General features: G+C 33.2%; 60 protein-coding genes and 1 riboswitch (1 of these 61 running past the window's edge). Of the genes, 16 read left to right on the top strand and 44 right to left on the bottom strand.

Annotated elements, in window-relative coordinates; genetic code table 11:
* From ltaS to KA878_RS00285, 7 genes are all read right to left on the bottom strand, one after another.
* Positions 1 to 1182, bottom strand: the 5' portion of a protein-coding gene (gene ltaS / locus KA878_RS00315; RefSeq protein ID WP_193839643.1) for a polyglycerol-phosphate lipoteichoic acid synthase LtaS. The gene continues 756 nt to the left of window position 1, outside the view; 1182 of the gene's 1938 nt are visible here — the first part of the coding sequence; it begins with the start codon at positions 1180 to 1182; the stop codon falls past the left edge of the window.
* A 537-nt stretch (positions 1183 to 1719) separates the two neighbouring features.
* Positions 1720 to 2724, bottom strand: a complete 1005-nt coding sequence (locus KA878_RS00310; protein WP_053029961.1) for a 5-oxoprolinase subunit C family protein — start codon at positions 2722 to 2724, stop codon at positions 1720 to 1722.
* The gene (locus tag KA878_RS00305) at positions 2712 to 3428 is read right to left on the bottom strand and encodes a 5-oxoprolinase subunit B family protein (protein WP_193839644.1); all 717 of its coding nucleotides are present in this window, start codon (positions 3426 to 3428) and stop codon (positions 2712 to 2714) included. The genes KA878_RS00310 and KA878_RS00305 overlap by 13 nt, the downstream gene beginning before the upstream one ends.
* Positions 3429 to 3452: 24 nt before the next feature.
* Positions 3453 to 3659: a hypothetical protein gene (locus tag KA878_RS00300; RefSeq protein WP_193839645.1), complete on the bottom strand. Its 207-nt coding sequence runs from the start codon at positions 3657 to 3659 to the stop codon at positions 3453 to 3455.
* A gap of 57 nt (positions 3660 to 3716) precedes the next feature.
* Entirely contained in the window at positions 3717 to 4325 is a 609-nt protein-coding gene (locus KA878_RS00295; RefSeq protein WP_075108255.1) for an aminotransferase class IV, read from the bottom strand.
* Entirely contained in the window at positions 4326 to 5471 is a 1146-nt protein-coding gene (locus KA878_RS00290) for a chorismate-binding protein (protein ID WP_193839646.1), read from the bottom strand. It lies immediately after the preceding gene.
* Between the two features lie 3 nt (positions 5472 to 5474).
* Entirely contained in the window at positions 5475 to 6050 is a 576-nt protein-coding gene (locus KA878_RS00285) for an anthranilate synthase component II (RefSeq protein ID WP_075108257.1), read from the bottom strand.
* Positions 6051 to 6203: 153 nt separating this feature from the next.
* A riboswitch (PreQ1 riboswitch) is annotated at positions 6204 to 6250 on the top strand.
* 160 nt (positions 6251 to 6410) lie between these two features.
* On the opposite strand from KA878_RS00285, the gene queC reads away from it, so the two are divergent.
* The 4 genes from queC (at position 6411) to KA878_RS00265 (ending at position 8935) form a co-directional block, all read left to right on the top strand.
* Positions 6411 to 7082 (top strand): 7-cyano-7-deazaguanine synthase QueC, encoded by a 672-nt coding sequence (gene queC, locus KA878_RS00280; RefSeq protein WP_053029967.1) that lies wholly within the window; start codon positions 6411 to 6413, stop codon positions 7080 to 7082.
* A gap of 1 nt (position 7083) precedes the next feature.
* Positions 7084 to 7503 carry a 6-carboxytetrahydropterin synthase QueD gene (queD, locus tag KA878_RS00275; protein ID WP_053029968.1) on the top strand — a complete coding sequence of 140 codons (420 nt, stop codon included), beginning with the start codon at positions 7084 to 7086 and terminating at the stop codon, positions 7501 to 7503.
* On the top strand, positions 7503 to 8219 hold the full coding sequence (queE, locus tag KA878_RS00270) for a 7-carboxy-7-deazaguanine synthase QueE (protein ID WP_053029969.1): 717 nt from the start codon (positions 7503 to 7505) through the stop codon (positions 8217 to 8219). Before queD ends, queE begins: the two co-directional genes overlap by 1 nt.
* 104 nt (positions 8220 to 8323) lie before the next feature.
* Positions 8324 to 8935 carry a hypothetical protein gene (locus KA878_RS00265; protein WP_075108258.1) on the top strand — a complete coding sequence of 204 codons (612 nt, stop codon included), beginning with the start codon at positions 8324 to 8326 and terminating at the stop codon, positions 8933 to 8935.
* A gap of 44 nt (positions 8936 to 8979) precedes the next feature.
* On the opposite strand, the gene KA878_RS00260 is transcribed toward KA878_RS00265, so the two are convergent.
* The 9 genes from KA878_RS00260 to norA form a co-directional block, all read right to left on the bottom strand.
* Complete coding sequence (locus KA878_RS00260; RefSeq protein WP_193839647.1) at positions 8980 to 9969, bottom strand: glycosyltransferase family 2 protein; 990 nt, start codon at positions 9967 to 9969, stop codon at positions 8980 to 8982.
* Positions 9970 to 10129: 160 nt separating this feature from the next.
* Complete coding sequence (locus KA878_RS00255; protein WP_075108260.1) at positions 10130 to 10969, bottom strand: aldo/keto reductase; 840 nt, start codon at positions 10967 to 10969, stop codon at positions 10130 to 10132.
* 256 nt (positions 10970 to 11225) lie between these two features.
* Positions 11226 to 12602, bottom strand: a complete 1377-nt coding sequence (locus tag KA878_RS00250; protein ID WP_053029973.1) for a hemolysin family protein — start codon at positions 12600 to 12602, stop codon at positions 11226 to 11228.
* 703 nt (positions 12603 to 13305) lie between these two features.
* Positions 13306 to 15276 (bottom strand): PTS fructose transporter subunit IIABC, encoded by a 1971-nt coding sequence (locus KA878_RS00245; protein ID WP_193839648.1) that lies wholly within the window; start codon positions 15274 to 15276, stop codon positions 13306 to 13308.
* A gap of 5 nt (positions 15277 to 15281) precedes the next feature.
* Positions 15282 to 16202 (bottom strand): 1-phosphofructokinase, encoded by a 921-nt coding sequence (pfkB, locus tag KA878_RS00240; RefSeq protein ID WP_070854457.1) that lies wholly within the window; start codon positions 16200 to 16202, stop codon positions 15282 to 15284.
* Between the two features lie 2 nt (positions 16203 to 16204).
* Positions 16205 to 16960, bottom strand: a complete 756-nt coding sequence (locus KA878_RS00235; protein ID WP_075108263.1) for a DeoR/GlpR family DNA-binding transcription regulator — start codon at positions 16958 to 16960, stop codon at positions 16205 to 16207.
* 153 nt (positions 16961 to 17113) lie between these two features.
* Positions 17114 to 17593, bottom strand: a complete 480-nt coding sequence (gene ybaK / locus KA878_RS00230; protein WP_053029977.1) for a Cys-tRNA(Pro) deacylase — start codon at positions 17591 to 17593, stop codon at positions 17114 to 17116.
* Positions 17594 to 17687: 94 nt separating this feature from the next.
* Positions 17688 to 18173, bottom strand: coding sequence for a hypothetical protein (locus KA878_RS00225; RefSeq protein WP_193839649.1), 486 nt, complete (start codon positions 18171 to 18173; stop codon positions 17688 to 17690).
* A gap of 254 nt (positions 18174 to 18427) precedes the next feature.
* Positions 18428 to 19600, bottom strand: coding sequence for a multidrug efflux MFS transporter NorA (gene norA / locus KA878_RS00220; RefSeq protein ID WP_193839650.1), 1173 nt, complete (start codon positions 19598 to 19600; stop codon positions 18428 to 18430).
* 233 nt (positions 19601 to 19833) lie between these two features.
* On the opposite strand from norA, the gene KA878_RS00215 reads away from it, so the two are divergent.
* From KA878_RS00215 to KA878_RS00205, 3 genes are all read left to right on the top strand, one after another.
* Entirely contained in the window at positions 19834 to 20253 is a 420-nt protein-coding gene (locus KA878_RS00215; RefSeq protein WP_193839651.1) for a PPC domain-containing DNA-binding protein, read from the top strand.
* Positions 20254 to 20456: 203 nt separating this feature from the next.
* Positions 20457 to 21074, top strand: a complete 618-nt coding sequence (locus KA878_RS00210; RefSeq protein ID WP_053029981.1) for a DUF1361 domain-containing protein — start codon at positions 20457 to 20459, stop codon at positions 21072 to 21074.
* A complete protein-coding gene (locus KA878_RS00205; RefSeq protein ID WP_070854468.1) occupies positions 21071 to 21349 on the top strand; it encodes a hypothetical protein in 279 nt (92 codons plus the stop codon). The genes KA878_RS00210 and KA878_RS00205 overlap by 4 nt, the downstream gene beginning before the upstream one ends.
* 273 nt (positions 21350 to 21622) lie before the next feature.
* Here the strand turns inward: KA878_RS00205 and KA878_RS00200 are convergent, their stop codons facing one another.
* The 4 genes from KA878_RS00200 to KA878_RS00185 form a co-directional block, all read right to left on the bottom strand.
* Positions 21623 to 22996 (bottom strand): cryptochrome/photolyase family protein, encoded by a 1374-nt coding sequence (locus tag KA878_RS00200; protein WP_193839652.1) that lies wholly within the window; start codon positions 22994 to 22996, stop codon positions 21623 to 21625.
* A gap of 98 nt (positions 22997 to 23094) precedes the next feature.
* Complete coding sequence (locus tag KA878_RS00195) at positions 23095 to 24660, bottom strand: SLC13 family permease (RefSeq protein ID WP_228480582.1); 1566 nt, start codon at positions 24658 to 24660, stop codon at positions 23095 to 23097.
* A gap of 175 nt (positions 24661 to 24835) precedes the next feature.
* Entirely contained in the window at positions 24836 to 25132 is a 297-nt protein-coding gene (locus KA878_RS00190) for a hypothetical protein (protein WP_053029985.1), read from the bottom strand.
* Positions 25133 to 25207: 75 nt separating this feature from the next.
* Positions 25208 to 26137, bottom strand: coding sequence for a CobW family GTP-binding protein (locus KA878_RS00185; protein WP_193839653.1), 930 nt, complete (start codon positions 26135 to 26137; stop codon positions 25208 to 25210).
* A gap of 223 nt (positions 26138 to 26360) precedes the next feature.
* Here KA878_RS00185 and mgrA point away from each other — a divergent pair, with 223 nt between their 5' ends.
* Positions 26361 to 26798: a global transcriptional regulator MgrA gene (mgrA, locus tag KA878_RS00180; RefSeq protein WP_053029987.1), complete on the top strand. Its 438-nt coding sequence runs from the start codon at positions 26361 to 26363 to the stop codon at positions 26796 to 26798.
* A gap of 130 nt (positions 26799 to 26928) precedes the next feature.
* On the opposite strand, the gene KA878_RS00175 is transcribed toward mgrA, so the two are convergent.
* Entirely contained in the window at positions 26929 to 28590 is a 1662-nt protein-coding gene (locus KA878_RS00175) for an amino acid ABC transporter ATP-binding/permease protein (RefSeq protein WP_193839654.1), read from the bottom strand.
* Positions 28587 to 30218 (bottom strand): ABC transporter ATP-binding protein/permease, encoded by a 1632-nt coding sequence (locus tag KA878_RS00170; RefSeq protein ID WP_193839655.1) that lies wholly within the window; start codon positions 30216 to 30218, stop codon positions 28587 to 28589. The genes KA878_RS00175 and KA878_RS00170 overlap by 4 nt, the downstream gene beginning before the upstream one ends.
* A gap of 430 nt (positions 30219 to 30648) precedes the next feature.
* Here KA878_RS00170 and KA878_RS00165 point away from each other — a divergent pair, with 430 nt between their 5' ends.
* The 4 genes from KA878_RS00165 (at position 30649) to KA878_RS00150 (ending at position 33437) form a co-directional block, all read left to right on the top strand.
* Positions 30649 to 31518 (top strand): undecaprenyl-diphosphate phosphatase, encoded by an 870-nt coding sequence (locus KA878_RS00165; RefSeq protein WP_053029990.1) that lies wholly within the window; start codon positions 30649 to 30651, stop codon positions 31516 to 31518.
* A gap of 213 nt (positions 31519 to 31731) precedes the next feature.
* Positions 31732 to 32406 carry a hypothetical protein gene (locus KA878_RS00160; RefSeq protein ID WP_053029991.1) on the top strand — a complete coding sequence of 225 codons (675 nt, stop codon included), beginning with the start codon at positions 31732 to 31734 and terminating at the stop codon, positions 32404 to 32406.
* Between the two features lie 6 nt (positions 32407 to 32412).
* Positions 32413 to 32871: a YaiI/YqxD family protein gene (locus tag KA878_RS00155; RefSeq protein ID WP_193839656.1), complete on the top strand. Its 459-nt coding sequence runs from the start codon at positions 32413 to 32415 to the stop codon at positions 32869 to 32871.
* Positions 32871 to 33437: an LOG family protein gene (locus KA878_RS00150; RefSeq protein ID WP_193839657.1), complete on the top strand. Its 567-nt coding sequence runs from the start codon at positions 32871 to 32873 to the stop codon at positions 33435 to 33437. The genes KA878_RS00155 and KA878_RS00150 overlap by 1 nt, the downstream gene beginning before the upstream one ends.
* A 90-nt stretch (positions 33438 to 33527) precedes the next feature.
* Here KA878_RS00150 and KA878_RS00145 read toward each other — a convergent pair whose 3' ends face one another.
* The 4 genes from KA878_RS00145 to KA878_RS00130 form a co-directional block, all read right to left on the bottom strand.
* Positions 33528 to 34073, bottom strand: a complete 546-nt coding sequence (locus tag KA878_RS00145; RefSeq protein ID WP_053029994.1) for a GNAT family N-acetyltransferase — start codon at positions 34071 to 34073, stop codon at positions 33528 to 33530.
* A 102-nt stretch (positions 34074 to 34175) separates the two neighbouring features.
* Positions 34176 to 34472: a hypothetical protein gene (locus tag KA878_RS00140; RefSeq protein WP_053029995.1), complete on the bottom strand. Its 297-nt coding sequence runs from the start codon at positions 34470 to 34472 to the stop codon at positions 34176 to 34178.
* A gap of 191 nt (positions 34473 to 34663) precedes the next feature.
* Positions 34664 to 35155 (bottom strand): SA0632 family lipoprotein, encoded by a 492-nt coding sequence (locus KA878_RS00135; RefSeq protein WP_193839658.1) that lies wholly within the window; start codon positions 35153 to 35155, stop codon positions 34664 to 34666.
* A 64-nt stretch (positions 35156 to 35219) separates the two neighbouring features.
* Positions 35220 to 35669 (bottom strand): GNAT family N-acetyltransferase, encoded by a 450-nt coding sequence (locus tag KA878_RS00130; RefSeq protein ID WP_193839659.1) that lies wholly within the window; start codon positions 35667 to 35669, stop codon positions 35220 to 35222.
* 125 nt (positions 35670 to 35794) lie between these two features.
* Here KA878_RS00130 and KA878_RS00125 point away from each other — a divergent pair, with 125 nt between their 5' ends.
* On the top strand, positions 35795 to 36484 hold the full coding sequence (locus tag KA878_RS00125) for a DUF1129 family protein (RefSeq protein ID WP_053029998.1): 690 nt from the start codon (positions 35795 to 35797) through the stop codon (positions 36482 to 36484).
* Between the two features lie 156 nt (positions 36485 to 36640).
* Here the strand turns inward: KA878_RS00125 and KA878_RS00120 are convergent, their stop codons facing one another.
* The 4 genes from KA878_RS00120 to KA878_RS00105 all read right to left on the bottom strand — a co-directional run bounded on the left by KA878_RS00120 (position 36641) and on the right by KA878_RS00105 (position 40008).
* On the bottom strand, positions 36641 to 37129 hold the full coding sequence (locus KA878_RS00120) for a DUF456 domain-containing protein (protein ID WP_070854491.1): 489 nt from the start codon (positions 37127 to 37129) through the stop codon (positions 36641 to 36643).
* On the bottom strand, positions 37129 to 38352 hold the full coding sequence (locus KA878_RS00115; protein WP_193839660.1) for an MFS transporter: 1224 nt from the start codon (positions 38350 to 38352) through the stop codon (positions 37129 to 37131). The genes KA878_RS00120 and KA878_RS00115 overlap by 1 nt, the downstream gene beginning before the upstream one ends.
* A 46-nt stretch (positions 38353 to 38398) precedes the next feature.
* The gene (locus KA878_RS00110; protein WP_075108278.1) at positions 38399 to 39253 is read right to left on the bottom strand and encodes a LysR family transcriptional regulator; all 855 of its coding nucleotides are present in this window, start codon (positions 39251 to 39253) and stop codon (positions 38399 to 38401) included.
* A gap of 137 nt (positions 39254 to 39390) precedes the next feature.
* Complete coding sequence (locus KA878_RS00105; protein WP_070854493.1) at positions 39391 to 40008, bottom strand: ribonuclease FAU-1 family protein; 618 nt, start codon at positions 40006 to 40008, stop codon at positions 39391 to 39393.
* A gap of 222 nt (positions 40009 to 40230) precedes the next feature.
* Between KA878_RS00105 and KA878_RS00100 the strand changes: the two genes are divergently transcribed.
* On the top strand, positions 40231 to 41334 hold the full coding sequence (locus KA878_RS00100) for a 5-methyltetrahydropteroyltriglutamate--homocysteine S-methyltransferase (protein WP_075108279.1): 1104 nt from the start codon (positions 40231 to 40233) through the stop codon (positions 41332 to 41334).
* A 55-nt stretch (positions 41335 to 41389) separates the two neighbouring features.
* On the opposite strand, the gene KA878_RS00095 is transcribed toward KA878_RS00100, so the two are convergent.
* From KA878_RS00095 to KA878_RS00075, 6 genes are all read right to left on the bottom strand, one after another.
* Positions 41390 to 41881 (bottom strand): cupin domain-containing protein, encoded by a 492-nt coding sequence (locus KA878_RS00095; protein ID WP_075108280.1) that lies wholly within the window; start codon positions 41879 to 41881, stop codon positions 41390 to 41392.
* Complete coding sequence (locus KA878_RS00090) at positions 41881 to 42597, bottom strand: YebC/PmpR family DNA-binding transcriptional regulator (protein ID WP_053030638.1); 717 nt, start codon at positions 42595 to 42597, stop codon at positions 41881 to 41883. Before KA878_RS00090 ends, KA878_RS00095 begins: the two co-directional genes overlap by 1 nt.
* Positions 42598 to 42748: 151 nt before the next feature.
* The gene (locus KA878_RS00085; protein WP_193839916.1) at positions 42749 to 43108 is read right to left on the bottom strand and encodes a transcriptional regulator, SarA/Rot family; all 360 of its coding nucleotides are present in this window, start codon (positions 43106 to 43108) and stop codon (positions 42749 to 42751) included.
* A 141-nt stretch (positions 43109 to 43249) separates the two neighbouring features.
* Positions 43250 to 45208 (bottom strand): helix-turn-helix transcriptional regulator, encoded by a 1959-nt coding sequence (locus KA878_RS00080; protein ID WP_228480583.1) that lies wholly within the window; start codon positions 45206 to 45208, stop codon positions 43250 to 43252.
* The gene (locus KA878_RS14220) at positions 45208 to 45405 is read right to left on the bottom strand and encodes a hypothetical protein (RefSeq protein WP_228480584.1); all 198 of its coding nucleotides are present in this window, start codon (positions 45403 to 45405) and stop codon (positions 45208 to 45210) included. Before KA878_RS14220 ends, KA878_RS00080 begins: the two co-directional genes overlap by 1 nt.
* 324 nt (positions 45406 to 45729) lie before the next feature.
* On the bottom strand, positions 45730 to 46389 hold the full coding sequence (locus KA878_RS00075) for a Bax inhibitor-1/YccA family protein (protein WP_193839661.1): 660 nt from the start codon (positions 46387 to 46389) through the stop codon (positions 45730 to 45732).
* Between the two features lie 498 nt (positions 46390 to 46887).
* Here KA878_RS00075 and KA878_RS00070 point away from each other — a divergent pair, with 498 nt between their 5' ends.
* Positions 46888 to 47706 (top strand): LysM peptidoglycan-binding domain-containing protein, encoded by an 819-nt coding sequence (locus tag KA878_RS00070; protein WP_075108283.1) that lies wholly within the window; start codon positions 46888 to 46890, stop codon positions 47704 to 47706.
* Positions 47707 to 48174: 468 nt separating this feature from the next.
* Here the strand turns inward: KA878_RS00070 and KA878_RS00065 are convergent, their stop codons facing one another.
* The 7 genes from KA878_RS00065 to KA878_RS00035 all read right to left on the bottom strand — a co-directional run bounded on the left by KA878_RS00065 (position 48175) and on the right by KA878_RS00035 (position 55504).
* Entirely contained in the window at positions 48175 to 49179 is a 1005-nt protein-coding gene (locus tag KA878_RS00065) for an inorganic phosphate transporter (RefSeq protein ID WP_053030648.1), read from the bottom strand.
* Between the two features lie 14 nt (positions 49180 to 49193).
* Positions 49194 to 49811 (bottom strand): DUF47 domain-containing protein, encoded by a 618-nt coding sequence (locus KA878_RS00060; RefSeq protein WP_011276491.1) that lies wholly within the window; start codon positions 49809 to 49811, stop codon positions 49194 to 49196.
* 274 nt (positions 49812 to 50085) lie between these two features.
* Entirely contained in the window at positions 50086 to 51975 is a 1890-nt protein-coding gene (locus KA878_RS00055) for an ABC transporter permease (RefSeq protein WP_193839662.1), read from the bottom strand.
* The gene (locus KA878_RS00050; protein WP_053030651.1) at positions 51965 to 52726 is read right to left on the bottom strand and encodes an ABC transporter ATP-binding protein; all 762 of its coding nucleotides are present in this window, start codon (positions 52724 to 52726) and stop codon (positions 51965 to 51967) included. The genes KA878_RS00055 and KA878_RS00050 overlap by 11 nt, the downstream gene beginning before the upstream one ends.
* A 132-nt stretch (positions 52727 to 52858) precedes the next feature.
* Positions 52859 to 53899 carry a sensor histidine kinase gene (locus KA878_RS00045; protein WP_193839663.1) on the bottom strand — a complete coding sequence of 347 codons (1041 nt, stop codon included), beginning with the start codon at positions 53897 to 53899 and terminating at the stop codon, positions 52859 to 52861.
* On the bottom strand, positions 53892 to 54566 hold the full coding sequence (gene graR / locus KA878_RS00040) for a response regulator transcription factor GraR/ApsR (RefSeq protein WP_193839664.1): 675 nt from the start codon (positions 54564 to 54566) through the stop codon (positions 53892 to 53894). Before graR ends, KA878_RS00045 begins: the two co-directional genes overlap by 8 nt.
* Before the next feature lie 14 nt (positions 54567 to 54580).
* On the bottom strand, positions 54581 to 55504 hold the full coding sequence (locus KA878_RS00035) for an NAD(P)H-binding protein (protein WP_075108287.1): 924 nt from the start codon (positions 55502 to 55504) through the stop codon (positions 54581 to 54583).
* Positions 55505 to 55615: 111 nt separating this feature from the next.
* Here KA878_RS00035 and KA878_RS00030 point away from each other — a divergent pair, with 111 nt between their 5' ends.
* The gene (locus tag KA878_RS00030) at positions 55616 to 56122 is read left to right on the top strand and encodes a GNAT family N-acetyltransferase (protein ID WP_075108288.1); all 507 of its coding nucleotides are present in this window, start codon (positions 55616 to 55618) and stop codon (positions 56120 to 56122) included.
* Positions 56123 to 56550: 428 nt separating this feature from the next.
* Here KA878_RS00030 and KA878_RS00025 read toward each other — a convergent pair whose 3' ends face one another.
* Positions 56551 to 57597: an alpha/beta hydrolase gene (locus KA878_RS00025; RefSeq protein ID WP_193839665.1), complete on the bottom strand. Its 1047-nt coding sequence runs from the start codon at positions 57595 to 57597 to the stop codon at positions 56551 to 56553.
* Between the last annotated feature and the right edge of the window lie 74 nt (positions 57598 to 57671).

The following is a 57671-nucleotide window of genomic DNA, read 5'->3' as shown; positions in this document are numbered from 1 at the left end:
CTCTTTAAAGAATGGTTTATCTTTTAAACCTAAGTTGACAATATTGTCATCAGACATATCGTAGTATGTCGCATCATAGAATTTATCAATACCAAAATGTTTATAGACTTGGTCACGGTTCCAGAATGTTTTATAGTCACCGTGCATAACGTCAGATGTGTAACCTTGCTTTTGGTCTAAAATCGCAGGTAATGATTGGTAAGTATTATCACCTTTCAATGAAAATGCAGAACCCTGTGGTAAACCATAAAGGCTGTTATCCATTGTAAACTCAGCATCTGATGTTTTACCTTGACCTGTTTGGTGGAAGAAGTTTGGATAATATCTAAAATCATCATTGCCCGTTGATAATTTATTTAAGAACGGTGTGACTTCTTTACCATTGACCTTTTTATTGATTAAGAAAGTTTGGAAACTTTCTAAATGTATTTTAATAATATTTTTCTTCTTAGCAACGCCAAAGTACTCTGAATTTGGTGTTGTATTTTTTTGTTTCGTATAATTTAACACTTTAGTTAAATCATCTTCAGAAGCTAATGCTTTTTGTTGGTTATTTTGAATCGTCTTAACACCATCATAAACTGTGAAGTTATATGGACCTAAATATTTCACTAAATATTTATGGTCAAATGTACGTGTTAATAACTCAGGACGGTCTGTTTCAGCAAAAGCTAAATTTAAGAAGAATAATGCTACAGATGCAGCCATTACAACTGGCACAAACTTTTTACTGAAGACACGTTTATCCAACCAACTTCCTTTGAAAATAAGGATAAATAGATAAATAATTGTATCTATAAAGTAAACAAAGTCATACCATTTAAATGATGCGCCAACAGCACCACCCATAGACTCAACATTACTTGCTTGGTTAAGCGTACTGAATGTTAAAAAGTCTGAGAAGAATCTAAAGTAAACTACATTTGCATATAGCAAGAATGTTAGTAAAAATCCCCCAATAAAGATGAACCAATATGCTTTTTTCCCTTTAAAGAATAAGAACACACTTAAAATAAGCGCGATTAAACTATATGGATTCATCAATAGTATTAAGTTTTGAACTAGTCCTTTAACACCCAAAGAAAAATCAACATAATATGAAAAATACGTCTTCAATGTCACTGTAAACACAGTCAGTAAGAAAAACGCAAAAAGACTTATTTTCTTTTTGTGTAAACTCATGTATGTTTCCTCCGTTTATAGTTATTCAACTTTGAAGAAATGTTAAAGACTTAACTGAAGACTTAAACACTTACTCAAATATGACCGTTATGCAATTACTTACTCGTTTTTTAATTTCATTTATATTATTTATATTAATTTAAGCATATACCCTACAAATACATTTTACATTAACGATAGTTCATCAATAAATCGCATTCCCAATGTTCACTATACGTTTGTAATGCTTTATGTATATTATGTTGGATGCTATTTTATGTCATCATTAATGGCATATTAACAAATCATGAACTTTGTAATATTATTGTAATATTGCCCGTAGTTCAATATATAAATATATAGTATTTTTACTCATTTATCAAGAAAAAGCATTTTAATATAACGACGCTTTCATTGTTTGTTACAAAATAATGTCCCATTAAGACGATTCACTGATTTATTCATTATAGCTTCTTAATTGCATTTTTTAATCAGACCATAGTCCGACATAAATTATAAGTGATTTATTTAAGTATGTTGACTTTCATCTATCATGACTTATTTCATCATTTCTAATTGCATTCTGTATTCAATTCCGTGAAATAGTTGATTCATCCAATTACTAAATTTCACAACATTCTTTTCAGCAGTTTCGATATCAATAAATTGGAACTTCAAACGTGAGCCTTGTGGCTTCTGAGCAAGTTTAGTTAAATGGTAGCTTGCAATTGTACCAATTTGAGGATAACTTCCGATTGTATAATGATCATTTAATAAGATGATAGGTGTACCATCTCGCTTAACTTGAATCGTTCCTCTTTTAACTGATTGATGCGCCGGCATATCGTCGTAATATGCTTTGATCTTCTCACCATCTAGTAACATACCAACACGATTTGATTTATTCGTCACCTTATATTCTCCTCTAATAAAGTGAGATTGCGTTTCTTTATCAAAATCTTCTGTCCCTTTATTGGCAATAACATGAAACACATCAGAAACATAGTTGAATGACAGTGCATAACCGTCTATACCCCAATCAGTAGTACGTTTTTCTTTTAAATTTTCAAATAACTTTTGATGACGTTCTGTATAGTGTCGTTTCATTTCTACTTCATCGCCATTTTCAAGTTTACGCCCATGATAACCGCCGATTTTAACATTTAAATCTGTTGACGTTGATCCTAGCCAATCATCTAATTTGAATCCGCCACCGATTGCAAGATACACACGTGACGTTTTATTTGTTTCTTTAAAAGACAGGACGTCTCCTTTATCTAAAAGGTATAATTTATACGGTTTTACTTGCATAGTTTGCGTGTAAGCTTCAAAGTTATGACCTGTTAAAGCAATTAATGTAGGCTCAGTAAATCGAATTTTAGCCATAATGTGTGTCATTTCAAGCGTTGCTTCATTTTTATTATTAGCAACTAAACGATTTGCGATTTCATGACCTAGTGTGTCTAACGCACCACACGGAATAACACCTGCATATTCATATCCATGACGTCCAAAATCTTGAAAGCTACTAAACAAACCGGCTTTTTCTATTATGATTGACATGGTTTAAATTCTCCTAATTCAATATCTTTGCGTTTCTGAGGTTTAAAAATAACATTGTCTCCTAATTTTAACAGTGTAAAATCATCTTTTTCAGGAGTGAATAATGTCATTGGCGTGTACCTTATCACTAACCAATCATTGTAGGTATCAGTTGTTACGATGCCGCACTTTTTCCCTTCAATAATAACTGAACCTGCAGTGACAAGCTTCTTCTTTTTACTCGTATGATTAACGTACAGTTCTTCATTCATTCCAGTTAAATATGGGAAACCCGGTGCATAGCCCATCATAGACACAAAATACGGTTTATCAGAATGTAATTGAATAAATTCATCTTTAGTTAACTTGTAATACTTTAATAAATCCGGTAAGTCTGGACCAAACTCGTCACCATAAATAATAGGAATTTCATAGGTCGTGCTTTCATCTTTACACGTTTCTAAATGTTTTAATTCTTCTTGTATTGAAGTGACTAATGCCTTCATATATTGAAAAGGTGAAGTAATATTATGATGTTTAATCATATCTCGAGCATCATAGCAAATCATCATATCTGATTCAGTAGGCACAATTTCTGTGATAAATGGTAATGCTTTCTTTAATAAATGATAACGTACTGCGATTAATTCAGTTGTTACATTTTTAGATACATCCTTTTCAACCGCAATTACAATTGCTTGATCTCCTTGACTATAAATCTTCATAACGCCACCTCAAAGTAATCATATTTAGTGATGATAAAATATATTTAGAAATTCCACCACATAGGGCATGATTGATTTAATTAACAAATAAACGAATACACATTGAATTAAAACGGTAACAGTTGCAACGACACGTGCCTTGATGAGTGCATTATTTTTTAAATATCGATCTGCTAAAAATTTACTTACCACATTTAAAATCACAATTATTGCAACCCATAATATTGTCATAGCTCACTCCGTTAGTTCATTGTTATCAATCAATTCGCATATACTTCCCATATTATTTTATAGATAAATAGATACATCGGCAACCTCTCGTAAACTATTTAATAAATAGATACGAATCTGTTGTTTCTGTATTTTGTCGATGAGTTCTGATTTAGTATAGTCTTTAATAACCAGTTTGCCTTGGTCCAAAAGGCTTTGACGCATACACCCTAATAAAAAATCATTATCATAGCTTGGCGTATAACACACACCAGCTTCTTCTATCATGATATTACCAATATCAAACTCCAGAATTTTACCAGTTTCATCATATAATAATACTAAATCTGTCTCATGATTGTGTGCTAAGTGTTGTCGTTGTGATGTCTTATTAATAACGTATTGGTCATTGCAATTCGACTGTGCCTGTTTAAATTTAGCCGTAAATAATGTTTTAGCAGGTAGGGGCTTAATCATATGGTCTATTTGGCCGGATTTATCTATTTCTATTTTCAGTCTATAGATTCCTTTGGGATGATGACTTATAACCTCATTGACGCGTTGCATCCAGACCTCTTTTGAAAATGAATACCCTAATCGTTCGCATGACTGTTGCACTCGTATCATATGATATTGAAGTCTAGGAATCTTACCATTATCTAGACGCATCGTTTCAAACAATTTCATCTATAGCATCTCCAATATCTTTGTTTTATCTCGAAACTCTTGAACTTCCTTTTCTGGTACCGAATCAATCGTAATCCCTGCACCTACACCATAGTGAACTTGATCATTTCGATACTCAAGCGTACGAATAGGTATATTAAATATCATTTTATCATCCGGACATAATAAACCGATTGTGCCACAATAAATATATCTAGGATGTGGCTCGAGTGCTTTAATATACGCCATCGTATTACGTTTCGGTGCCCCTGTAATGGAACCACAAGGGAATAATGCTTTTAAAATATCCGTGAGACGCACGTCATCTTGCAAGTGACCTGTAACCATACTCGTCATTTGATAAACGGTCTTATAGGTTTCAATAAAAAATGGCTTGTTTACGTGGATCGTTCCAGGTTTACAAATTCTGGAAATGTCATTACGCAATAAATCGACAATCATAACATTTTCAGCACGATCTTTAAGTGAATGCTTCAATGTGTCATAATTCTTTAAATCTTCATCGTCGTCATTGCTACGTGGCATAGTACCTTTCATTGGTTTACTTACAACTACATTTTTATGATGATCAAATTCACCTTTTTGGAAGAATAATTCAGGAGAAATAGAAGCAACTTTAACCTCTTCTACATCTAATAAAGCAGTGTAACCACCATTATTCGTTTGCGTTAAATAATAATATAAATCAGCTATCGGATAATATACATCACTCACTAAACGTGTTGTATAGTTCACTTGATACGTTTCGCCTTCAATAATTGCATCCTGAACGTGTTTAATTTTGTCTTCCATTTGTGCATCACTCTCCATGAATCGAAAGTGATGTTTAGGGATGTACTGTTGACTTGGATGTTCAGGTGACGTTTCAGCCATACTCGGACTAAAACTATATGCTAATGCTACGATTTGATGTGCTTCCAATTCATGTGTTGCCATATGGTGATTAAAATAACTTGCCGCTTCATATGGCAGATACAGTGCCACATAGCGTCCTTGTGCTTGCTCAGTCTGCGCAAATTGAATAACTTTACCGACCTCTTCCAGTGTATATGCCACCATTTTTGAGACGTACGTGTTAAAGCGCACTGCTATCGTTTCAAAATGATCAGGCGTTGTATAGTAACGATAATTAAACGTGATGTCCATAGTTTACGCGCCCACCTTTTCCAAAAATAATCGTATTTGCTCATGTCCGTATTCACTTAAAATCGATTCAGGGTGATACTGAACGCCAAATATAGGATAACGTTTATGTTCAAACGCCATTAAAATCCCCTCATTATTATGGGCGGAAATATTTAAAGACGCAGGAATATGTGTTTGATCCGCAATGAGTGAATGATAGCGCATTACTTTGAATGCTTGAGGAAGCCCTTTAAATAATCCTGTTTCATTATGCGTTAATGGCGTTGTATGACCATGGACCGGCTTTGCACCATGTACAATTGCGCCCCCATAATATTCGTACAAGAATTGAAAGCCTAAACAAACGCCTAATATAGGCACTTCCCCCTCAAACTGATTCATAATTTCCGTTAAAATAGGATAATCACTAGGTTTACCCGGTCCTGGCGAGATAACAATAGCCTCTACATTAGATGCCCTTATTTGCTCAACGGATACTTGATCCACTTCGTATACAACGATCTCATGCGCTGTCTCTGTCTTAAAATAATCTATCAAATTATATGTAAATGAATCTTTATTATCTATAACTATAATCATGCATGTCGCTCCAACTCTATGTTAAATAATTTCATCTCTTACCTTATTATAAATATTAAACTTTTGAAAATGTAAGGGTTTACCTTTATATTGTACTAAATTATAACTTGATTTTAAGAAATGAATGTATTACGCTAACTAGCGTACAAAAACTCAAAAGAGGTTCCTAGCTGAAACCCTCTATAAAAAACTAGACAATTTACGAAATATTTAGTTTGAAAGTTAAGCTTCTTTTATATAACTGATTACAATGTTTCTAAGTCTATCTTTTTTATAGAGATAGACTTTTTTTATGTTCTCATGGCTAGGTTAGAGACGGCATAAAGTATCATTCTAATCTTTTCAAAAAGGAGAATATTCATGACAAACAAAGATTTAAATAAGGATAAAGCAATTGTAGTATTTAGCGGAGGGCAAGACAGTACGACGTGCTTATTTTACGCTAAAAAGCATTTTAAAGAGGTTGAACTTGTAACATTTAATTACGGTCAACGCCATGATACAGAAATTGAAGTTGCGACACGTATCGCTAAAGAACAAAACTTAAAACATCATATATTAGACATGTCATTATTATCGCAATTAACTCCAAATGCCCTAACACAACATGATATGGACATTGAAACGGGCGAAGATGGGATTCCAAATACCTTTGTACCAGCACGTAATTTATTATTCTTATCATTTGCTGGCGCATTAGCATATCAACGCAATGCTAAACATATCATTACAGGGGTGTGTGAAACAGACTTTTCTGGTTATCCAGATTGCCGTGATAGCTTTATTAAATCTATGAATGTAACACTTAGTTTATCTATGGATAAAGATTTCGTTATCCATACGCCCTTAATGTGGTTAGATAAATCACAAACTTGGGAACTTAGCGACAAATTAGGTGTGCTAGATTATATTCGATACAATACACTGACATGCTACAACGGTATTATTGGAGATGGTTGTGGCGAATGCCCTGCATGTCATTTACGCCAACGTGGCCTACAACACTATTTAGAAACTAAAGGAGCGAATTAAAATGATGCAACAACTTTATCCAACTGTTAATCATCCTTATAGTTTTGAACTTAATAAAGATTTCAACTTTTCAGCGGCGCACTACATTCCAAGCGAAGATGCTGGTAAATGTATGAGAACACACGGACATACTTATTTTGTCAATTTAACAATTGCTGGGGATCATTTGGACCACAATGGTTTCTTAATTAATTTCAGTGAATTAAAAAAATTAATCCATGATCAATTTGACCACTATCTATTAAATGACTTACCTCAATTTAAAGATAAAAGTCCTTCAACGGAGGTTGTGGCGCAAACGATATATAAAATGGTACAAACACACCTCCAAAGCTACGATAATCACCCGCAATGTGTACAAGTCTACTTACGTGAAACACCAACAAGTTATGTAGTATATCGTCCAAAGGAGTTTAAATAATGACAGCTAAAATTCCAGTACTTGAAATTTTCGGACCTACGATTCAAGGTGAAGGACGTGTTATCGGTCGTAAAACAATGTTTGTTAGAACTGCAGGTTGTGATTATCGTTGTAGTTGGTGTGACTCTGCTTTCACCTGGGATGGCAGTGCCAAGGAAGATATTCAATTAATGTCTGCTGAAGAAATTTATCATCAGCTAAAAGCGATTGGCGGTGATTGTTTCGATCATGTTACGATTTCTGGCGGTAATCCGGCACTCATTAAAGGGATACAAGAATTAGTTGATCTATTTGAAGAGAAACAGATTTATACCGCATTAGAAACACAAGGAAGCAAATTCCAACCGTGGATGAGACAAATTAACGACTTAACTATTAGTCCTAAACCACCAAGTTCTAATATGACTCCTAACATTGACATATTAGATAGCGTCATTGAACAATGTATTGCTTCAACCCTTAATTTAAAGGTCGTTATTTTTGATGATGCAGATTATGATTTCGCTAAAATGATACATCATCGCTACCCAAATATTCCTTTTTATTTACAAGTTGGTAATCCATACTTAGATGATGATGTAGACAATCATACCGATAAACTTTTAAATCGATATGAAACATTAGTTGATAAGGTTATGACGAGTGATGATATGAATCGTGTCTATGTTTTACCACAGCTACACACACTCTTATGGAGCAACAAAAAAGGCGTTTAATCAATTCATTATAAATGAAAAATATTTTCTAAGTGTTTTGAAATGATTAAGTTTGTTTTAATTGGTATAATGTTCTAATGAACTATGTGAGATAGGAGTACAACATGATTATATATGTATTGATTAATATCGCCGTTGTGCTTGGCATACTCGGCTTTGACTTATATAAGCACCAATTCAAACAACTCAAATTCAGCTCCGTATTAATAGCTATAGCGATTAACGCTTTAATTAATGCTATTGTCATTGACAAATTTAATTTTATAACAATAAGTTCAATTGCCTTTTTTATAGGTTGGATGGGACTGCAATATTATTTAAATCATCAACACTATACTTTTATGATTTCCGAATATAAATCGATTGCTTTAATATTTTCGATCATTGTAAGTTGTTCATTATTTATCACTTATGGTTCAAGTGATCAATCAATTTACATGTCCGTTCCATATTTAGCACCAACCATATTTTTAATAGGCGCAAGTGCAATATTTTTAGGTACCTTTCCTAAAGGTGAACTTGGCATATTTAAATTCATAAACAAACTTAAGTTTCCAATTATGATTGGCTACATGCTTATTATTATGTCTATTGTATTATTAACGATTTTGACACCTTTTTGGTATGTTTTCTTAATTATATATGTACTATTTAGTGTTTATCTTGCTTGGCAGTTGAAACACGCTAAATTAAAACAACATTTAACACACAAATAAACGCTTGAAGTTCTTATTAATGAAACTTCAAGCGTTTATTTTATTTAATGTACTTTTTCATTTTCCTGCTCAACTAATTTGAAATCGTAGGAAGGTTCTTTTAAATTTGATGCTTGCACAATGTATTTAGGTCTTTGCTTAACCTCATAATAAATACGACCAATATATTCTCCTACCACACCTATAGACATTAATTGAATGCCGCCAATGAGTAGGACTGCTGCTATCGTTGTAAAATAACCTGGATTATTAATACCATTTACCATGATACCTATCAACAAATATAGGATATAGACAATACTTAAACTGAATATAGTCATTCCAAGGTAAATCATCGCACGTAAAGGTTTATTATTAAATGAAATGAGCCCGTCAATGCCATAGTTTAGTAATTTCGTGAATGTCCATTTAGAATGACCGGCTTCACGTTCAACATTTTGATATGTAAAGATTTTAGTATTATATCCTATCCATTCAAATAAACCTTTTGAAAAACGATTATATTCTTTAAGTGAAGCGATTGATTTAACTGCACGTTGACTTAATAATCTAAAATCTCCGACACCATCTATAAATTCAATATCCTCGACAAAACTGTTAATCAATTTATAGTATAGCTTTGTCATTGATTTCCGAGCGATATTTTCTCCAGTTCTATCACGCTTAGCGATAACCTGGTCATAGCCCTCTTTGAATCCCTCTATCATTTGTGGAATAAATTCAGGTGGATGTTGTAAATCCCCATCTACCATCACTACAGCATCACATTGTACACTATGTTGAAAACCAGCTATCATTGCTGATTCTTTACCGAAATTTCGGCTGAAAGAAATATATTTAACATGTTGATCTTCGCTTGCTAAATGTTGGACATGGTCGATAGTATTATCTTTACTACCATCATCGACAAACAATAGGTCATAATCATACCCTTTGTCCAAACTATCTTCCATCAAAATTTCAGTCAATTTGTCGTACGTTTTTGTTACGACTTCACCTTCGTTAAAACAAGGCACAATGACTCTGATTTTCATTAAATTACATCCTTTTCATCATTCTTATTACTATTTTATCAATAAAATTGACAACTATTCTACTAAAAACTATGCAATTAACAAATAATTAATAAAAATTAAATGAAAACAATACAATTATTCTATATTTTATCTATCCAATTGAGTTAAAGAGACAATGCTATTTCAAATCGCCTATGCTAACATCATCAGGGTCTTTACCTTGGCGCGCGTTACGATTTAAACTATCAATTTCTGCGATTTCTGTAAGTTCTAAGTTAAAGTCAAATATATTATGATTTTCTCGAATACGTGATGGTGTTTTAGATTTTGGAATAACAATACGATTATGCGCAATATGCCAACGCAATACGATTTGTGCTGGTGTCTTATCGTATTGTTTTGCTAATTTAGTAATTGTTGGGTCTTCTAGTAAACCTCTGTTTCTCATTAATGGCATCCATGCTGTCACGACTATATCATGTTTATCACAGTAATCTTGAACATCTTGTTGATTAAAGTAAGGATGAACTTCAATTTGATTGACTTGCGGAACAATAGTTGTTTCACGCATCAATGTTTCTAAATGATGCACTTTAAAATTACATACACCTATCGCTTTCACTTTACCTTCTTCATATAATTTTTCTAGTGCTTTATACGTTTCAATATAAAGTTGATCGTTCTCACAAGGCCAGTGAATTAAATATAAATCGATATAGTCTAAACCTAAATTGTCTAATGAGCGATTAAAATACTCAAGTGTACGGTCATACCCTTGGTGATCATTCCATAATTTTGTTGTAATAAATAAGTCTTCACGAGGTACACCACTATTTTTTAATGCTTTACCAAGTGCCTCTTCATTCTTATAAAAATATGCTGTATCAAATGCACGATAACCATCGTCTATTGCAGACTGAATCGCTGTTTCCATTTCTTCATCTGAGACTTTATAAACACCTAAGCCGATTTTTGGCATTGGATAACCATTATTTAAAATTTGTGTGTCATTCACCATTCTATCTTCTCCTGACTTTTCTATTAATGTTTTACATTATCATCATTTAGGATAACTCAATTGCAATAGGATAGACAAATAAATCGTATGTAATTTAAATATACAGAAGAAGGGAGCGGGACAGAATTTTTTAATTCGTCGTCCCACTCCCAACTTGATTTAAGCGCCTTCTCAGTTCAGTCAACTACTGCGAATTTGCCAAGTAGCATTATCATAGTATTTATGTCTCAAATGCTACTTTCTTAATCATTTTAAATTAGTCATGTGTTTCGTCTTTTTTATCTTTTTTGTCTTCATTTTCATCTTCATCTCCACCGAATGTTGGTCGATTATCGATGAATTCATATTTAAGTACAACCCAAACTAATTGATGGTTATCCATTTCAGATACTATCCAACGATCGTATTGCGTATCGATATGATCTTCAACTTGTAGGTTAGTGTTATGGGCTTGAAGCCAACCACCTATAGTATCAATGTCTTCTGAATCTTCAAACTCAATGTCGAATTGTTCATTTAAGTCATCCAATAGAACGCGTCCATTAATTTGGTAAGTGTCATCGCCTAATTTAACAATGTCATTCACCTCATCATCGTCAAATTCATCTCGAATTTCACCTACGATTTCTTCAAGAATATCTTCCATTGTTAAAATACCAGCTGTACCACCGTATTCATCAATAATTAAACTGATATGTACGTGTTCACGTTGCATTCTAACTAATGCATCACTAATGCGTGTTGTTTCTGAAATCATTGGCAGTTCATGGATATAATTGTTAATTTTAATCGGTTTACCAGAAGCGTATTCTGTTAAAAATTCTTTAACATTGATGAAACCTTTGATATGGTCTTTATCTCCGTCTTCAGTAATTGGGTAACGCGTAAATTGATGTTCTTTAATCGTCTCTAATAATTCATCAACATTAAATGGTTCATTTAAAGTCACCATTTGAGTACGTGGTACCATGATATCTTTTGCATGTCTTTCATCAAATTGAAAGATATTTTGCATATAGTTTAATTCTGTTTGGTTGATTTCGCCACCATTATAACTGTTGTTAATAATGATCTTAATTTCTTCTTCAGACATAGCATCTGTTTGAGCATCAGGATCAACGCCTAACATTCTAATAATTACACGTGCTGAACCATTCATTAACCAGATTAAAGGTTTCATTATATTACCAAAGTAATACAATGGTCTTGCGTATGTTAACGCTAACTTCTCGGTATGCTGAATCGCAATCGATTTCGGTGCTAATTCACCTAATACAACGTGTAAATAAGTTACGACTATGAATGAAATCACAAATGAAATCGTTGTAGTTAATGCATCAGGTAATTGTAATAAATTAAAAATAGGATGCAACAATTTCTCAAATGTCGGTTCTCCTAACCAACCTAATCCTAAAGAAGTAACTGTAATACCTAATTGGCAGGCTGATAAATAATAGTCAAGGTTTGCAATCATCTTTTTGACAATTTTAGCACCACGATTACCCTCTTCAGCGAGTTGTTCAATGCGCGTTGAACGCACTTTAACTAATGCAAACTCCGATCCTACGAATACTGTTGTTAATGCGATTAATAGAAAGAATATTACTAAATTTATTATGGTCACTGTTTCCAATTAATTCCCTATTTCTAGGGATTCACCTCCAAATATTATGTGTCCCATATGGGTAACACGGATTTATTGTGTTTTGCTTATTAACAATATATGCACATGTTAAGACCTTCCCATTGCGACACCCCCGAAAAAATGTATTACTTTTATTTTATCATATATCAATTACAAATAGTTGATTGTAACCCTTTTGATTAAAAAGTTACAACTTATCATTTAAAACTAATATTGCGTAATAGTCAAGAAAGGTAAGCGTAAAGTGACAGAAACCAACGTACAATGAACCATCATACAAAAACGGTACCCTAATCGAAGTACTTTTGCCGGTCATTAAACTTCCATATTTAAAGCTTAAGACTTTATTACTCATTCTCTTGCCTTCTTATTCTATATTCTCATATGTTTACCCATTTTTGTATGTTTTAACATTCATCATTCAATAAACTAACGATTTAGTTAAATCATACTAATTTTAATTATAAGTACTTGACTAACCGTTTAAAAGGAAGCAGAACAGCATTCTTTTTAAATCCGTTATCCCCCAGCTTGCTTTGCTTATAGCATTTCTTGATTGAATTCTCCTTGCTAAGCAGGCCCACAAAAATGACTAGAACCGAGAAAGCTTACACCTTCTCGGTTCTGTTAGCTACTGCAAATATGCAAAATAGCATCGTTATATTATTTATATCATAAACTCTTATCGCATCTATTCATCCATAGCTTTTGATGCTTCAATTTCATTTTCAGTAACTTTTGGTTTTAATAAACCATACATAATTGCTGAAACAAGTGTACCAACAATCAATGCAATTAATGTTTGTAAAATATGACTAAAGTCTGTTGCCGCAATTACGATAATACCACCATGTGGTGCATTGATACTTGAACCAAGTGCTAATGCAATTGCACCACCTACACCTGAACCAACCATCATTGATGGAATCACACGTAATGGGTCAGCTGCTGCAAATGGAATGGCACCTTCAGTGATAAATGATAAGCCCATTACATAGTTTGGCACGATAGAACCGCGTTGTTCTTTAGTGAATTTACGTTTAAAGAATACCATCGCTGTAGCAATTGCTAATGGTGGAATCATACCACCAACCATTGCTGCTGTAATTGGTGCTGCATTACCTTCTGTTAATGCGGCTGTCGCGAATACATAGGCTGCTTTGTTAAATGGTCCACCCATATCGATGGCCATCATAGCACCAATAACTAATCCAAGTAATACAATGTTAGAACCTGATAAGTTATTTAAACCGTTAAGCAATAAGTTATTTAACCACGCTGCTGGCGGGTTGAATGCATATATCATTAATAATCCTGTGATTGTTACACTTAATAATGGATAAATTAACGTTGGTTTTAAACCTTCAACTGCTTGTGGTAAACCACGCGTAATATATTTAATACCTTGAGTTAAGTAACCTGCTAAGAAACCTGCAATGATACCGCCAATGAACCCAGAACCACCAGAAATAGCTAACATACCACCTACTAAACCGGCTGCAAATCCTGGTTTATCAGCAATACTACGTGCAATGAAACCAGATAAAATTGGAATAATTAAAGCAAAGGCACTTTTATTACCAATATTCCATAATTGTTCAGCAAAGGCGTTATGTTCAGCACTTTTTGGATCAAATGAGTTCGCACCGAATAAGAATACGATTGCCATTAAGATACCACCAGCAATAACAAGCGGTAACATATTAGATACACCATTCATTAAGTGTTTGTAGAATGCTTTACCAAAGCTTTGTTTTTCATTACTTTCACTATCTTTTGATTTTGAACTTCCACCGCGTGCAACAAATGGTTTACGGCTTGTATCTAACGCTGTATTAATGAGTTCCTCTGGTCGTTTAATACCATCAGCTACGGGTACTTCTACAACGTTTTTACCATCGAAACGATCTGTTTCAACATGCACGTCTGCTGCAACAATAATACCTGTTGCGCGGTCTATATCTTGTTGTGTGATATGGTTTTTAATACCGCCTGAGCCATTTGTTTCAACTTTCATTTTAATGCCCATTTTATCGGCTTGCTTTTTCAATGCATCACGAGCCATGTACGTATGCGCAATACCTGTAGGACATGCCGTTACTGCTAATACGTATGGTTCATTTGAATCTGCCTCATTACCGCTACCTGCTACAGTTCCTGATGAAGCCGCTTGTTCTTGCGCTTCTTGTTCTTCTTCTTTTGTAGCCTCGTCATCCGCATTATCGATAATTTGTAAGACTTCTTCGTGCGAATTAGCGTGCAATAAACTTTCTCTCACTTTATCATCCATTAAAATGCCTGATAATTTTGCAAGGGCATCTAAATGTGTTTGCGCACCACCTTCTGGTGCAGCAATCATAAAGAATAAATGTGCTGGTTGACCATCTAAACTTTGATAATCAACGCCCGCTTTAGATTTACCAAACGCAATAGCTGGAGATTTAACCGCTGCCACTTTAGCATGTGGAATGGCGATACCTTCACCTATACCAGTAGTACTTTGAGATTCACGATTGTGAATGGCCTCCTTAAATTGTGCAATATCACTTAATTTCCCAGCTTTATCTAATTGATTTACTAATTCTTCGATAACGCCATTTTTATCATTTGCTGCCAAGTCCATTGCTATGGTTTCTTTAGTTAGTAATTCTGTTATTCTCATTTATTTCACTCCCCATCAAGTAACGTCACTGTAACTTGTGATTTTATTTTTTCAATACCTTCTTTTGTTGCCAAGTCCTCTGTAAATGCTGTAGCTGTTCCTGAAGCGACTGCTTGTCTAAATGATTCCTCAAGTGTCAATCCTGATTCAAGACCAGCGACCATTCCTGCAACAGTACTATCGCCTGAACCCACTGTATTGATCACCGTACCTTTAGGGTTCTGAGCTTTAATACTACGTTCGTTATCAATATAAATCGCACCATCTCCACCTAAAGATATAATGACTGATTGTGCGCCTTCTTTTAAGATTTCACGACCATATTTAACAACATCTTGGTCACTTTCTACAGTCATATCAAACATTTCTTCTAATTCATCTTTATTAGGTTTAATAAATAATGGCTTATATTTTAATACTGTATTCACTAAATCTTTTTCAGCATCGACCACTAATTTTGCTCCCGTTTGCTGCGTGATTTCAGCAATCTGCGCATAAGCATCACTCGGAATACTCTTTGGCACACTGCCAGCAACAATCACGGTATCTTCGTTCGTTGTCTGTTTAATTTGATTTAATAATGCTTGAAATTGATCATCTGTGATTGATGGCCCAGGTGCATTAATTTCTGTTTCATCTCCAGACTTCAATTTGACATTAATACGCGTATCTTCATCTACTTTAATAAAGTCCGTTTTAATATGGCTTTTTTCGAGTGTTTGTGCAATAAATGCTCCAGGAAAACCACCAGCAAATCCTAATGCAGTAGATGAAACACCTAAAGTTTTTAATACACGTGAAACATTAATGCCTTTCCCACCTGCAAATTTATAAGTAGATGTCGCTCTGTTTAATCCTTTTAATTCAAAGCCATCAGTAAACATAATGTAATCTATCGATGGATTGAACGTAACTGTATAAATCATGATTAACCTCCAATGAATGCATATTTCTCTTTATATTTACTAAAATTTAAATGTGCTACTGTTTGTTTAGCTATGATCATTTCAACATGGTTATCACTAATTGGAACGTGCGCAAAATAAACAGCACCTATTTTTGAATGATCAAGTAAAACATATGATTGATTTGCTTGTTTCATAGCCTTTTCTTTAATTAATGCCTCTTTTTCATCTGGGGTTGTTAGACCGTGTTTTAAATCTAAACCATTCATTCCAAGAAATGCTTTATCAAAGCAATAACGACTTAATGTATCAAGTGCACTGGCACCTACAGTTGCAAGTGTTGTTTCTTTAACTTGTCCACCTATCATTAATGTTTTAATGCCTTGTTTAAGCAACTTTTCAACATGGGTTAATCCATTTGTAACCACTACGATATTTCGCGCTTTTATAAATGGAATCATTTCAATTGTTGATGAACCAGCATCCATAAAAATGCAGTCATTGTCTTGAATGTGTTTGGCTGCAATTTGACCAATGACTCTTTTTTCTTTTAGATTTCGAGACATTTTATCCGATAGAATCGGCTCATTGTTTCTATTACTATTTAATGTTGCTCCTCCATGAACTCTTTGAAGTCGACCTTGTTGTTGCAATTTCGATAAATCTCTTCTAACAGTTGAAGCGCTGCAACCTGTTCGCTCTATTAATTCTTGGAGTGTAAGAAAATCTTTTTTTCTTAATTCCTGAAGTATTAAGTCATGTCTTTTTTCAGAAATCATATAACCACCCCGCTTCACCTCACATTATAATGTGTACGCTTACAATTTTCAATCAAAAATCGTCAAAAACAATCAAAAACATTCATTTCAATTTAAAAATTAACAGATATTACACAATTTGTCATCCCATTGGTAATATCTGTCACTATATTGCTATTTTTGAACGATGTCTTCTAATTGAGCATTTGTCATTGACACTAAATCTTCTAGTTGCAATACAATTTGAACACCTCGTTGTCCACCACTCACTATAATTTTGTCTCGTAACGATGCAGATTGATCAATCGTCGTTGGGAATAAATGTTTCATACCTATCGGAGAACACCCACCACGTATATAACCAGTCACTTGTTTTAAATGATCTAATGGCATAAGTTGTAATTTCTTTTCATTAACAACATGTGCCGCTACTTTCATATCTAATGAACCACTTACTGGAACTACAAACACAAAATGCTCGTGCGCAGCGTTTTCTAATACAAGCGTTTTAAAAACATCTTGGACATTTTCACCGACGAGTTCTGCAACGCGTTCACCATCCATATGACCTTCTTCAACTTCAAATGTTTTAACTTCATAATCTATTTTGGCTCTGTCTAACATACGCATTGCATTTGTTTTCTTGTGTTTCATTCACATTCACCTCTATTCGTCTTTACCTATTATATTACTACCTTGCTATAAAAAATAAAAATAGCGCTCTTCTCTACTATTAGAAAAGGCGCTATCATTGTGCGTTATTTGATGATGTTTCTATTTTACCCGTTTTATTTACTGCAATATTACTATTTGGCGATGAATGATGTGTATTCAATTGATACGTAATATCTTGGTTGGTTTCACCGCTACGCTCTAAATTAACAACTTTGCCGTATTGGTGATTTGTATAATTTTGAGCAATGATTCTACATTCTTCTGAAGAATATTCATGTTTGTTGCGCTTGTCGTTATCTCGCGTAGTTGAATCTAATTTATTATAATGCGCTTCTATTTTACGTTCATTGACGTCTTTTTCTGATGCTTTAGCAGTGTGGCTTGTCGTTATATTTAACATTTTCTCTGCTGCAGAAACATTATTCATCTTTGAAAATGTAGAAATCGTTTGATGTACTTTTGCTAAGGCATTTTGATTCGTAGCTATGAATAATAAAAACGCTAAACAAATTGATAGAATAACAGCTACCATACCTAAAAGTATGTTTTTTAAATTCATCTCCTTACCCACATTTCTCTCTAAATTTTTATTTATCTTAACATATAAATTGAGTAAAAATAATTATGTAGACTGCAATTTAAAATAACTGTAATCTTTGTAATACTTCTATTAATAAACGACGCTATATTGTTACAATTTAACAACCTAAATGTAAAAATAAGCAATGACATCATCATTTAATCATTTAAAAACGAATAATGTCATTGCTTATTAGATTTAATATTCATATTATCATTTTTTACGACTATTAATTATTTCGCAGCACGTTTTCGACGTCTTGTTGCTTGCAGTGCTTTTTCAACAAAAATAATCACTATACCAAACAACATGACTACAATAGCCATATACAATGGGAACTCTACGTTAACATCAAACAGGGCACCTGCCACTAACGGACCAACAAAGTTCCCCATACTTGTAAATGTGGAGTTTAAACCACCAGCAAAACCTTGACGATTGCCTGCAATATTTGAGTAATAATTGGTAAGTGCAGGACGGATTAGATCGAAACCAATGAAAACAATGAAACTAATAAACATGATTGTCCAGTAGCTATGTGACACTATCAACAAGCCAAGCACAATCGCTGAATATAGTAATGACCAAATAATAAAGGTTAATTCAGTCATATATTTCATAAATTTATCAAAGAAGAAGACTTGGAATAGTGCTCCGGCCACACCGCCTCCAACAATTGCGATGGATATATCTCTTGGCGTATAGTTAGCTTTTTCAGCTGTATATAAAGAGAATAAAGTTTCAAATGCTGATAGTCCAAAAGCTAATACCAGCGTCAAAATAATTGGTGTAATAAATACTTTCCAGTTAATTTTAGTAAATACTTCCGGCTCAATTGTTGTGAAACCATCTGTTGTTTCTTTGCGCGGATTATGAATTAATAATAAAGACATGATAAAGGCTACTACACCCAATGCACCCGCAAAGTAAAATGGCGCACGATGTGAGAATTCTGCTAAAAATCCTCCAATTCCTGGACCTAAAATAAAGCCTGAATTAATAATGGCTGACATATAACCGAAATTCTTTGCTTTGTCTTTTGCTGGTGAGATATCTGCAATCATACCTGTTACACCAGGCATAACCATTCCAGCACTAAAACCACCTAATATACGAGAAGCAATGAGCACAGGAAAATGATGACCAATCGCAAATAGAAATTCAGATATAGCAAATAAAACTAAACCAATGCAGATAATTAATTTTTTACCAAGTTTGTCGGCCATCGTACCGCCAAATGGTGAAATAATCATTTGAGACAAGGCAAACACTGCTACCAATATACCTAAGTCACTACCTTTTAGGCCTAAATCCTTTAAGTATACAGGAAGTACAGGTATAACCAGCCCGATACCTACAAAGATTAAGAAAATATTGAAGTACAATGTAAATAATTGTTTTTTCATGATGACACCTCATTTCATAAATAATTGGTAAATTCAATCGTCTCATTTAAATTTAATCTTGCTTTTGATTCAATCTAAACGAGCAATGTACAATGACATAGTTGAAAATTACATAATATTAGGACATTGTATACTATTTAACTTCTATATTACAATAGTAAAATTTAAATTCTAAGCAATTAAACTTACTGGCTAGTATAATAGATGTAACTAATCAAATTGAGGTGACAATGATGAAATATAAAAAAGATGATCAAACGTTTCTTTTAGTACTAGATAAAGGCGAAGATATTGTAGAAGCTGTTACACAATTTGCTGTGGAACAAGAAATGAAATTTGGATCAGTCAGTGGTATCGGTGCCTGTGATAATGTAACACTCAATTTTTATAATTTAGATAGTCAAAAATACGAAGCACGTGAAATTAAAGAATCTTTAGAATTAACAAGTTTACTTGGCAATATTTCTCACATAGATGATAAACCATTTGCCCATTTACACGGTACCTTTGGCACACGTGATTTCCAAACGTTAAGTGGTCATCTAACTCAAGCTGTGGTGTCAGCTACTGCAGAAATCGTAATCCAGATGACAAACTTAGATATTAATCGCACACATGATGAAGAAACCGGATTAAACTTATTAAGACCTTAATACAACGATAATAACCCATAGATAGCCTATTTAGTTACGCATCTATGGGTTATTTATATCTTCCTTCATTTTTTACAATGATTCATGCTACCTATTTAGATAAGATAAATGCTTTATTATTTGATTACCATTTAAGTAACCTTTATTATTAATCATTGACTAACAAAAATGAACATTTAGTTTTAAAGAAAGTAGTGTATAACATGACTTCGCGTTATATTGCCAGACTCTATTTTATAATCCTTTTCACATTCTCATTATTTGAAACACGTGTTTTTAACTTTATGAGCTTAAATCTATTTTTAGCATATATTCCATTTGAATTATGCTTACTATTACGCTTATTCAAACCAAGAAAAAATTATGAGTGGCCACTCTTTATCGTATTTGGTTTGATTTTTATATTACTAGTACCTAATACATTTTATATGCTGACAGATTTAATTCATTTAAATCAATTCACATTTGATTTTTATGTTCGATTAAATATTATGGAATGGCTATATTTCACCTACATATTACTAGGTGTTTTCTTAGCAATGTATTGTATGATTCTTATTTTTATAAATATTATGCATTTTACTACAAAAGTATGGCTTAATCGGACTTTAATTATTGTTCTTATGTTTTTAAATGGTTTAGGAATCTATATGGGACGCTTTTTACGATTCCATACTGTTCATTTAATTACTGAACCATTCACAATCATTCATCAAGTGATCACGTCTTTAAATACACAGACCATTACCTTTATTTTACTAATGGTTCTATTACAAACCGTTATCATTATCTTTGTGAAAGGAGTGAGGGTTGCTAAATGATTGGACATATGTTTATTCTTTTTCTCATTATTATATTGTTACAACTCATTATTGGTCATTTCTTTCATAAAAATGGTTTCAGCATGACACATAGCATTCTTCTCATGCTATTACCATTAGGGATTGGTTTGTATCTTATTCAAATCTTTTATTATGAACGTCACTATCCTAATTGGGAAGTGCCACTTGATATCAAATTAAGATTAAAATACATGTATATCATCACTTTCTTAGAATATGTGGCGGTTTATATTTGCTTATTCGCTTTAAAATAAACTCAAATCCTAGAACATTAAGACTAAGGAAATATGAAAATAGGCCTATTTTTCAAATGCTACGACAATCTAGAAATGAAATATAAATCATGTTGTAAAGGGCCCCTAATATAGAATATTTCGAAGGAAAATTCTATATTAGGGGCCCTTCGGCAAAGATGACTAGATTTGAAAGTAGCTTGATTTAAGCATCATTTCAAATTAGTCAGCCACTGCCAAAATAATAAAGTAGGCTGAAATAATTTGTTTTATCCCAGGCCCACTTCAATTATTTTAAAATTGCTTAAATACTGACATCACATGTGCTCTCGCTTCTTTATGATCCACTAAAGGCTTGGGATAGTCTTGTCCCAATTTAATTTCTTCTTGTTCCAATGCTTCTTCATGTTTGAAAGGTTCGTGTAAATATTTAGCAGTAACATCATTTAACTGTGGTATATATGTCTTAATATATAATGCGTCCTTATCAAATCGTTCACTTTGGCGACTTGGATTAAACATTCTGAAATATGGCGCAGCATCTGTTCCAGTTGATGCAGACCACTGCCATCCATGTACATTGGACGCAGAGTCGAAATCAATTAATCGTCTTCTGAAATAATCTTCACCCCACGTCCAATCTATAAATAAATCTTTCGTTAGGAACTGAGAAACGACCATTCTCATTCTATTATGCATAAATCCAGTTTGATTTAACTCAGACATAGCTGCATCAACAATTGGAAACCCTGTTTGTCCTTCACACCAGCGTTTAAAATTATTTTTATTATATGACCATTGAATATCACGATACTTCTCATTGAACGCCTCATGCGCAGTATGTGGATAAAGTGTCATTAATACATAATAAAATTCTCTAAACATAAGCTCTCTGATAAATTGTTCAATATTATGTTCATCCTCTTCATAAGCCTCTAACAATTGTGTAACAATTTGCTTAATATCTATTAAGCCATAAGCTAACACAATGCTGAGTTGGCTTGTTAAGACTTCAGGTAAATATTCACGATTGGTTTCATAATTTTGTATGTCTTGCTCAATGTAGTTATTCCAATTTTTTATAGCCTGTGATTCTGAAAGACCCTTATTTGAATAATCTTGTTTTAGTGTTTGCTGCGATTTGACACATAAGTGTGACAAATCACCTAATTCGTAATGATATGATTCATGTTGTCTTAGTTTAGAGCGATGTGCCTTGTAAAAACTCGTAAAGACTTTGTAAGGTTCACCTTGTTTATTCATCGTTGTGCTTGGTTTGAAATAGTGATTTGCACGAACGGTAGTAACCGTAATATTGTATTTGTTGAAAGCCTTTTTCAAATGACGAATGTCATAACTTTCATGATGATAGCTCATAATATCTCCAGCAATGACAACTTCGTCGATGCCCTTATCAGAACAAAAATCTCCTAATTCACGATAGTCTAATAAAAACGGTTCGATATCATACTGATGAAGTGCTTCAAGAAATGATTGCAAGACACCATAATAGTAATTTGCTTTCATTTCTGTACCATCTTCATCAAATATTTCCTGTGGAATAATAAGATAACATTTCTCAATATCTTCTTTATTTTGATTTATATATTCAAATAATGGATTATTATGAATTCTAAAAACGCGATTAAGTATTACACCAATAGTCATTATTTCACTCCTGTTATTAAAGGTTCATTAACTTTACCCTTTTTCTAACAATTTAAAATCCGCTTCATAGAATGATAATTTCAAAGAGCGTGTCACACTTAAACAAGTCCTAACCATTTCCAATAAGTCAAACTAAAAATTAGTACCAAGATATACGCAATAATCGTTAGCGGTACCCCAGTCTTCAAGAAGTCTTTGACTGTAAATGTCCCTGTTCCATAGGCAAGCATATTTTGTGGTGCACTCACAGGTAATAAGAACCCAAAGCTAATTACAAATTGTTGAATTAACACAAACCCAATCGATTGATCACCTAAATGTAATGTTGCTGTTAGTGATATAAAGACCGGAATAAGTGCAGATGATAGACTGGTTGCACTCGCAAACCCAAGATGAATTAAGATATTGAATAACGTTATTAGTGCAATCGTAGCGATTAATGGCATATGTTGTAATCCCATAAGCCCAAATGTTTTATCACTCAGCCATTGTGCAGCACCTGTTTTTAATAAAACATTACCTAATGAAATTCCTACACCGAAGACAATAATGGTTCCCCAAGGTATTGTTTTCTCTACACCTTTCCATGTAATCACACCAATCTTAGGCGTCAACATAATACCTAAAGCAATTAAAGTAATGGACGCAGAGTCTATGGGATGTAAGACCTTCTCAGTAGACCAGAAAAAGAGTAACAATACAGAAATAATAATAAGTCGCCACTCTCTATTAGAAACAGGTCCTAATTGATCTAATTCTGCTTTTATTAATGCTTTACCCCCTTCGATTTCTTTATGTTCAGGTGGCATTACTTTCATCATGACAAAGAATAATGCAATGGACATAAGTATAGACCATGGCGCCGCATATAAGAACCATTCGCCCCATGATACGTCATGTCCTAAGTTCTGGTTAATAAAATTTGTCGCTACGATATTTTGTGCAGCTGCAGTTTTTATGCCTATATTCCAAATGGAAACAGCTTGAACTGCAGTAATAATTAAAAGGGAGGCCAGTTTACTTTCTTTTGAAACTTTGAATGCAGCAATCATCCCTAATAAGATTGGTACAACGGCACCTGCTCTAGCAGTAGCTGAAGGAACAAAGAAAGCGAGTAATATTGAAACCAAAATAGCACCAATCACAATGTTTCTTGTTTTATTGCCAACAATAGATAACACGAGTAAAGCTAAACGTTTGTGTAATTGTGTTTCTTGCATAGCCGCAGCTAAAAATAATGCTGCCGCAACTAATGCAACCGCAGATGTTGAGAAGCCACTAAAGGCATGCGTCAATGCATTCCCAGTACCTAGCCAATCTGCGCCAGACAAGATTTTATCTCCTTCTTTTGGATTGCCTAACTTCTCTGACAACTGTTGAACTGGACTAAATCCACAAATTAAAATAATTAAACCTAGAATCATCGTTGCTGATACTGGATATGTTACAGCTTCTGTCACCCACATAATGACCGCAAACGCTAAGATTGCTAGTGCGCCTTTAGCCATAATCGGTAAACCTTCTGGTGTTGGTAATACTAAGATGCTGAATAAAACAGCAAAACTGATTATAATCCAAATTGGCTTACAACCACTTTTACGTTTCTTTTCTTTGTCATGCTTTAAAAGATTATCATTGTCCTGTATTGATTGTGCTTTCTTCATCATTACCCCTCCCTCAATTCGTCAATGTCAGTATATCAAGAAAGCGCTTTATCAAAGACGATTATGTGATAAAATACACAAAATAGTCACTTTTCAGACAATTAGAAACAAAAAAACTTTGCGATAAACATTTAATTGCTTATCACAAAGTTCATATCATTTAACATGTATTTATCTAACCAAAAATTTCACGATTTAGTCCAAAAACATATAATAATGTAAAGAATGTAGCTGCGCTTAGAATGGTTAAGATTAAGGATAAAATCAGCGTTCGTTTAAAACGATTAATGAATGCGATAAATAAAATCCCTAAATTATAAGCGAAAAAGAGTCCAAATAAAACCATTGTCACTTTAATATTGGTATAAAATATATTAAACAGCAGTACGATAATAGCAAAAATTGTATATGGAATCGTAATCCATCTAAATTCAAAGCGAATTTGCTTCGCACGTTTATCTTCGTTATTCATGGTCAAACCCCCCTATTTTCAATTATAAATGATTAAAAAGCAAACGCCTATGTCATAACTGTGACAATAACCTATTTAAGTAAATTGAATCATATCAAGTTGATTACGTAATCGATTCGTATCTAATGCCTCCCCGATGATGACAATTGTCAACGGCACCTCTTTGTCGATAATGCCATAATCAGGTAATCCCATAGCATATTGAAATTCATAAGTGACCTCTGGCAAATCTCTAAACGTCACAAAGCCTTTTAGTCGAAGCACACTATCTGGTAGACGCATAATAAATTGATAAAACAATTGGCGATCTATAGCAGTTGTAAATGTATATTGCATTGATTGTATACCATGATGATGGGCATGCTTATGTTGTTTTTCATGGTGCTGAATCGCATTAACATGAATTTGATCATATTGAAATTGACTGTAAGTGGTAACAATAACAGGCGCATTCGGATTGATTTGTTTTAGATTTTCTTTAATGTTATGGATGGCTTCTTCATCTACTAAATCAACTTTATTCAATATTATTGTGTCACTATAACTTAATTGTTCTTCTAATAATTGAGCAGTTGACGGACTATATACATCTTTCTTTATAAATCTTTGTGCATCTACAATACCAATGATTGTAGGTTTATGAACGTTATTTACAAGCATCGGATCTTGGCAAGCCGTATAAATCTCAAGCGGATATGCTAAACCTGTGGCTTCGATTATGATATGACTGGTTTCTTGAAGTTCAATTAACTGCTTCATCTGATTTACTAAGTCACTATTTAAATCACAACACACACAGCCATTAATTAATGAACGAATGGATACGTCATCTCCAAGTAATAAACTATCAACGTCGAAACTGCCAAATTCATTCATAATAATTGTTATTTTCTCATCTTTTTTTAATAATTGCTCTATATAATGTTTTAGAAATGTAGTTTTACCACTTCCTAAAAAGCCATTTACAATTGTAATTGATATTTTTTCATTTTTATTATTTATCATTTTAAAATCTCTTTTCTTTTTAAAATTAATTCGAATATGATAATATATGTATTTATTTTAGATTACACTTGATTAAAATAGAAATATCTTCTAGAATTTAAACATACTTTAATTTTAGCATGGCATTGAGACGAAGTGTGTTGCAAGTTATATTTTATACAACATAGACGAAATTTAATCCGAAACATAGAGAGACGGATAGAATGTCTGGAGGAGAACTTTAATGTCTGAACAACATAATTTGAAAGAGCAACTCTGCTTTAGTTTGTACAATGCTCAAAGACAAGTTAATCGCTACTATTCAAATAAAGTCTTTAAAAAGTACAATCTTACTTACCCACAATTTTTAGTGCTAAGTATTTTATGGGATGAATCTCCTGTAAATGTTAAAAAGGTAGTTACAGAACTAGCTTTAGATACTGGTACCGTATCACCTTTATTAAAAAGAATGGAACATGTTGATCTCATCAAACGTGAACGTTCTGAAGTTGATCAACGTGAAGTATTCATTCATCTTACTGAGAAGAGTGAAAAAATCAAACCTGAATTAAGCGATGCATCTAAGAAAGTTGCAACTGCTTCTTCTTTAAGTAAAGATGAAGTACACGAACTTAATCGTCTATTAGGTAAAGTCATCGACGCTTTTACCGAGTCAAAATAAAATGACATGCTAATACTAAGCCAATTAAAGTTATTCGTTTCGAATCAAATTATAATATATTTATCAATAACGAAAAGCCTGAGTTATCTATCGTAGATATCTCAGGTTTTTCGTTTATAGCATATGTGCGCTAGTTCATTTTTAATAAACGACTCAAATAGTGATCACCTTGACTTAATTCATCATAACGTCCTTGTTCTTTCACTTGACCATCAATGAGAACGACAATCTTGTCAAAGTGTGGCAATAATTTCAAATCGTGTGTTGCAACAATCACTGTTTCAGCTTGTTCCTCAACCATTTGCATCACTTGCTTAGTGTTAACTTCATCCAATGCCGTCGTTGGTTCATCTAACAACCATACATTGGCATCTTTTAGAAATAGACGTGCTAGCGCAATACGTTGCATCTCTCCACCCGATAATGTATTTCCATCTAAAGTAATGGGTCTTTCCAAATTAAGATGGCCTAAATTCAATCTTGTTAAAACATTTTGAATAACACTATCATTATGATTCGTGAACATGTTAGAACGCAGTGTACCATCAAATAATTGTTGAGATTGTAGTAGTACATTAAGTTGTTCAAAGCGACTGTCTTCATTTAGATGTGAAACGTTTTGTCCATAAAGAGCTACTTGTCCACTATCAATATCATACAAGCCACTCATGATTTGTAGTAACGTGCTTTTCCCAGAACCTGATGGTCCAACAATTGCTATTTTCTCGCCGTTATCTACAGTTAAGTTTATATTGGATAATGTAGGCATTTCTTGATGTTCGTAACTAAATGACATTTCTCTAATATCATAAACACGGTGCTGCATCACTTCTAATGTTTGCTTCGATTCGTCCACTGGATACGACAACACATCATTCAAACTATGTAATGCTTCATCTGTATCCGCTTTATAATATGCAAAGTTGCTCATCGGCACTGTTTGTTCAAATAAAGTTAACATCATCAATACAATACTCGTTAAGTACACCACATTTAATTGTCCTTCTTTAACTTGTAAAATGCCCAAGGCTAAAGTCGCAAATATAGCGAGCATAGCGATTAAATTGAGCATATAATCATATAATGTTAAAAATCGTGATTCTTTCGATTGCATGTTGTCATATGTTTCTAATGCGTGCATCAAATGATTACGATAGTCTTCTACGTTGTTAAAACGAGCTAACTCAGCATACCCTTCCTTGTAATCATAAAATTGCGTAATCGTAGTTTGTTGTTGCTGTGCAACTTGTTCCTTTAAATGGCCTACCCGCTTAGCACTTAACCACGGTACCAACCATAGTGAACATAACATACTTATTACGATAACAATCGCATGAACCGCACTAAAATAAATTAATGTGACAGCTGCAATAATTGCTGTGAAACCAATGACAACCGGTGGATAGTAGACTCGTAAGTAAATGTTTTGCAAAGCTTCTACTTTGCTTATCATTTTTGTTAGTAAATCAGCAGATGAATACTTACGATACAAATTAGGTACTCTTGGAATTAATTGCTCTAAAAATTGAACTCGAACATCTCGCAACATTGTAAATGTTGTTCTATGCGAGAGCAAACGTTCTCCATATCGGGCAATAGCACGTATAAACCCAAACATCTTAACTGATACAACCAACACCATTAATGCGTATAAAGGTGCTCCTAATGCACTTTGGGTTACCATATAGCCGCTTAAGAAGAACATTGCTAAGGCAACGATGCTCCCTATAACCCCCGTCAAGATGACTAATATTAAATCCTTATCCGGCCGAAATCGAATATGTGGTTTCATATGAGGTCACCACCTTTATCTAGTCTTACAGAAATCGTCTGGTCATCTTCAACTAAGTGACCCGCTTCAATAAATAATCGTCGTGTTGCTTGGCGAATCGTTGAATCACGATGTGCAATCATAATCATCGTTACACCATTAAAATGTTGAGCGATGACACGTTGAATGATCGTCTCCGTTTCTAAATCTAAGCCAGTCGTCGGTTCGTCAAACACAACTACATCAGGATGCATTAGTAACACTCTAGATAACTCGATACGACGCATTTGACCACCTGATAACATTTCGCCACCTTCACCAATTTGACTATAAATCCCCTTTTTTAGTGACAATACTTTCTCTTTTAAGCCAACCATTTCTAATACATGAAGGATTTGATCATCATCAACTTCTTTAAACATGGCGATATTATCTTTAATAGATGCCGAAAAAATATATGGCGTTTGACTCAACATTCCAATTTGATGAACATTGTAGTTAAACGTTACTTGGCCAGATGTTGGTCGAATCGTTTGAGTAAGTAGCTTTGCCAAAGTTGATTTACCTGCACCACTTGGTCCTACAATAGCGATAGTCTCCCCACTATTGATTGTTAAAGACATATCTTGAATCGCATAAGATGATTGATTCGGATAGTGATACGTTACATGAGTCATACAAATTTGAGGTTTCTGCTGTACTTTGACCTTCTCTTGATTTACAAGCGTTGCACTATCAGAATCTAAAAAGTCAAAAACGACATCACTCGCCCCCTCACTTTGCTTACCTGTATGGAAGGCTTGTCCTAAATCTTTAATCGCATTATAAAACTCAGGTGCTAATATGATGGCAATTGCCGCCGTCTTAAAATCAATGCTATGAAAAACCACAAGACTTAGCGCAGCTTCCAAAGCAACCAATCCAATACCTAACATACTAATGAACTCGAGCATTAAACTCGATAAAAACGCGCTTTTTAATATGCGCATCGTTAAATCACGAAATCGCGTACTATCTTCATATACATGTGCTTTCGTGTGTTCGGTCTGTCTAAAAAGCTTAAGTGTAATAAGCCCCTTAGACACATTGAGAAAACGCTGACTAAACTGATTTAAATACGTCATTTGATTTTTAGATTCATCACGCGTTTTAAGACCAAAAATAATGTAAAAAAGTGGAATGAATGGTGCTGTAACAATCATAATTAATGCGGTATTTAAATGGATGAAACACATTGCTATGATAATTATTAAAGGAATCATCATTGACTTAAAGACTTGTGGTAAATAGTTTTTAAAAAATGGAGACAGGCCGTCTATAGTCTCGGTTAAAATATTAATTTGCGTTCCCGTGGCAACGACGGTGTCTTTTAAAACAACTTCTTTGCGTAATTGATGTTTCACCTTACTAGCTAACGTATCACCTAATCGCAAGTTAATCATATTCAATGTTGCTCTTAGAATTAAGACGATTAAAATGATAATTAACAATGAAAAAATAGACGATGTATGATTATATAAGACTTGATCTAAAAAAGTCGCAATACTTATATTTTGAATAACGACAGTTATTGCTAGGCATGTGCTTACAATTCCCATTAACAATGGAAATATTTTATATTTAAAGACTAAATTCATTAATTTTTTCACTTTATCTTCACCTAATTTCCTATTATAAAAGGTTCTTATTGGTTTAGCATTTAATACCTTTTGAAAAACAGTGACAATATAATGAACATGTTATTAGATTATGTATTTTTGCTTTATATTCGAATTATTTAAGATATATGCGCCTCTTAAAGTAACCATTTCATACTTAAGACTGTTGTGAAATGCGCTGTTATACTAGTACATTGGAAAAGGTATAAAAATATATTGTAGGTCGTTAAACACTTTTCCACTTTTTAAATAAAAGTCTGCTCAAAGCATCACTAACATTTATACATAAGGCTTAAGTAGTTGCCTTAATATTATTAGCATAGATTTAATGCATTATGATATTATAGTAAAGTGAATTTTGACAACAATATATTTAAAGACAACAATATTTTAAATTTCTAATAAAAGAAAGAGGTTACTTATGATTATTATCGAGTTTATCAAGGGCCTTATCCTAGGTATCGTCGAAGGATTAACTGAATTTGCGCCAGTTTCATCTACGGGTCACATGATTTTAGTAGACGACATGTGGCTAAAATCGACTGAATTTTTAGGTTCTGAATCAGCTTTCACCTTCAAGGTTGTAATTCAATTAGGTTCTGTTTTTGCTGCAGCATGGGTCTTCCGTGAGCGTTATTTCGAAATGTTACATATTGGCAAATACAGAAAAACGTCAATTAATGAAGAATTTCGTTCTAAGCCACGTCGCTTAAACTTACTACACGTCTTAGTAGGTATGATTCCGGCTGGTATTTTAGGCGTCTTATTTGATGATTTTATTGAAGAACATTTGTTTAGCGTTCCTACTGTAATGATTGGTTTATTCCTAGGTGCAATTTATATGATCATTGCAGACAAATATAGCAAGAAAGTGACAAATCCTCAATCTGTTGACCAGATTAATTATGTTCAAGCGTTTGTAATTGGTATCTCTCAGGCAGTCGCAATGTGGCCTGGTTTCAGTAGATCTGGATCTACTATTTCAACAGGTGTCTTAATGAAGTTAGATCATAAGTCTGCTTCTGACTTTACATTCATTATGGCTGTACCTATTATGCTAGCTGCTAGTGCGTTATCACTATTTAAAAACTATCAATATATCGAACTTTCACATATCCCATTTTACTTAATTGGGTTCTTAGCTGCCTTTGTTGTCGGCTTAATTGCAATTAAAACGTTCTTACACTTAATTAATAAAGTTAAGTTAGTACCATTTGCAATTTATCGTATTGTATTAGTAATCATTATTGCTATTCTGTACTTCGGTTTTGGCATTGGCAAAGGCATTTAAAATTAAATTATGGTTAATACCATTGAACGAGAGCGGGACAACGAATTTATTTTAATTTCTGTCCTGCTCTCATTTTTTGCACTGAAAGACAATTTAATGTTCACGTCTATTGTTTATTCAAGATATTATGAGTGTTCTAGCTAGTTCCTTCGTTTAGTATCATGTATCATAGGGTAATGAAGATAAATAGTAAATCTAATGGAGGCAACGTGTATGGACAAAAAGAAACTCATTAAAACGGCAATTAATGTTTTACCAATCATTATTGTGCCACTAATTGTAGAACGTAAACGTATTAAATCTCACCCTGAGGTGCAAAAAGCAACAAACGCAACGTCTAATGCTGGTCACGCTATTGCGAATAAAGCATCAGATGCAAAAGACTATTTAGGAGACAAGAAACAAGAATTCGACAACAAGAGAGAATTGAAAAAAATTGCTAAAGAAAACGATCCTGAATACATTCAGAAAAAAGGCGAAAAATTAGCTAAGAAAAATTATAAAGAAGCTGATAAAATGAACAAAAAGCTTCAAAAAAATATAGAGCAACGCCATAAAGAAGAAGAAAAAGCACGTGAAAAGAATGAAAAACAACGTGTGAAAGATATGAAAAAGACTCAAAAATATCAAGAAAAAGTTGGTTTAACGCCTGGTAAACTTGATGATGAGACTGAGAAAAAAGGCGAAAAACTCGAAAAAGAGAACAAAAAAGACGTTAATAAACTAGATAAAAAACTTCAAAAAAACATTGATAAACGTCATAAAGAAGAAGAAAAATTACAAAAACAAGAAGAAAAAGCGCGCATCAAAGAAATGAAAAAATTGGACGGTCATGAAGCTGATAGTATTGTTTCACAAAATAAAAACGAAGAGAATAATAAGGCGTAATGTTTTATGACACGGGTAATCATTGATGGAGATGCTTGTCCAGTCGTTGATTCTGTAATTGAATTAACTGCTGGGACAGGCATTTTTGTTATCATTTTGCGTAGCTTTAGTCACTTCTCAAATAAAGTACTTCCAAATCATGTTGAAACACTCTATGTCGATGATGGTCCAGATGCTGTTGATTATAAAATTGTGAAATTAGCTTCGTCAGAAGACATTGTAATTACTCAAGATTATGGATTGGCCGGTTTGTTACTTTCTAAAGTTAAAATTGTCATGCATCATAAAGGTCATATTTATCATTCCAGTAATATAGATTTGTTATTGCAACAACGTTATAATAATGCACAAATAAGAAAGCAAGGTGGTCGTCATAAAGGACCTCCACCCTTTTCAAAGGAAGATAGAAAACAATTTGAGCGAGCATTTCATACTATTATCAAGCAACTTAAGGAGGATGTATAATGAAGCGAATTGCAGTATATTGTGGTGCTAGTAAAGGGAAAGACCCTATTTATGTTAAAGAAGCATACGAACTTGGAAAATATATGGCTGAACAGGGGTACGAATTAGTCTTCGGTGCCGGTTCTATAGGTATTATGGGTGCGATTCAAGATGGTGTTTTAAATCATGGCGGTCATGCTATTGGTGTAATGCCAAAGATGTTAGATGAAAAAGAGATCACGAGCCAAAATGTTAGCGAACTGATTCTTGTCGACTCAATGCATGAGCGCAAACAGAAAATGGCCGAACTTGCAGATGCATTTGTGATGGCACCAGGTGGCGCTGGGTCGCTCGAAGAATTTTTCGAGACATATAGCTGGGCACAAATTGGCATTCATGAAAAACCAATCGGCGTCTACAATCTAAATGGATTCTTTGAACCGCTTCAACAACTTATTGATAGTATGATCAAAGAAGGTTTTATTGATGAAAAATATAAAAACTTAGCTCCTTTATACAATACTAAAGAAGATTTAATAAACGGGTTACTTAACTTTAAACCGTTAGGCACACGTACATACGATTAATGATAAAGCGACATGCTTTGGACTTTTATATTTCATTTAGTGATGACTTATCACGAAATATACTTTTCCAATATCATGTCGCTTTCACGTTTAAATTGATAACTGTTTATAATAGCGTACTTGTCGTTTCAACATGTGATATTTACTTAGTTCTGGTAATTCAAAATGGTCATATAATGTCATACCAATCTTTTCCATCACTTTTCTAGATGGTAGATTATTTTCTGCAGTAAAACTGTAAATCGATTCAATCCCCTTTTCTTTAGCAAATGCTAATACAGCTGTTGCACCTTCTGTAGCAAGCCCATTCCCCCATACTTCTGGAATCAGACGCCATCCAATTTCATATAATGGCAACTCCTCGAACGGATATGAACTGTCTTGAGGGATATAATTCACCCCAATAAAACCAAGCCACTCTCCAGTTTCTTTAAGTTCAACGGCAAATAAGCCAATACCATTTTCTTTAATAATATCATCCATTTTTTTCATATCTAATTCAGAACGTCGATAACTTAACAGACTTGGGAAATAGCGTCGCACTTGAGGATTGGCATTCATTTTCTGAAATGGCAATAAATCTTCTTGCTTCCAATCTCGTAATTTTAGTCTTTCCGTTTCTATATATGTAGCCATTTTCAACACCCCACTTTAAAGAAATACATGATTAAAAAAGTGCGATATGGCGCATTAACCATAGCACACTTTATCCATCTTTAAATTTGATTGATTAACTCTTTATCCTCGAGATATGTAACTAACGAGTTCAATGTGTACTGGAATTTCTTTTAAACGATCGCGTTGATCTTTAGGCGCAACAAAAGTTGCATCGACAAAATCATTACGATGATTAAGTTTAAATGTAGCTACAAATGTATCTGTATCAGATTCAAAGTTAGGTAAATGTGCGATAACACGTTTGATTTCTCCAGTAGAATCAACGATAGTACGTCCAGTAATATTTTCAATTTCACGTCCTAATTCAGGTAATGTTATGTCGCGACCTTCTAAAATATGAAAATCTTGTTCATGCATATGTCATCTCTCCAATATTATAAAGTTTATATTTAATCATTTTATGATGTCGTCCATTTTTGTCCACTAAATACATCTAAAAAGATAAAATGTGAATTCAAAATTGATTTAAATCTATTTTACCCTTCATACATACATATCAAACTTGCCATAACGCGAGCCAGATGGCTTCTATTATTTAAAAATGGCCATTATGAATGGCTGTTACTTGATGATGTATTTTGAGTGTTACTTTGCTCGCTAGAAGGATGCGCTTGGCTATTTGATTGATTGTGTTTGGCATTCTTAGTTGATTGTGCGTCATTGCTATGACGCGTTTCAGAAGTACTTGATTCATTACTTGATGCACTACTTTGTGATGTACTTTCATTCTTAGTCTGCTTATCTGTATGACTGCCTGATGATTCCGTTGACGTTGGATCACTACTATCTTTGTCATCACTATCTGAGTCGTCCTTAGCAGATTCTGACGCTACTGATTCATCCACTTCTTTTTGAAGTTTTTCACGTTGATCATTGAGTTTCTCTTTTTGTTGTTCTAAATCTTTCTTTTGCTTTTTCAAATCATCATTTTCTTTTTGTAGTTGCTTCACATCTTTTTCTAACGATGTTCTTTCATCACTCTTACCACATGCAGACAACATTAGTGTTGCTGACAGTAAGAGTATTAACCATTTCTTCATGCTTTTCTCCTTTATAACGAATGAGTAATCTTATTTTAACATGAATTTAGAACCTATTCATTTTTTACCTAAGGTCTTTACGCATTTTTACATGACTTATCTCATAAGCTTTCGCTTTATTAAGTTCAATCATTGCGACATTCTTGGCATCGATTGTGCCTTCAATAGATTTAGCTTGCTTTTCAATCGCCCAGCGTTCGAGTGCAGCTTTTAAACGCTTAGCGTATCCCATCCCTCGAAAATGTGGATCTGTATAAAGCATCTCTGTTATTACTTTTTCATGCACCGCTTCAAAATGTCCCCAAATAAATGCGATGACGTGGTTTGTGTTTTCACGCAATTCAACTAGAATCATATCATCACTATGCTTTAATCGTTGAACAATCATATCTTGACGCAAGGCAATCGATAGTTGAGTTGCATTGTAATGTAATTCTCGCCTTTCAATATGATGTTCTTGTATCTTAGCTATTGTTTCAATCCAGTCAATATCTTCAACAGTTAGTTTCCGCATAATAACTTCCTTTGTTATAAACATTATATTCTATATTTATCTATGGTATGATTATCCATATTTAACATATAATAGTCTATTATTTTGAAAAATAAATTAATTTTAAACGTTAAGGAGTTTAGTCAATGAAATCCACTGCGAAATTAGCACGTGAAAATAATGTAAAATCATTGCGACTAAATAATACAGATAGAGAAATCTTTGAGAATTATATGACATACGTTCGTGCTGACTTGAGTGTCAATCCGCATGATAGCGAGGTAATGCTAAGTCGCATATTAAAAAGATTATTAGAAGCTGAGAATGAAGGCACACTCGCATTAGAGTTTTTCGAGCATAATCCTAAAGCACACGCTAAAAAAGAAATTAAATCTTTACCTAATGAAACATTTCAAAATATATTTAAGTATATATTTCGGAATTTTATTTTTTTAATTGGTATTTTTTGTTTCTTCAAAGGGTTTATTGGCTTTTTTATTGGTGGCGATAATAATGAAGTTTACTTATATACATTCCCTATTACTGTTGTTGCAGGGTTATTTATTATTTTTATGTTTATATTAGTCATATTTAAGACTGTCCAACTACAAAGTTTCAACAACTCGCACTGGGTATGGCTATTAAATTACTGTATTATAGCACTATTATTAGTCGCTTTATTTTATGTCTTTTTTATTCCACAATCATTTTTAGCTTTTGGTCCATATGTTCTGATTAGTAATTGGTCATTTATTATTATCTCTGCCATCATTACACCGATTGCTTTTTATATACAACATCATTTCGTGAATAAAGATTCTAATACGAGTTTATAATTTTTAGCATCATTACTTAACATTTACTAAGTAGCGCATGAGCTATCAAAAAAGGTTAAGCATTTTTATCAAAGTTATGCATTTACGTTTCCATTATACTGATTGGCAACGAATTGCTCATTTGATATGAATGACTTAACCTCTTTTTATTGATCATTATCCAACTAAAAACACATCTATAAAGAACCAGATAATCATAATTAGCATAATGAATGCTTGTGCAACTGAACTCGCTAAAAATGCGATTACTGATCCAACACTTGCTTTAAGGGCTTTTCCAAAATCAAAGTCTTGAATTAACTCTACAATAAGTACTGCAATAAACGGTATGATAATAATACCGAATGGTGGAAAAACAAAGCACCCTACGATTACACCTATTAACGCAGCATATTCCCCTAATTTAGAACCACCAAATCGATTTACAAAGTATTTATTCATTAAAAAGTCTGATACTAAGATAAATACAGTAAATAAAATCATGGCAACATAAAATATCCATGATAGCCCTTCTTGAGGAAATCCAAATTGATAAATTAAGAAGCCTACCCATAGTACAAGTACTGATGGAATAATTGGCTTAATTAGACCTACAAAAGCTAAAACAAATGATAATAGTATTAAAATCCATAAAACAACTTCCATTATTTAACTGTCACATCCGCTTCCGTATATTTTTGATCTTTCGTAAAGAAGATTAATATCATTCCTATAAAGATAGATGATGCTGACACGAAGAAGACATTCTCCAAGCCAACCCAATGACTCATTGCCCCACCCAATAAATTTCCGAGTAATTGTCCAATGACCATTGCATTCGCAAATAATGTTGATGCATAACCCGGGAAATCAGGTAGAATATCTTGGAAATAGCTAATACCTAAACCAAGCAATATAGCTAGAAATAGTGCTAAGAAGATTTGTCCAACCATCATCATGGCATAGATATTTTCAAACACACCAATACTAAAGTAGAAGGCACCACCACTAATGGCACCAATAATTAACAATGTACGTGTAGCCAGTTTAGCTGATAACATTCCTAATATCACCATAAAAGGAACTTCCAAACCTGCACACAAACTGGCTAACGTTCCTACATAACCCTCTTGCTCTTTAAGATAATCCGTTACAAATAATGGCATATTCATTGTGTACATCCATTGCCCTATATGTAATAAAATAAATGCAATGAATGGTACAAAAAGTGTTTTATCCTTAAGCATATTGGGAGCAGTCTTTTCAATATTAGCTGTACCACCAACTTGCTCTTTAGCGGATAAATTTAAATCCTTATAAAAGAAAATTTGTAAAACAAGTGTGAATAATAATATAAAGACGGTGCCACCAAAAAGGCCAGCATATCCCATAAATTGAATTAAATATGCACCAATTAATGGTCCAAACAAGAAACCAAAAGAAAACATTGAACGTAAAACTGTATTTGCAAATTTAGCGTTATTTCTTGAGGAAGAAACATTAATTGATTCACGTGCAGATGCATATAACTGCGGCATTGCTGGGGCAAATAACCCTTGAAAAATAGCGTACACAATAATAAACAACCAAATATGATGAATATAAAAATATATTGAGAAACTAATCGCCCCCATCATTAACGCACTAATGATGAGTACCTTTCTATTTATACTATGTGTATCAGAAAAGCGAGCGACAATAGAATTTACAGTAAATTGACTCACCGCTGCTAAGGCAAGCAAAATACCGAATTGATTGGTTGTCATTCCTAGTTCTTTCGTCGCAAATAGCACAAAGTAAGGCACGGTAATGGCGATACCCATACCTAATAGCATCATATTCACAACGAATAATTTGTAGTTCTTTATATGCAACAATGCTGCAAACATTTTTACTACCCCTATTCTTCTTTGATATAACACATCATTCTAATGATTAGCGAATAAAATTAATCATCAAAGTGACAAATGACTCAACTTGTGGCAACTGTAACATGCTACTGTCATAACTCATAAATGTTGAGCGAATAAGCGGTTGATTATCGATATTCACCTTTTCAAATTCGAACATATTTTTGTCGATATTTCTCATCATGATTTCTGGGAGAATCGTTACGCCTACGCCACTTACTAACATTTCTTTACATGTTGCAACTTGATCCACTGTTATCGTTGCATGATAATCTTGACCAAGATTTTCATTATACCATTCTTTAATTTGATTAATATAGATAGGATCCGCTTGAAATTCTATGAAAGGCAACTTAGAAACGTCATTTCTTCTTTCTTTCGGGTAGATGAAATAATGATCGTCGTCAAAGAGATGTGTATTGGTCAAATTCATGACTTTATTACCTCTCGTAATCATTACGTGATAATCTCTATGATTGGCTTTGATTTGTTCTGTAGAGCCAACTTGCACTTGAATTTCAACGTTCGGAAATTGTGAATTGTATAAACTCAACACTTCAGGTAATAACGTTTGACCAATTAAAGATGAACACCCAATCGAAATTGTGCCATTCACTTCTCCAATATGCGCTTGCATTTTATCGAAAAATAAGCGTTCGCGTTTCAACATATCACGCGCGTGTTCAATAATCATAGCACCTTCAGTGGTAGTGATTAATTGTTTCTTTGTACGAATAAATATATCCACACCAAATGAGTGTTCAATAGCTTTAAGACGTTGTGTTACAGCTGGTTGAGAAATGTATAGTATCTCTGCTGCTTTACGTAACGTCTTAGTTTCATCGAGTGTAATTAATAATCGATAGTCTTCTATTTTCATAGCTTCCCCCTACTAATGTTTATTCATGAACTTGGCTATGAGCAACACAAAATTTAAGACCGAAACGAAAAATGTTAAAACACATGCCTTGCATTGACTTATTGTTTCGTTTCGCTCCTAATATAAAAGGATTTGTGTTAATATCGTTCCCCTTTATTTAAATGTGGCTTATGATGCTGAATATGTTTTTTATAGGTTTTATTGTAATTTGGTTTCTTCAATTTACCAACCATCTTGTTATAACAATACATGATTCGGTTATTTAAATCGTCGAAATTCTCATTGATTTCAATCATCAATTGATGCGCAATCATATAGGCTTCATGATATTGTTTTTTAGTGATTTGTTCATTTTTTAATGCTAGTTCCAAGTCATTCTCATCAACGAGTTCATATTCTCCAGTAGACGGCAATACGAGCACATCTAAGAATAAATCAAGTGTTCTAGCATTGCCCTTTTGTGTAATATTTTTAATATTAATATCGAAGTAATACTCCAATGGATTTCCTTTATCATCAAACATTGCAGTAATACTATAACGTTTCTTCTCCGGCAAAATCTGCAACCATTGATAATTGTCATTAGCAACAATTATATTCTGGCCTACTACCGTCACCTCTAAAGGTTCACGAACCTTCTTCATCGTGACCAAGCCAATAATACCCTTAAATCTATTATTATTTACCTTAACTTCTATATAATCACGTTCTAATAGGCGACGCCAGTGACGTTTATCTATATATTTTATTTTCATAAAGCCACCAACTCCTTGTCATTATTATATTAAACTAACCTATTAATGTCATCTTTGGTCGTTTTTATTTGCATTACACACATAAACCCATAAATTTTTTCAATTTTATTTTACTACATCTATTCATTTTTTAGGGAAAATTGACAAAAATACTCGTATTTAATAAATTTAAAATTATATTATCTGAAAATTCTAAATAAAACGATAAAGGGGGAATGGTTAATGACCAATAGACCATTTAAAGCAGATCACGTAGGAAGTTTATTACGTCCAAAGCGTTTAAAAGAAGCACGTGCACAATATCAAAATAATACAATTTCAGCCAATGACCTAAAACAAGTAGAAGATGAAGAAATCGAGCGCATTATTGAGAAACAATTAGAAATTGGGTTACATAGCATCACTGATGGCGAATTCCGAAGAAGTTGGTGGCACTTTGATTTCTTAGAGCATATTGACGGTGTGGAAGGTTATACACCTGACCACGGTTTAGAATTTGAAGGCATTGAGACACGTGCACATAATGTGAGAATCGTTGATAAAGTGAAGTATAATCCTAACCATCCTCACTTTGACCATTTTAAATTCTTATATGATAAAGTTGATGGTCGCGCAACTGCAAAAGTTTCTATCCCAAGTCCAAATCAATTATTTCACCCTAACATATTAAACGAAGACATTTATCCAAACATTGAAGATTTTGCTCATGATATTGCTGAAGCTTATCGTCAATCATTGCAACATTTTTACGATTTAGGTGCAAGATACATACAAATTGATGATGTATATTGGGCCGGTTTAACTGAGGGAAGTCAAAAAGTACGTGGACGTCAACGCACGGATGAAGAAAAAGTACAAGCTCGCGAATTGGCATATAAAGTAATCAATCAGGCAGTACAAGGACTTCCGGATGATTTGATTTTAACTACACATATTTGTCGAGGAAATTATCAATCAACGTGGGCGATTTCAGGTGGTTACGAAGCCATTGCGCCTTATTTATTCAAAGAACATTTGGATGGCTTTTTCTTAGAATATGACGATGATCGTTCTGGCGACTTTGAGCCTTTACGTTATTTTAATAAAGATGCATATGCGGTCCTTGGTTTAATCACATCGAAAACACCTAAACTCGAAGACAAAGACTTGATTAAACAACGCATTGAAGAAGCACAACAATATGTTGATTTGGAACATATTTGTTTGAGTCCACAATGCGGGTTTGCCTCTACTGAAGAGGGAAATCAACTCACAGAAGAAGAACAATGGGCTAAATTAGCCTACGTTGTTGAATTAGCAAATGAATTATTAGGTAGCGCTAATTAACGACTTATTAAATTTAAAAGACACAAAGCTAGGTGGCACCTAACTTTGTGTCTTTTTATGATTTATTTATATCTAATAAGGCATACTGTTGAATCAACTTCTTATGTTGAGGATATAAATGCATTAACGTCTCTTGTGTAAACAATTCAAAGTGATTAAATTCAAATGCTGGTTGACACATACAACCTACCAAACTGTATCCTTCTCTGTCTATTAAACTTGAAGCAAAAATCGTATCTTTAGGCACCTTATACTGAAGTACTTGTCCTTCTTCAATTGCAGGTCCTAATTGAACACTTTCATAGTCGCCATCAGGTGTAATCATATGAATCGTTAATGATTCACCTGCATGGTAGTACCATACTTCATCTGCGTCGATACGATGAAAATGAGAAATATCACCTGTCTTCAGTAAGAAATAAATACTACTAAAAGGCGCACGTTGTGTTTCATCCGTTGATTCTCGAATGGTTTCCTTGAAATAACCACCTTCTGGATGAGGCGTAAGATTAAGTTGTTTAATCCAATCATCTGCGTGTTTTTTCATTATTTTAAGTCCACATTGTGGAAGACATTTTGAACATCTTCAAGATCTTCGAGTGCATCAATTAATTTCTCAAATGTTGCTTGGTCATCTTCCGATAATTCAATATCAGTTTGTGGTAACATTTCAAATTCAGCAACTTTAAAATCTTCTACGCCTGTTTCACGTAACGCATCTTGAACTTGAGCAAATTGGTCCGGTTCCGCATAGACAATTGTAAGATCTCCATCTTCAATAACATCTCTAACATCGACATCTTGTTCCATTAATGCCTCTAAAACGTCATCTGCTGACTTACCTTCAATTCCGAATGTCGCAGTATGATCAAACATATAAGCGACTGAACCTGATACGCCCATATTACCGCCATTTTTGCCGAAAGCTGCTCTAACATCTGAAGCCGTACGGTTTACATTATTTGTTAAGGCGTCTACGATAAGCATTGAACCACTTGGTCCGAACCCTTCATAACGTAAGTGGTCGAAATTTTCATCCCCAGCACCTTTAGCTTTGTCTATAGCTCTATCGATAATATGATTTGGTACTGAATAAGTCTTAGCTCTCTCAAGTACTAATCTCAACGCTTGGTTAGATTCAGGATCTGGCTCACCAGATTTAGCTGCTACATAAATTTCTTTACCAAATTTTGCATATATTCTACTTGTATTTTTATCTTTTTGGGCCTTTTTTTCTTTAATATTGTTCCATTTACGTCCCATAATGTCATCTCGCTTTCATACTCAATAATCCTTATTATATAGCATTAACAAAGCATTGTCTAAAATGGAATCCATTTTATGATGAATCAAATTAAAAGAAAAAATACTGACAAAAACGACTTTGTCAGCACTCTTTGTTTAACATATTAAATTAAATATCTAAAAATTCTTCAACATCATTGAATAAAGCATCGAAATTTTTAATATTTTTTTCATCCATGTAGATAAAAATTTTTCTTTCATCTTCAGTGGATCGAACCTTACTTAATCTTTCCTTTTCTATAAGTCGTCGAATTGATACTAACAATTTGGTTCTACTCAACTCCAACTCACTAATTGCTATTTTTAAAAACTTTTGCATTAACATTTGATCATTAGCAATATGTTCATGAGCAAGTTTTAGTAAAGCTAAATCATTTAATGTCAACTTATATTGTTTATCTATATACTCTGACAATGCTTTATACTGTTTATAGAATTCTAGCAATTTATTTAATTTGTCATTATTCAATGCTTCTTGCACCTCCAAATATAAGCAGACAACTTAATTACTATTATCCTTTATATTTGTAAGTATGTCCTATAACTTTGTTTAGAAATTTTTGTCTAATTTACTAACAAAGTTAAATATAGTTGTACAAAACATTATTTATTATTTCGTGACTCTTTTTAAAATCTTAACGACATATAAAGCATTGTAATTGAGGTTAATTTGAAGTGGTTCTTTTTTGAAATTGTGTTCTACGAGTTTTAACGTAGGATGAATGTGATAATCCATTTTTCTTAAAAAACGTTTCGACCATTTATATTTATTCCTAATATGCTTTGAAATAAGATGATTAATATTGCCGTTGTAGTCATCAATGAGCTGAATTTTGACTAAATACGTATCCTTTAACGCGTTATCGTTAAAATCAATAAACACGTCTGTTTGGTCATAATTGACTTGCAAGGATTCATTCTCTAACACGCGCCAATCATAGATGAAAATCGTATAGTGCGCTTCATCATCAATTAAGATGTAGTTTTCATTAAACAATTTAGGTTTCGTACTAATTTCAAGCAACTGATCCACTATTGTGCCTAAAATAGATTTAAATCCATTTTCGTCAAATATGTGCAGTGCATTAAATTGTCTATTATGATGCTTGAAATCGAAGCCAATGCCATTAAAGTAAGAAGCTGTTCTTACAAATGTTTCTATTAATAAAGGTGCGCTATTATTCAAATCATTATATTTACTATTTAAAAATTTATGATTTTCAAAATTTAAAAATATTATCTTCTGATTCTCTAAATCAATTTGCTTTAGAATTTGTCGGATATTTTGATAACGTACTATATTTTTTACCAATAAGTGTTCATTTTGTTCAATTAGATATGGCATTTTCAGTTGCGCATTATCAATATATAAAAATTTAAAATTAATACGTTTGATTTGTGATTCTAGCGCTTTAAACAAGACTGGGTCATTTAACAATTTACTTATTTCTAAACCGAATGAAAATTGTTGGGTCTTATGCTGTATCTTTAAAATGACGCGATAGATAGATTTTAAATTTAACTCCTCTAAATCAAATACAAGCTCTAATTTATGATTACCAGTCGTAGGCAGTTGATGTGCTCTGAAGTAGTCTGCTACATCCTCATAATTTGACTCTAAAAAATCTGTTAACCCTAAATCTTCTAATCTAAAGACCACATTTAACCCATTACGAATAATATATTCAAATAAACGTTGTCTCTCATTCTTAGTCATTTGATCTTTAATATCACGCATATCTACATTAAGGTAAAACTTCAATGTTGTTTTGCCAAAATACATTGGTCGTGCAAAATCTTGAAGAAAAAGTAACCTGATTTCTTCAATCGTATTAACTTGAATGACTAAATAATATGGATTGACAACCGAACCAACCGTTGAATCTGCATAAATTTTATGTTCATCATGTTGGTTATAATATTGTTGCTTCGTTTTAATCAAATGTCGTATATCCTTCAAACTAGTATCATTCAATGTTTCATAATCCATGTAAATTGTTTTGTCGAATTTATCACAGTATCGGTATTCATTAGGCGTCATGCCGACATGATTTTTAAAGGATTTTGAATAACTTGAGGCATTACTAAAACCTACTTTTTCACTTATGAGACTGATTGTATTTTCCGTAGTTAACAACCATTCAAATGAATTTGCAATTTTCAAAGTATCGACATAGGTTTTAAAGCCCATATTTAACAATTGGTTAAATTGTGCTGAAAGATTGGATTTAGAAGTAAATAATTGTGATGCAATACCAGTTAATGTTATTTTCTTATTAATATTTTGATTAATATATTCTAGTACATCGCTTAACTCTCCGTAATAAGAAAAGTTATATTGATGATTAGCAATCATCTTTTCAATTGCCCCTTCTTTCCCAATAATATCGACAATAGAAGTGATGTGTGTCGTATCATCAGAAATGGCGTCAACATTTAAAGCGTTTAGTGCTATATGTAGTAACAAACGTTTGATTGCGCTGGTTGATTTTACTAAATCAGTCGAATATTTATAATTAAAAAATTCAAAACCTCGATCTCTAAACCAGTCACTAGCGATGTATAGCATCAACGTTTTTTATTTTCTATAATTGAAAAGATATCTGTGTTATTGATGACGTAAATATCATTTTCGACGCTAACAGTTTTAGTAAAGTGCTGAAGTTTAAGTTGACCTTCAATTGGAAACAACAGAATAATACCGTCTTGGCAACGTGTCATTTTGTATTCATGTTTAGTCAATATATGAACATAAGTATTAGCCATTGATTAACCTCTTTCTTATTCATGATCGTCTTTCTAAATGTTGTACTATTTCTTCTTTTGGTATCTTAGCACTATCACAGTGATTAAATGTAAATTTATCACAACATGATAAACAAATCAAAAATACATTTTTTTATAAATTAATTACTTTTTATTATTTATTTAAATTATGAATTTGATAAAAAAGATGCCTCGTTATTGCTCAATAATTCAATCATGTATTTAGTAATGCGACCAATCATACAATTACTAAACAAATTAAAATCATTAAATACAATACGAAGACATCTCAAATGTATAGTTTCTCATTATATGTGTTTTTATTTAATTTTTAAAGCGATTTGCAAGTCTTAATACATCTTTTATAATATTTAATAAATTGATAAATAGATTAAAACCCATTTCCCTCGGTGAGAAATTCCCTCGTTTCATACGATTGAAATCATACAAGGTATACAGTAAGAATAATATTAAACCTACCACTGTGATAACTGTATGATATATCGGATTATTGATGAACATACCAATTAATCCAGCAATAATTAACGCAATTAATGCGACAAATAAATATTTACCAATACTTGAGGCATCATTGATTATAAAATAGCCCAAAATACCGAAAACAATGAACGCTCCAATTGCCAATAGGACATTTTTATAAAAGACCTCTGGCCCTAAATTTTGCATATAAGTTGTAAACGTGGCGTATGATAAAAGACCCACAAGTATGGCGTAAATATGCGAAATGATCAATCCATATTTACGTGCCCGTTGAATAAATAATGTTGCTAATATTAATACAAATAGTGCTATGGATAAAGGACGTCTCCATTCCATAGGTAAATACTGTCCAAAGTAACATCCAATTCCAAATATAATCCAATAATACATAAAATAGAGCCATACTTTACCATAAGCATGTGATTGATCTTTCTCTTGATGCTTCCGATTCACATGTTGTGCATTATTGTACGTCTGAGACATATTTTAAATCTCTCCTTATTAACTATCCCTTTTTCAATTCGATTGTATCGCATTCTAATTACTTTTCAAAAATAAATCATTTACGATTGATATGTTTTCTACAATTACATTACTAATAATCATTAATTTAAGTACAAAAAATATACGTTACAATTAAGTTTAATACAACCTTAAAGCCTGTTGTTAAGCCATTTTGAGCTAAATTTACTTAAATTAGTTGTTCTAACATCTCATCAAAATATTACAATTTACTTAATTTTAAAAATGAAATCAATGAGCAAATGTTAGCTGAATCCTATCATATCAACGGATTGGACGGTTTTACACAATCAATGACAAATATTAACAATGTTACAAGATAATAACAAAGCCCACAGTGTGTCACATTTTTGATAGTATGAATACGTGATATATGTGAATGAATATATATAAGGTAATGAATAGTTTAGGAATAAATTAATTAAAAATATAATGAATTTTCTCAAGGAGGACATTTAGTTGAAAAAGTTAGCAGTCGCAGCTTCTGTCGCAACCGGAGCAGTTGCAGTATTATCAAACCATAATGCTGAAGCATCAACACAACATACTGTAAAATCCGGCGAGTCGCTATGGAGCATCGCTAGTAAATATAATACATCTGTAGATAGTATTAAGAAGAGTAACAACCTTTCTAACAATATGATTTTCCCTGGCCAAGTTATTACTATTGGGGGCAGCAGTAATAGCGCTAATAATGCCAGTTCAAACGCAACAACTTCTTCATCATATTACACAGTAAAATCTGGCGATTCTTTATATGCAATTGCTAGTAAGAATGGTGTATCGGTCAATGCATTAATGAAGGCCAATAACTTATCAGGTTATTTAATAACACCAAATCAACAATTAAAAATACCAAATGGTTCAGCAAATACACCTACTGAAACAAATCCGAATACAACGAATAACGGTGGCGGAAGTGGTGGTTATGCTAGCCCATCATTCAATCACCAAAACTTATATACTGCTGGTCAATGTACATGGTATGTATTCGACCGTCGTGCGCAAGCTGGTAAACCAATTAGTACTTATTGGTCAGATGCTAAATATTGGGCAGGCAACGCAGCAGCAGATGGTTATACAGTAGATCATAATGCAACTGTTGGTTCAATTATGCAATCAACTACAGGCTACTATGGACATGTGGCTTATGTTGAACGTGTTAATGCAGATGGTAGCATCTTAATTTCAGAAATGAATTATGCTAATGGTCCATATAACACAAATACAAGAACAATTCCTGCATCTGTAGTTTCAAGCTACAATTTCATTCACTAAATAATATAATAATGCTATCTTGTGGATGGTCACCCTATCAAAGAGAACTTCATCAAGTAATTCTACAAGCTAAGTAAGCTAGGAGTGGAACAGCGTTTTAAAATTCTGTTTCACTCCTTTTGTGTTCTATAAAAATACATGGCAACAGCACACCACTGTATTAATTTGATTTGACTACCTATAACTGTTATTTAGGTTTGATATCCTATCAAAATAGCTACATGCTTAGATTGTCATTACTAACTTAATTCATCTAAATGATTTAGCATATAAGTAAGACACTTTAAAATGAACATTCAGTTAAGCAATACTTTAAAGAATGTCTTTATAACCAAATCCCCCTCCCTATCTCAGGACGTACATAAAAAAACTGCCTACAAAGTCAAAGACTCTATAGGCAGTTTGAAAAGGGTGAGACGACGAATTTAATAAGTATTCTGTCCCACTCCCCAACACTTAATTATTTAATTATAAGAAAATGTTCATAACTAAGAAAATCAAAGCAGCTAAAATAGCTGAGATTGGTAATGTAATAACCCATGTAATAATCATACGTTGTGCAGTGTTCCATTTAACACCTTTAGCTCTGTTAGAAGCACCAACACCAAGAATTGATGATGATACAACGTGTGTTGTAGATAATGGGAAGTGTAATGATGATGCTACAAATATTGTTAATGCTGATGATAAGTCAGCTGCAGCACCGTTAGCTGGGCGGATTTTCATAATGTTTCCACCTACAGTTTTAATAATCTTCCATCCACCAATGGCAGTACCTAGACCCATTGCAGTTGCACAGGCAACTTTTACCCATAAAGCTGGTTCAACATTCGATGGATCTTGAATATTGGCTACAATTAAAGCTAATGTAATGATACCCATTGATTTTTGTGCATCATTCGTACCGTGTGAGAACGATTGTAATGCTGCAGTAAATACTTGGAAGAATCGGAAATTACGATTCGCTCTAGTAAGGTTAGCATTTTTAAAGACAATTTTAACAATCGTGTACATAATGAATCCGACACAAAATGCAATAATTGGTGAAATGATTAAAACAATAATAATTTTAGTGAAACCTTGATAATGAAGTACACCAAATCCTTGTGCTGCAATCGCTGCACCTGCGATTGAACCTATCAACGCATGAGATGATGAACTTGGTATACCATAATACCATGTTAATAAGTTCCAAATAATTGCTGCTAATATTGCGGCTAATACAACGACTAACCCATTTTGTAATTTAAATGGATCAACAATATCTTTCGTTATTGTACCGGCAACACCAGTGAAGGTTAGCGCACCAACAAAGTTCATAATTGCCGCTAAAAAGATAGCAGTTCTAGGCGTTAAGGCACGTGTTGATACTGCTGTAGCAATCGCATTGGCTGTATCATGGAAGCCATTGATAAAGTCAAAGATTAAAGAAAATATTACGATAGCTATAGTGATAATTAATACATATTCCATAAATTAAAACTCCCTTAGCTATTTTTCATAATAATCGTTTCGAAATTATTTGCCACAACTTGACATTTATCTGCGATTTCTTCCATGCTTTCATAAATATCTTTTATTTTAATAAGTGTGATTGGATCAGTTTCGCTGTTAAAAATGTGTTTAATAGATTGACGTAAAATGCCATCACAGTTTGTTTCAAATTCTTTAATGTTAATAGAATGAATGCGCATGTGTGATAATTTTTTCTCTACTAATAAACCAACAGCTAATTTCATTTCTGCTACTGCTTTTTGAATATTTTCTACGAATTCTGCCATGTATTCATCTGTATATTCAATTGAATACATTTCAAACATTGCTGATGTTTCTTCCATAGCGTCTAGCACATCATCAATTGCATTACATAAAGATAGAATATCTTCACGTTCAATTGGTGTAATAAATGTTTGATTTAAATCCGTAATGACTTGATGCATTAATTCGTCACCATGTGACTCATAAGTCTTGATATTATCAGAATAAGCTTTTAAATCTAAGTGCGTATTGAAATCCATTTTCCCGAATTCAACTGCAGCACGGTCCAAGTTAAATACCATTTCCTCTAATTGAACCATGAACTTATCCTTTTTCTTAGTAAACATTATAAAGCCTCCATTATAGCGATCGTTTCCAATCACGTTGTAAATTTTTATTATTGTAAGACAACTTTAGATAAAGAATACATTTACAATAAGAACTTTTCAAAAGTCTTTTTTCGGACTATTTGTAAATTTTATGTAAATATAATGTTTTACTGTTATTCACGTAATACTCCATTACTGAATTTGTCCCTATTTGAAAATATCACAAAATTTACATAACCACAATTACATTTACAAATTCTTTACAAATACGAAATATTAGAAAAACATTAGCTTAAATTGAGTGATTAATTGTACGTTTAGAATGGTTATATGCGATAACTGCAAAAATGCTGTAAATGATTGAGTAAATGCCCATTACGACAAAAATCGGAACTTGATTATCAAATCCAATGATCTTCATAAAGACCACAGCAGCAAAGTATGAATGCAACAAAGCAATAATCAATGGTATACCAAAGTTAAATGCCACTTTAAGCTTTAATCCTTTGGCCATATCTTTTTGAATGAATCCTAATTTACGTAATACCGAATAACTTTCCAACTCATCCTCTGTTTCATCAATTTGTTTAATGTAAATAATACATCCTGTGGCAATCAAGAATGCAATGCCTAAAAATGACGTTACAAACAGTAATATGCCAGTTAAACTGGATACTTCACTAACGACTTCACTGCGCGTTTGCACATCACTATTGAGATCTTTCGTAATGCTCTCAAGTTTTGGAATATCTCTATTATGTTGTAAATCAAAACCATATTGTGAAACGATATATTTACGATTCGCATGTGTTTTCAAGTAATTATAATCGGTATCATTCAATACTAGTGTAGGACCACCTAAATCAATACTTTGTTTAAAATAAATTTTGTCCATCACTTTATGCAATTTAATATTCACGTGATGTTTTTTAGTTCCAATAGAAGCCGTACCATTTGATTTATGCTTCGACAACTCTTGAATTAAACCTTCAGGCATAATTAAATTTGCTTCACCTTTTTTTAAAGACACATTTGGAAAATATTTTTCGCTCGTTACAGTAACTGCATAAGGTTGTATCTGACTATTGTCAAATAACTGATCTTTATATAGTTGAGAATATACGACTTGTTTAAAATCATAACGATAAGGAATATGATGGCGACTTAATTCAAATCCTAATTCATTTGCAAGTTTCTCTTCTTTTAGCGTAACTTCATGGGGTGACTCTAAAAGCACTTCATTTGCCAAAGAACCTCTACTAATCGCAGCGAAACATAAAACTGATACAGTAATTGCTGAGATGATGGCCATTACAGTCAATGAAAATGCATTTTTTCTAATTCGAAACATGAGTGATGACGTGAAAATAACATCATTTACAGACACATTTCCGCCTTTAAAATATCTAATCATCTTCAATATGAGTGAAATCGTACTTCGGAAGAAAAAATAAGTTCCTAAAACAGTTACAATTAAAATAACAAATGGTAGTATGACATCATCCACAATCTCAACAAAGCGCGTTGATAAATAATACCCCGTCAATATCAGCACAACGCCTAAGACACCTAATATAACTTCTCCTAATGTAAGCGTGATATGACTATCTTCTTTAGTATCTTGAAAGGCCATCAAACTTTTAATTGAGGATTTACTTAAATAAATAGATGCTTGGATAATGATGAGTATATAGGCAATGACAAGTATAAATAATGTTTGTGCAATCGCTTGAAAACTAAAAATGAATGATACAGATGTATGTATACCTAATAATTTCAACACAATCATTAGTAGTATTTTCGAGCCTAAAATGCCAATAATCATACCTAATAGTGCAGTTATAATGAAAATAAATAACTGCTCAAGCATTAGCATGTAAATAATACTTTTTTTACCTAAACCAATCGTTTGCAATAACCCGAATTCATAACTCCGTCGTTTAATAAACAACATATTTGTATACATGATAAATACGACAATGATGATAAATAAAAAATAACTTCCCACTTGTGTACCTTGACGTATCATTGACAAAGATTGGTGCACATTTAAATGATGTACATATTTGATCGTAATAAAACTAAAGAACAACACGATACTTAATACAAGTGAAAAGATATAAATTGCGTAATGAATAATATTTTGTTGAAAGTTCTTCCATATAATATGACTAAAACTCATACATCATGCCACCTAAGATACTTTGTGCACGTAGAATTTCTCTGTGAAAGACGTTTTTATCATCTTCACCTTGATATATTTCAGTAAAAACTTGTCCATCTTTCAACATAATCACACGCTCTGAGAAACTTGCTGCTAATGGGTCATGCGTGACCATCACTATCGTCGCATTATAGAGTTCATTAATTTTTTGAAAACGTTGCAACAAATCTCGAGTATTTTTGGAATCAAGTGCGCCAGTAGGTTCATCCGCAAAAATAATCTTTGGATATGTAATAAATGCACGTGCAGCTGACGTTCTTTGTCGTTGTCCACCTGAAATTTCTGACGGATACTTATCACTAATTTCAAATATATTTAACGCCTTTGTGATGCGTTGATAGCGCTCATTCATTTCGCTTTTATCTAACTTCTGAACGGATAAAGGTAACATGATGTTCTCTTTGACCGTTAGTGTATGTAGCAAATTATATTCTTGAAATATAAATCCAATATCTTTTTTTCTGATGTCAGACAATGCTTTGTTAGACAATTTTTCTAATTGTTGACCGTCTAAAATAATAGAACCGTGTGTTAAATAGTCAATTGAACTTAATACATTCAATAAGGTTGTTTTGCCTGATCCCGAGGGCCCCATGATAGCAACAAACTCTCCCGCTTCAATTGACAGGTCAATATCTTTTAATACTTCTTGTTCAGTTTGCTTGTTACCATAGGTTTTGGCTATTTGCTTTGCCTGTAATATTGTCACGTTAATCGTTCACCTCGTCATTCAATATATCTCCGTGCGCGTTTATTTTAGTGATTCCGCACTTCTTTAGTCAGTTTAATTATAAAAGTAATTACAATGGATGAAATGAAGATGGAGTAACAAATCAACGTTTTAAGGTAACATTGTTGTCACTTGCGTCATACGCGCCATTAATTCATTTTGTTTCGGAAAAGTTAAAACAAATGTAGTCCCTTGCCCTACGGTAGACGTAACACGAACATCGATACCTAATTGTTCCTTAACGCTGTTTACCAAATACAGTCCAATACCCGAAGATGTCGTTTCATTACGATTCGCAGTCGAAGTGAAACCACGCTTAAATATGCGTGGTAAATCTTTGTGACTAATTCCTCTACCAAAGTCTTTAATTTCTAATGCCACATGATCATCCTTTATAAAAGAACGGATAACAATATCCTGGCCTTGTGAATATTTCAAAGAATTAGATAAAATTTGACGAATCATCATGCGACACCACTTGACATCTGTATATACATCTAAATTTGTCTCAAAATTCAAATCATAACCTATACCCTTAGCCTGACTAATATGACGTGTCAATTGAATCTCATCGATGACCAGTCGTTTCAACGCAGTTTCTTCAAAATACATATCTCTATTTTTAGACTCTAATCGAGTTAAATACAGTTGTTTATCTAATAACTCATTAATACGTGCCCACTCATATAATAATGACTTTTTACGGGTACCTTCTGCTTCTTGGTCAATTAACAACTTCATCGCTGTTACAGGCGTTTTAATATCATGCACAAATTCAGTTAAAGATTGTTCCGTCATTTTGATATGTAATTGTTGCTCAACTACACGTTCTTTTTGACTTGTTAATTTACGATAAAGGTAATTAACAACTTCCCGTTGAAACGGATCTTTAGCCAAATCTTTGTGCTTAATTTCTTCAATTTCCTTATTATTATATAAATGTTGATATAACTTAACTTCTTTCAAAAAGGTAAAAACTAAAAATAGTGCAGTAAGACCAAGATTTAGCATTACAATAAAGCTGATACCTTCAATTGAAATATCATAATCAATATAAGCCATACCTAATAAAATCAAATGTAAAAACACAATCCAAAAAATCCAATTACTACGTGTTTTAAGAAATAACCAAAACCATTTCAAGTTACTCATGCGCCATGTAACCTTTACCTACTTTAGTTTCAATTTGCGTATCCATACCAATATCAGATAGCTTTTTACGCAAACGATTAACATTAACAGTTAACGTATTATCACTTACAAAAGCTTCATCATCCCAAAGCGCAGTAATTAACGTGTCTCTCGTAACAATTTGATTCTGCTTTTGTATTAACATTTCTAAAATAATCATTTCAGTCTTAGATAAATAGATCACTGCGTCGCCTTTTTGAATGCTATCCTTTGATAAGTCTACAAGCGCATCTTGCCAATTCAATGTTCGCTTTTCTTCTGCGCCAAATTCATAGACACGTCGATAAATCGCCTGCAGTTTGGCTATTAGCACGTTTGTATGAAATGGCTTTTGCATATAATCATCCGCACCTAATTCCATACTCATCACTTGGTCCATAGGATTATCGCGAGAAGATAAAAATAAGATTGGCACGTTAGACACTTGTCTAATCTTTCTACACCAATAAAATCCATCATATTTAGGTAATTGCACATCCATAATAACTATTTCTGGATTAGTTTCTTCATAAATATCCATTACTGCACTAAAATCATCTATTCCTGTCACGAAGAAATCCCAATGTTCGAGTTCTTTTTTCAATTCTTGAAATAGTGTTTGATCATCTTCTACTAATAATACTTGCATCACTTTATCACCTATTATTTTGTATATTTCATTTTTTCTCCAGATTGTACGCGTCCGTTAAAATGTTTAATACGGCAGTCAATTTCAAACCCTCGCATAATCAAGCCTTGTAACGGTGCTTGAACGAAGTAATATATTGGCCATAACAATTTCGGGATATAATCATATAAATGAATCATGACTAAGCGTGTACCTTTAATTTGTCTAAATTCTAATTTGCCTTGTTTCTTTTGATTACGTTTAATTATCGAACCTGAAATGAAATGTAACGTTATCAATCCTATATCGTCTTCAACTTTCTCCATTACTAGTAGTGGCTTAGATTTTTTACGGGCATAAATGAAGTATCTGCCATTCTCTTGATACGTATGCATCAATGTACCACGTGTATCATTCAGCCATTTCATAAAGTAATCTACTAGATACGTCAATGTCCATTTCCTAGGTAATATCATTCGCATCGCTGTTCTGATATCATCGTATTTAGACATTTGTAATTCAGCGTTAATATGTGGACGTTTAATTTGAGTGTTTGTCTTTTCAACAGGAACACCGTAATTCTCTAAACGCTGTACTGTCTCACTATCAAATCGACTGCCACTTACATACACTATTTTAGACACACCTTGTTGCGCTGCTGCTCTAGCAAAGTTATCTGCTGCAATTAGATTTAAATCTCGCGCAGTTGCTTGCGTTAATTTCGCTGAGTTCTTGTTAGGGTCCAAATAATAAACCGCAATATCCATTCCTTCCATAGCCTTTACAACATCAGTATAACTATAAATATCTCTTTTCAACCATGTTATGCGATTATTATTTTCTTTTTTGGTATTAGGATATTTCGATAAAGCATAAATATGTGCTTCTTCTTGAATCACATTACTTATATATTTGCCAATATAACCACTACCGCCTGCTAATAGCACATTTGGTTTCATTTTTGAAATTGCCCCTTTAGTTTAAAAAGTTTTTTATTTTATGTATATTTAAGAATTATTGCTATAATACCATGTAAGACACAATAGTTTATTAATTTGGGAGGAAGCCGTATGGCTCATATTATTCGTGAAATTAGTATAAAAGACGTTGAAGACTTTATAAAATTATTAAGCAAAATTTATGATGAATCTGAATACACACTATATAACCCTGGTGAATATACACCGAGCATTTCAAGCGTGAGCAATCACCTAGAACGCATTATCACTTCTCCAAGAAACACAGTTTACGTTGCAGAACAAGACGATCAATTGGTTGGTTATGCATTTATGACAACTGAAAATTACGAACGTAAACGTCATGAAGCGGTCATTACAATTGGCGTTAGACAGCTTTATCAGAAACACGGTATCGGTATGGCATTAGTAAACGCTGCTGAAGCTTGGTCGATTAACCATGATATTAGACGTATTGAAGCCTCTGTTGTCCCTGAAAATGCACGCGCAGTTGAACTCTTTAAAGCTTCAGGATTCAATATTGAAGGCGAATTAAAAGATAAATTGTACATTAACGGCCAATACTTCAATAAATATGTTATGGCCAAATTACTGATTTAATAATGATTTACCATCACTAATATTATACTCTAGTCATTAGAATATTAAACTAAATTACTACAAAGTTAATTTAAATTTTCAATTACTTCTAAGATTTCAACACCATCATCGCTAATAAAATAGAGAAATGGGAGTGGGACAGAATTCTTTTTAAATTCGTCGTCCCACCCCCGCAAGGATGACTAGAACTGAAAAAAGCTTGATTTAAGCGCATTTTCAGTTCAGTCAGCTACTGCGAATTTGCAAAATAACATCATCATATTATTTATGTCCCACTCCCACTGTTTTGGTTAGACATATCTTTTTATATAAACTACGCTCTAAACACCACAACACTATATAGTCATCATTGGACATAAGCTATGATGTTATGCGTCACTCACACGCTTTCTCATTATCATGTAACTAATGCTCGCGGCACACCGCTTCTAATACGGAGATAATGAAAAATGATTATCTGAACCTGTTGATCCATCAAATGGTGATTGGTAATTTTGTTCTACACCAGATGACGACGTATTTCTACTTAGGAATGCAAGTACACGTTTCATGTTCTCTTTAGATTCTGGTTTGTCTAGATGGAATTGATATTGATGATGTAAATGATGTGAACCATCATAAAACAATGTACTTACCGGTATATTCGCCTCTTTCAATTTGCGATAAAATTCAATGTTTTGACTATAGAAAGGATCCGCATCACCTACTGATAAATATGTTGAAGGATAATCCTTAGTCACTTGATTAATGGTTGACATTTGAGAAATATTTTTAAAATCAGTTTCCCAATGTGTTGCACCTGTATAACTATGCATAAACATTTGAATTCTTGGAAATTCAGTTTCTCTTACCGTCTTCATATCATAAAACCCACCGAAAAAGATAGCACCTGTAATTTGTGAGGGTGTAAAACGCTGTTCAAATCCCATTTCGTTTCGTAAAGTACTGTTTGTTTGCATCGCAACATATTGACTCGTTAGTTGTGCACCGGCAGAATCACCACCAATAATGACTTGGTTTAAATCGATTGGGAAACGGTCTTTATTATGCTTAATAAATTGAATGGCATCATCAAATTGAATAAGCGGTGTAGGATACTTATAGTTAGGCGCTAAAGCATAGTTAACGTTGACTACTACATATCCTTGCTCAACAATTTGAGATAGTAATGGATTTTTGTATTGTTTATCACCTGCAACATAGCCACCACCGTGCATCCAGAAGATAACCGGTAATTGAGTATCCTTATCTACATCATCAGGCATCATGATATCAAGTTGACTTTTAGGAAGATGATTATTGTATGTAATATTTTGAAATAGTTTGACGTTAGGGTTATTAATTTGAACTTTTTCACGCTGCTGTTTGCGTTTTTCACTTTCCTGTTGGTGGTGATATAACCCTAAAGCAACTACGATACTGACGATCATAATTGTGACACCAGTAATCATCGCCCACTTTTTCTGAGTATTCATTCCTTATGATCCTTTCAATTGATTATAGACGGTTTGTCCGCTTTTTTAATAGAAAAGGGAGTGGGACAGAATTC

It is taken from the genome of Staphylococcus sp. GDY8P57P (assembly GCF_017892585.1).
Classification (GTDB): Bacteria; Bacillota; Bacilli; order Staphylococcales; family Staphylococcaceae; genus Staphylococcus; species Staphylococcus borealis.
The sequence above is the reverse complement of the archived record's forward strand: the minus strand, read 5'-3'. Positions and strand labels throughout refer to the sequence as shown.

Bases quoted from the DNA above. Each gene is read 5' to 3' on its own strand.
- KA878_RS00310 (WP_053029961.1), bottom strand. From the start codon at position 2,724: ATGTCAATCATAATAGAAAAAGCCGGTTTGTTTAGTAGCTTTCAAGAT.
- KA878_RS00305 (WP_193839644.1), bottom strand. From the start codon at position 3,428: ATGAAGATTTATAGTCAAGGAGATCAAGCAATTGTAATTGCGGTTGAA.
- KA878_RS00300 (WP_193839645.1), bottom strand. From the start codon at position 3,659: ATGACAATATTATGGGTTGCAATAATTGTGATTTTAAATGTGGTAAGT.
- KA878_RS00295 (WP_075108255.1), bottom strand. From the start codon at position 4,325: ATGAAATTGTTTGAAACGATGCGTCTAGATAATGGTAAGATTCCTAGA.
- KA878_RS00290 (WP_193839646.1), bottom strand. From the start codon at position 5,471: ATGGACATCACGTTTAATTATCGTTACTATACAACGCCTGATCATTTT.
- KA878_RS00285 (WP_075108257.1), bottom strand. From the start codon at position 6,050: ATGATTATAGTTATAGATAATAAAGATTCATTTACATATAATTTGATA.
- queC (WP_053029967.1), top strand. From the start codon at position 6,411: ATGACAAACAAAGATTTAAATAAGGATAAAGCAATTGTAGTATTTAGC.
- queD (WP_053029968.1), top strand. From the start codon at position 7,084: ATGATGCAACAACTTTATCCAACTGTTAATCATCCTTATAGTTTTGAA.
- queE (WP_053029969.1), top strand. From the start codon at position 7,503: ATGACAGCTAAAATTCCAGTACTTGAAATTTTCGGACCTACGATTCAA.
- KA878_RS00265 (WP_075108258.1), top strand. From the start codon at position 8,324: ATGATTATATATGTATTGATTAATATCGCCGTTGTGCTTGGCATACTC.
- KA878_RS00260 (WP_193839647.1), bottom strand. From the start codon at position 9,969: ATGAAAATCAGAGTCATTGTGCCTTGTTTTAACGAAGGTGAAGTCGTA.
- KA878_RS00255 (WP_075108260.1), bottom strand. From the start codon at position 10,969: ATGGTGAATGACACACAAATTTTAAATAATGGTTATCCAATGCCAAAA.
- KA878_RS00245 (WP_193839648.1), bottom strand. From the start codon at position 15,276: ATGAGAATAACAGAATTACTAACTAAAGAAACCATAGCAATGGACTTG.
- pfkB (WP_070854457.1), bottom strand. From the start codon at position 16,202: ATGATTTATACAGTTACGTTCAATCCATCGATAGATTACATTATGTTT.
- KA878_RS00235 (WP_075108263.1), bottom strand. From the start codon at position 16,960: ATGATTTCTGAAAAAAGACATGACTTAATACTTCAGGAATTAAGAAAA.
- ybaK (WP_053029977.1), bottom strand. From the start codon at position 17,593: ATGAAACACAAGAAAACAAATGCAATGCGTATGTTAGACAGAGCCAAA.
- KA878_RS00225 (WP_193839649.1), bottom strand. From the start codon at position 18,173: ATGAATTTAAAAAACATACTTTTAGGTATGGTAGCTGTTATTCTATCA.
- norA (WP_193839650.1), bottom strand. From the start codon at position 19,600: ATGAAAAAACAATTATTTACATTGTACTTCAATATTTTCTTAATCTTT.
- KA878_RS00215 (WP_193839651.1), top strand. From the start codon at position 19,834: ATGAAATATAAAAAAGATGATCAAACGTTTCTTTTAGTACTAGATAAA.
- KA878_RS00210 (WP_053029981.1), top strand. From the start codon at position 20,457: ATGACTTCGCGTTATATTGCCAGACTCTATTTTATAATCCTTTTCACA.
- KA878_RS00205 (WP_070854468.1), top strand. From the start codon at position 21,071: ATGATTGGACATATGTTTATTCTTTTTCTCATTATTATATTGTTACAA.
- KA878_RS00200 (WP_193839652.1), bottom strand. From the start codon at position 22,996: ATGACTATTGGTGTAATACTTAATCGCGTTTTTAGAATTCATAATAAT.
- KA878_RS00195 (WP_228480582.1), bottom strand. From the start codon at position 24,660: ATGAAGAAAGCACAATCAATACAGGACAATGATAATCTTTTAAAGCAT.
- KA878_RS00190 (WP_053029985.1), bottom strand. From the start codon at position 25,132: ATGAATAACGAAGATAAACGTGCGAAGCAAATTCGCTTTGAATTTAGA.
- KA878_RS00185 (WP_193839653.1), bottom strand. From the start codon at position 26,137: ATGATAAATAATAAAAATGAAAAAATATCAATTACAATTGTAAATGGC.
- mgrA (WP_053029987.1), top strand. From the start codon at position 26,361: ATGTCTGAACAACATAATTTGAAAGAGCAACTCTGCTTTAGTTTGTAC.
- KA878_RS00175 (WP_193839654.1), bottom strand. From the start codon at position 28,590: ATGAAACCACATATTCGATTTCGGCCGGATAAGGATTTAATATTAGTC.
- KA878_RS00165 (WP_053029990.1), top strand. From the start codon at position 30,649: ATGATTATTATCGAGTTTATCAAGGGCCTTATCCTAGGTATCGTCGAA.
- KA878_RS00160 (WP_053029991.1), top strand. From the start codon at position 31,732: ATGGACAAAAAGAAACTCATTAAAACGGCAATTAATGTTTTACCAATC.
- KA878_RS00155 (WP_193839656.1), top strand. From the start codon at position 32,413: ATGACACGGGTAATCATTGATGGAGATGCTTGTCCAGTCGTTGATTCT.
- KA878_RS00150 (WP_193839657.1), top strand. From the start codon at position 32,871: ATGAAGCGAATTGCAGTATATTGTGGTGCTAGTAAAGGGAAAGACCCT.
- KA878_RS00145 (WP_053029994.1), bottom strand. From the start codon at position 34,073: ATGGCTACATATATAGAAACGGAAAGACTAAAATTACGAGATTGGAAG.
- KA878_RS00140 (WP_053029995.1), bottom strand. From the start codon at position 34,472: ATGCATGAACAAGATTTTCATATTTTAGAAGGTCGCGACATAACATTA.
- KA878_RS00135 (WP_193839658.1), bottom strand. From the start codon at position 35,155: ATGAAGAAATGGTTAATACTCTTACTGTCAGCAACACTAATGTTGTCT.
- KA878_RS00130 (WP_193839659.1), bottom strand. From the start codon at position 35,669: ATGCGGAAACTAACTGTTGAAGATATTGACTGGATTGAAACAATAGCT.
- KA878_RS00125 (WP_053029998.1), top strand. From the start codon at position 35,795: ATGAAATCCACTGCGAAATTAGCACGTGAAAATAATGTAAAATCATTG.
- KA878_RS00120 (WP_070854491.1), bottom strand. From the start codon at position 37,129: ATGGAAGTTGTTTTATGGATTTTAATACTATTATCATTTGTTTTAGCT.
- KA878_RS00115 (WP_193839660.1), bottom strand. From the start codon at position 38,352: ATGTTTGCAGCATTGTTGCATATAAAGAACTACAAATTATTCGTTGTG.
- KA878_RS00110 (WP_075108278.1), bottom strand. From the start codon at position 39,253: ATGAAAATAGAAGACTATCGATTATTAATTACACTCGATGAAACTAAG.
- KA878_RS00105 (WP_070854493.1), bottom strand. From the start codon at position 40,008: ATGAAAATAAAATATATAGATAAACGTCACTGGCGTCGCCTATTAGAA.
- KA878_RS00100 (WP_075108279.1), top strand. From the start codon at position 40,231: ATGACCAATAGACCATTTAAAGCAGATCACGTAGGAAGTTTATTACGT.
- KA878_RS00095 (WP_075108280.1), bottom strand. From the start codon at position 41,881: ATGAAAAAACACGCAGATGATTGGATTAAACAACTTAATCTTACGCCT.
- KA878_RS00090 (WP_053030638.1), bottom strand. From the start codon at position 42,597: ATGGGACGTAAATGGAACAATATTAAAGAAAAAAAGGCCCAAAAAGAT.
- KA878_RS00080 (WP_228480583.1), bottom strand. From the start codon at position 45,208: ATGCTATACATCGCTAGTGACTGGTTTAGAGATCGAGGTTTTGAATTT.
- KA878_RS14220 (WP_228480584.1), bottom strand. From the start codon at position 45,405: ATGGCTAATACTTATGTTCATATATTGACTAAACATGAATACAAAATG.
- KA878_RS00075 (WP_193839661.1), bottom strand. From the start codon at position 46,389: ATGTCTCAGACGTACAATAATGCACAACATGTGAATCGGAAGCATCAA.
- KA878_RS00065 (WP_053030648.1), bottom strand. From the start codon at position 49,179: ATGGAATATGTATTAATTATCACTATAGCTATCGTAATATTTTCTTTA.
- KA878_RS00060 (WP_011276491.1), bottom strand. From the start codon at position 49,811: ATGTTTACTAAGAAAAAGGATAAGTTCATGGTTCAATTAGAGGAAATG.
- KA878_RS00055 (WP_193839662.1), bottom strand. From the start codon at position 51,975: ATGAGTTTTAGTCATATTATATGGAAGAACTTTCAACAAAATATTATT.
- KA878_RS00045 (WP_193839663.1), bottom strand. From the start codon at position 53,899: ATGAGTAACTTGAAATGGTTTTGGTTATTTCTTAAAACACGTAGTAAT.
- graR (WP_193839664.1), bottom strand. From the start codon at position 54,566: ATGCAAGTATTATTAGTAGAAGATGATCAAACACTATTTCAAGAATTG.
- KA878_RS00035 (WP_075108287.1), bottom strand. From the start codon at position 55,504: ATGAAACCAAATGTGCTATTAGCAGGCGGTAGTGGTTATATTGGCAAA.
- KA878_RS00030 (WP_075108288.1), top strand. From the start codon at position 55,616: ATGGCTCATATTATTCGTGAAATTAGTATAAAAGACGTTGAAGACTTT.
- KA878_RS00025 (WP_193839665.1), bottom strand. From the start codon at position 57,597: ATGAATACTCAGAAAAAGTGGGCGATGATTACTGGTGTCACAATTATG.